This is a genomic window from Chitinophagales bacterium, assembly GCA_019694975.1.
GTDB lineage: Bacteria > Bacteroidota > Bacteroidia > Chitinophagales > UBA10324 > JACCZZ01.
In genome coordinates, this window is sequence record JAIBAY010000003.1 from 115,343 (window position 1) to 173,013 (window position 57,671).

Below are 57,671 nucleotides of genomic sequence, written 5' to 3' on the forward strand. Positions count from 1 at the left end.
ACAAAGCAGCTCTGCGAATCTGACTTGTTAAATTATACTTCTCATCTATTGGGAAATGCTTCGTAAAATGATAACACTCCAGCATGAACCTTCGTGAAGCATTATATACTTCCAACTTTTGATGATTTAGTTGTAAAAACATGCGAATACGTTTTTTATGGTTCAATAAAATAAATTATACTTTATTTAAGTGCATGAATCCAACTAAACCAACCATTCACTTCTTCAATAGCTTCGCCATCATCTCACCAATCACCGCCGGACTTTCGGCAACCGCAATTCCGCATTCACGCATGATATTCATTTTCGCGATTGCGGTATCTTCCGTTCCACCCACAATGGCGCCGGCATGGCCCATGCGACGGCCGGGAGGTGCGGTCTGACCTGCAATAAAACCAACTACAGGCTTTGTGCCATTGGCCTTGATCCACCGCGCTGCTTCAGCTTCCATGCCGCCGCCGATTTCGCCGATCATTACGATGCCTTTTGTTTGAGGATCATTCATAAAAAGTTCCACTGCTTCCCGCGTTGTGGTTCCGATAATCGGATCACCTCCGATGCCGATGGCAGATGATATGCCAAGGCCGGTACGGCAAACCTGGTCAGCGGCCTCATAGGTGAGTGTTCCTGATTTAGAAACAATACCTACTGTTCCGGCTTTAAACACAAAACCCGGCATGATACCAACCTTTGCTTCGCCCGGTGTGATTATGCCGGGGCAGTTAGGACCAATAAGCCGGCAGTCGCGGTCCTTAATGAATTCCTTTGCCCTGATCATATCCTGTGTCGGAATGCCTTCTGTGATGCATACAATCACTTTAATGCCTGCATCAGCGGCTTCCATGATGGCATCTGCCGCAAAAGCCGGCGGAACAAAGATGATGGTCACATTGGCTCCGGCCTGCTGCACGGCATCTTCTACGGTGTTAAAGACCGGACGATCGAGGTGGCGCTGACCGCCTTTGCCGGGTGTTACCCCTCCTACTACATTAGTTCCGTATTCGATCATCTGCGTGGCATGGAAGGTGCCTTCCTGTCCTGTAAAGCCCTGTACTATGACTTTAGAATTCTTATTGACTAATACGCTCATATTTTATGGTACTGTGATTTTTAGTTTTATAGAATTTACCGGCTCATCAAAAGGTAAAGCGGATATCGACTATCAGTGCCGGCTGATGAAGCATCCAATCATCCGGCCAAGGAAGAAGTAAGTCGGCAATCAATTAATCCGGCAAGCCGCAAAAATATTCAAATCTGATCAGGTTTTAGAAGATAGTGCTTTGATTTCTTTGAGGAATTTCGATGCGAAAATAAAATCATTCATCTCCTTATTAGTGCTGGAGAGCACTTCATGACGGCTTCCCTCCCAGCATTTTATTCCCTTATAGAGGAAAATGATATAGTCGCCGATGCCAAGCACCGAATTCATATCATGTGTATTCACCACTGTGGTGATGTTGTACTCTATGGTGATTTCACGGATCAGCTCATCAATCAGTATCGATGTTTGCGGATCAAGTCCGGAATTGGGTTCATCGCAGAAGAGATACTTGGGGTTGAGCACGATTGCCCTGGCGATGCCCACTCTTTTCTTCATACCGCCGCTCAACTCACTCGGATGCAGCCTGTTGGTTCCCTTAAGATTCACCCGTTCGAGGCAGAAATTCACCCTGTCCAGCTTTTCCCGGGCAGTCATGGCAGAGAACATATTCAGCGGGAACAGTATGTTTTCTTCCACTGTCATTGAATCAAACAATGCAGTACCCTGGAACAACATGCCGATCTCCTGCCTTATTTCTTTCCTTGCTTTTTCCTGCAGCGAAGTAAAGTCAACATCCTGATTATAAAGGATGGCACCACCGCTGGGCATCATAAGGCCAACCATGCATTTCATCAGCACGGTTTTACCGGATCCGCTGGCACCGATAATAAGGTTTGTTTTGCCGGGTGCAAAGACGGCAGAAATGTCTTTGAGCACTTCGCGGTCACCAAACGACTTGCGCACATTCCTGATCTCTATCATAACAGCAGTTCGGCAAGTACATAGTCAAAAATGAGAATCAGTACACAACTGGCCACCACGGCACGTGTAGCCGAATTGCCGACCTGCAAAGCGCCGCCGGTGGTGTAATAACCAAGATAGGCGGAGACTGACGATATGATAAAACCGAAAGTGGTCGCTTTTATCACCGCAAAGGTGACGGTGAAGGGAATAAAAAACTGTATGGAGCCCTGCATAAATTCAGTGGTTGACACAACGTTTTGCATATGGCCAACCATCATTCCTGACAGAATCTGCAAAAATCCACCGATAATGATAATTACAGGAATCATAAAAGTGGCGGCTATCACCTTCGGCAATACAAGGTAAGCGGCCGAATTGATGCCCATGATTTCCAGCGCATCAATCTGTTCAGAGATGCGCATGGTACCCAATTCAGAAGCGATGCTCGAACCTATCTTTCCTGCCAGGATAAGGCAGGTAACCGTCGGCGCCATTTCGATGATGGTGGAGTTGGTGACGATGGAGCCGATAATAGATTTCGACAAAAGCGGGGTGGTAAACTGATAGGCAGTCTGCACGGTCAACACTGCGCCGAGAAACACAGAAAAGATAATGACGATGCCCACTGAGCCGACGCCAATTTCAATCATCTGCCGCATCAGTTCTTTCCAGTAAATCGACATCTTCTCCGGCCGCACGAATGATTTTTTCATGAGGAGGATGTATTCGCCGAACTGCTCAAAAAAACGGAAAGTCATGTAGCTGGCCCTGGCTAAAGGTAGCCATTCTTTGGAAACTCAATTGCGTGGTAAGCAAAGCACGAATGGCTCAGTTGACTAATGCCAAATGATTAAATTGCCGGATTGTTTAGTTGCTAAATTGTCATGCTATGAATGCAGTTATCACCGGTGCTACAAAAGGTATCGGAAGAGCCATCACTGAAAAATTTGCCGCCGAAGGTTTTAACGTTGCCATCTGTGCCAGGAATAAGAAGGAACTGGACGCATTCAGCGATGAGCTGCGTAATAAATTTCCTGACATAGAATTGCTGGCACAATCCTGTGACGTTTCAGATAAAAAACAGCTGAAGGCCTTCGCCGACCTTATCAAATCACACTGGGATTCTGTGGATGTGCTGGTAAACAATGCCGGTGTTTTTCTGCCCGGACAGGTACATAAAGAAAAGAGCGGCATACTGGAGAAGCAGATCAAAACCAATTTATACAGTGCTTATTATCTCACGCAGTTTCTGGTGAAAGTGATGATTCGCAACAGGCACGGTCATATTTTTAACCTTTGTTCAACAGCAAGCCTGCAGGCCTATCCAAATGGTGGATCATATGGCATTTCAAAGTTTGCCCTGCTTGGATTCACCAAGAATCTGCGGGTAGAAATGATTCCCTATAACATCAGGGTCACTGCTGTAATTGCCGGCGCCACACTCACTGCATCATGGGATGGCATAAATTTGCCGGACGAAAGATTTATGAAACCAGCTGATATTGCCAGGTCAATATGGAACGCTTTTACGCTGTCGCCTCAATCGGTGGTGGAAGAGATCCTGATCAGGCCGGCACAAGGTGATATTTCCTGAATCGCTCTGTTCGCGGCCTTTACCACGGATGATATTCAGCTGCATGCAGCCGGCATTAATCCCTGAAAAATTCCTTGCCTCCGGCGTCAATATAACCCCATTTTCCGCCGCTCTTTACCAGCGCCATTCCACCTTCAAAATCCAGGGCATCTTCATACCGTGGCGGAATCACTTCCTTACCGCTTACATCTATGAATCCCCATCGGCCATCGAGTTCCACGCGAGCATAGCCATTGACGAAGTCATGAATCATAGAATACCGGCTTAAAGGAATGAGGCGGCCATCCTTTGCAATCATTGCCCAGCCGTCTTTCACCACCAATGCGCGCCCGTCGTGAAAGTCGTTAGCACCTTCATATTGCAATGGAATCTGAACGGTCCCCTTAGGATCAATAAATCCAAAGCGGTTGTTTTGTTGTACGAGTGCCAATCCTTCGCTGAAATTATTTGCATTCTCAAATTGAAGCGGTATCACCGTTTCGCCGGAACTGTTGATGAATCCCACTTTGCCGTCTATCATGACCACAGCCAGTCCTTCTGAAAAAATATTGGCACCTGCATAGCGGAAACCGATAGCAATGCTGCCATCCTTTTTGATAAAACCCATCAAAGTGTCCTTTTTGACGAGGGCAAGGCCGTCATGAAAAGAGGTGCCACCATCAAACTGTAACGGTATCACTTCCGCCCCCTTCTCATTTATGAATCCAAACTGTGGTCCTGCCTTAACCAGTGCGAACCCTTCCTGAAAGGGAAATGCAACATCATACAACGGTTTGGCGATCTCCTCTCCTTTCACATTAATGAATCCGATCTTCGAGCCTGTCTTCGCTGCCGCAAATCCTTCTGAAAAAACATCGATGGCATCATATTTCAGCTTTACCACTTCTTTGCCGCGACTGTCAATCACACCCCACTTTCCTGCCCTGGAAACAACCGCTACACCATCGCTGTTGAAATTGCTGATGTAATCATATCTGAAAGGAATTTTCACATCACCCTTATCATCAAGTATCGACATATGGCCGTCTTGCTTTATTACGGCCACGCCATTGAAAAAAGGAAACACTTCCTGGTAACGGGTGGGAATAATAATATTCGCTTTATGGTCGGCAAATCCCCAAAGCGTACCGATACGGTAGGGTACCAACCGCTGTGATGAAATCTGTGCACTCACGGGTTGTTGAGATACAATGCATGCCAGCACCAAACATACAATCGCCTTAAAACGCTTCATGTGCATGAAATTACTAAAATTCAGGGGTGTTGTTTTGGTATCGGCTCTATCAAACCATAAATCCATGGGTTACCTGCATCGAGGCTTACCGTAAAATCATGGAGAAGGAAATCATCCTTCTCTTTGTTCCAGATATAGGCTCGCAGCATCAACTTGTCAGTGACGGGAAACCCAAGGTCCCTGACACTGATGCTGTAAAAAACTGTACCGCTACTCTCCGATGAATCGATGAAATAGCTGAATGGTTTTTCCTGCCAGAAAAGGGCTTTACCATCTTCATCAAAGCTCACCACAAGCGAAGCATTGTTGCCAGGCGACACACCGGAAACATCCGCCGACACATTTACCACATTGTAATTATTGGTGAGCAGCGGCAACAGTGGTGCTTCAAATCCGGCACCGAACTCCACCGCAGGCATAAAATGAAATGACTGTGCTCTCGTGATTGAATCCGTTTCCACCTGTGCCAAATGTACAGACCATGGGGCAGCCGGTTGAAGAAGGTTGAGTGTTTGCTGATAAACTACATCCGAAGGTAGACGATCATTCAGCTGTTTTTTGGAAAAAGCATGAAACTGGTAAGTAAACCCCTTCTGCCTGCTGATTTCATACGGATAATACTTTTGTATTAAAATCAGGTAATCCGTTGGGATATTAGCGGCGATCAGGCAATCGGTATTCAACGCAGACAGGTAGTTACGGAATGAGATATAGGAAGTAAAGTTCATTTCCGGCCAATAATCCATGGCTATTTCATGATGGTATTTTCGCAGGTAATAGCCTGCATATTTACGCGGCTCATTCATCAGCACTGTGCATGTCATACCCTTTTCAGCATCTATGGTGCTCACTGTGTTTTGTACCAATTCTTCAATGGGCTGATGATAGAAAATATCAAAATGCTTTCTTTCCGCGGCAAGCGTATAGGTGCCGATCAAAAGGATCATTAAAACCATCAGCCAGTTATATTTCATGGGCAACTCCCTGATCCATGAAAAACAGAAATAAAGCAGGTACGGAAAGGTGAAAATCAACACCGAATACTGCAACACCGCATTACGGTACACAGAGTAGTAATATCCGATGAAGAAAGGCAGCAGGAACCAGCATAAGGCAATTACCCTGTATTTAAACTGCGATTGCAATGCGGGAGAATGAAAGATAAAGGCAGTGATGATCAAGCAGGCCATCAGGCACTTCATCCAGGTTGAAAAATGTAAAATGTAATCAAGGTAATTGCTGAAAAATTCAGGGCCCGGCTTCGGCAGCCAGCCACCTACACCACCAATGCCAAACTGGAAAAGCGTGATGGATACATGCGGCAGAAACAAGATGACGATGATGCTATTGGCGATCAGGTATTGGTACCTTCTATCCCGTTCAATAAAAAATAATCCCGTTGCGCCGGTGATAAAAGCGAACAAAAGAGAGAAGTAATGGTTATAGCAGCATAAGACGGCGAATAATACAAATCCGGACAGCCACCTGAGCGTATGATTATGCTGCTTATTGAATAAATAGTTCGACCAGCACCATACCATCATCAATGAAAAAAATAATCCGCTGATGTAAGGCCGCGCGATCTGACTGTACATGACGGTATACTGCAAACAGGAAACCATGGCAGCGCTGAGATAGCCCACGGTACAATTAAACCAACACGCTGCCACCCGGAATACGAGCCAGATGGACAATAAGCCCATCAGCAGAAACGGTAATTTAAAGAATGCCTCACTGTCACCGCCAACCATACGCCAATAGAACAGGAAAACCTGGATCAATGCAGGATGTCCGTCGCCTTTCACACCCTTGTCAATGAGGTCATGAAAATTCGCATATCCGGTTCGTGCCCATGCGCTTACTTCATCATACATAAACGGGATATGCGGAAATCCATAGAACCGAATCATCGCGCCGGCGAAAATGATTAAGAGCAGTAAATAATCCGGTTTCCTGAATGTCACCCTGGTAATGCTTGCATTTAATGAGGTGAAAATAGGAAATTAAGCATAGCTGTTAACAGCGTAATATCACGGTAATAATTCTTTTCAGGCCGTCCTGATAAATCCTAATTTTGGCCGGCACAATGATGTAAGCATGTCTGTAAACTATTGCAATTCACTCACCAGCTATTCAAGACTTCAAACGCGTGAAGTAAATGCAGGCCATCTCTGCATTGGCGGAGGTCACCCGATCCGCATACAATCCATGACGACTACTGACACCATGGATACTGCTGCAACAGTTGCACAATCCATCAGGATGATCGAAGCCGGAGCAGAATTGGTGCGCATCACGGCACCAAGTATACATGAAGCGAATAATCTTGCAGCAGTAAAAAAAGAACTGAAAGCAAGAGGATATGACACACCACTGGTTGCCGATATTCACTTTACACCCAATGCCGCCGAAGTTGCAGCACGCATCGTTGAAAAGGTGCGGGTGAACCCGGGCAACTACGCCGACAAGAAAAAATTCCAGGTAATGGAATATTCTGATGCGGAATATGAAGCAGAACTAGACCGCATTCGCGGGAAATTCCTGCCGCTGGTTAAGATCTGCAAGGAATATGGAACGGCTATGAGAATCGGCACCAATCATGGTTCGCTCAGCGACCGTATCATGAGTCGTTATGGTGATACACCGCTGGGCATGGTGGAATCGGCTTTCGAGTTTTTAACCATTGCCGAAGAGGAAGGATATCATAACATTGTGCTCTCGATGAAATCAAGCAATCCGCAGGTGATGGTGCAGGCCTACCGTTTACTCGTGCATAAGATGCTGGAAAGAGCAGATCGTTTAACATCACCATTGCGTAAGACAGACCTGATTTACCCGCTGCACCTCGGCGTTACGGAAGCAGGTGATGGTGAAGACGGGCGCATTAAATCCGCCATCGGCATTGGCGCTTTGCTGGAAGATGGCTTAGGTGATACGATCCGGGTTTCTCTTACGGAAGATCCGGAACTGGAGTTGCCCGTGGCCAGGATGCTTGCAAACAGGTACACGACAGAAAGAAAAGTTCCGAAAATTGCGCGTATCAGTAAATCACCGGTTCACCCGTTTACATACAGCAGGCGCCAGACGCATCCGGTTGAAAATAACGGGGCGAACCAGGTGCCTGTAGTTGTGATGGATTTTTCACAGGAAAAGACCATTACACCTGAAACATTGCTGGCCGCCGGCTACCGGTATGATGCGGGTACCGACAAATGGAACATCAGCGATATGGCCGCTGACTACCTCTTTACGGGAAGTACCGAGATCAGCTTTCCGGTTCCCGGAACACTGGGCGTCATCCGGCAATATGATGAACGAAAAAATATGATACCGGACGAAAGAAATTTTTATGCATTCAATGCATCACAATACGTGAACCGGCAACAGAAGGATGGGAGGTTGAAATTTGTGATGGTGCGCATTGACGACATTTCAGATGAATTAATTGATCAGCTTAAAGATGATGCCTCTGCCGTGGTGATATTGGATACCGCACATTTCAATGGCATGATGGAACAACGCCGTGTATTTTTTGATTTGATCAGCGAGCAGGTTGAAAATCCGGTAATCATCAGGCGTTCGTTCGAAAATCTTGTGCCGGATGAACTCACCTTATATGCCGCCACCGATTTCGGAGCACTGTTACTCGATGGTTTAGGTGATGGTATCTGGTTGCATGCACCACAACATCTCGCAAATGCCATTAACAGGCTATGTTTCGGCATTCTGCAGGGAACACGTTTGCGCATCTCCAAAACGGAATACATCTCCTGCCCTTCCTGCGGCCGTACGCTCTTCGACCTCCAGGAAACCACTGCTGCCATCAGGGCGCGTACCAATCATCTGAAAGGTATAAAAATTGCCATCATGGGTTGCATAGTCAATGGTCCGGGCGAAATGGCCGATGCAGATTACGGATACGTGGGAAGCGGCGTCGGAAAAATCACTTTGTACAAGGGAAAGGAAGTGGTAAAACGGGCAGTGGAATCAACGGTGGCTGTGGAAGAGTTGATTGCGCTGATTAAGGAAAATGGTGATTGGGTGGAGATGAGTAGAGAGTAGTGAGTGCCGATTAATCCTGAATTTCTTCGCCTGTTTTCTTTTTATTATTGATATACCAGTAGTATCCGATACCGCCGACCAAAGCATACGGAATTACCAGCAGATACATGATGCCGATGTTCAATCCTTTTGCATCTGTGCTACCTTCCTTCAATGAACTTTCAGCGCTCTGCTTACACATGGCGCATTGAGCTGATGCCAACCCAAATGAACCGGTGAGCAGAACAAGCGTAAATAAAAAAGCGACGAGTGTTGTTTTCATGTACTCAAAAATTATGTGTTGAAATTACTACAAAATTGTTTGCCAAGGTTTGAAATTCCTGTTCAGTAACTAATAATATGGCGACAGCATCAGGTAAACCACCACACCGCTGATGGCCACATACAGCCACAGGGGAAAAGTCCAGCGTGCAATTTTACGGTGACGGTCAAATTTTTCCTGCAACCCTCTTACAAGGGTGATCAGTATCAACGGCAAAATAGCGGCAGCCAGCACAATGTGCGTGATAAGTATAAAAAAATAAATGTTGCGGATCATGCCTTGCCCGCCGTATAAAGTGGCCTCCGTCAATGCGTGATAGATTACGTAAAAAACCAGGAATAAAGCGGAAAAGCAAAATGCAGTAATCATGCACAAGCGGTGACTGCTTATTTTTTTATGCCTTATGAAATAATAACCGGTGATGAGTAACAGGGCAGTAGAGAAATTCAGCGATGCATTCAGTGCCGGAAGAATGCGGAGGTCAAAACCGACTCTTACATCCGGCGGTTTTATATAAAACAAGATGAGCACCAGCAAAGGCACTGTTACCGAAACAATTGCGATAGCCCAGTTAACCGAACGTTCTTTCATTGCGGAATGCCTACCAAGATGCTGGCGAGATTGTTATAAAATGTATCCATCATCTGCTTGTCGAGGCCGTTGTAAAATCCGCGGATCTTGCCATCCTCATCCACGAGCACAATTTTTTCAGTGTGGGTAAACTCCGCGCCTTTGCCGCCTTCCGGAGTGTACACTACCGGCACTTTGAAGCCTTGCTGTGCCATGTTCCAGACGGTTTGCTTTTCGCCGCGCAGGAAATACCATTTACCGTCAATCGCCTCATATCGTTTTGCATATTCCTGCAGCACCGGAATGGAATCGCGATCCGGATCAACAGTGAAGGAAACCAGTTTCAGGCGATCATCATCTTTAAAATTGAGCTGTATCAATGACATGGTTTTCGAAAGGTTAGGACAAACCCCTTCACAATTGGTGAAGATGAAATCGACTACATAAGCATGTCCCTTCAAATCCCTGCTATGCAGCGTATCACCATTTTGCGTTTCAAAACTGAAATCAGGTGCATCCCAGAATACACGCACCTCCCGCTGCCGGTTGGGAAGGGCATCAATCTTCTGTTTGTAATAGAAAAAAAATCCCAGCGGAAAGGCAACCAGTATGATAAAAACAATTAGGCGTGAGGTGAATTTATTCATAGAAAAAATTAAAGCCGCAAAGCTACTGCACAGATGTTGAAATGCCGTAAAAGAATTTTATGATTCAAGGTGCTTCATTTTCTACTGCAGATTGAGCAGCAAAAATGCGACTGCAGCGAACTTCGGGTAAACAGGACTTGAGAATTATTGCAGCGAAATGCATCAAATAAAATTGATTAACAACTAAAAAACCTGAAGTATGAGCAGTTTAGTCAGTCCATGGCATGAAACATCTTTTCGCTTTTTTTCCGGCCAATCCGCCAACTTTGTTTTCATCCCCTGTGCCGGCGCCGCGTTTCGCTCGTGTCTGCAAGATTGTTTTGAAAGTACTGAAATGTACAGCGGCTGCAGCAAATCATTTTGATGCAATGAGCAAGCGTCGCAATATCTTCTTAAATGACAATTGCTTCTGGTGGCTGAACAAAAAAAAATCTCTTCGAAAAGAGATTTTATGATTCCGGAATACCTGAAGTAAGCCATCAATAGGTTCGCATGTGCAGCCATGAATCACCTTCTGCCAGCAATGCAATTACGGCGAAGAGCAGAAACGTCATGGGAATAAGAATGGTAATGGCAAGGTATTTCACTTCAAACTTAAGGTGCATGAAAACAGAAACGATGAAGAATGCTTTGGCAAGGCTCATGATGATATAAAATGCATTCAATACCAGCAGCATACCGTTTTCGGTGAAGAATTCCGTAAGGGTAACCGCCAGTGCGATTTCAACTACCGTGATGATGGAAAGCCATAAAGTGGTTCTCCAGATCAGTTTTACCATGTCAGTGCTTTCGCCGTGTTCGTTACTCATTGTTTATTGGTTTGAATTTTCAAAATCAGTTCCTGAAGAATAAATTATCAATGGATCAAAGCAGGTAAAATGCCATGAACACAAATACCCACACCAGGTCCACAAAGTGCCAGTACAATCCAATCTTCTCAATCATCTCGTAGCTGCCCTTCCGGTCATAATCGCCCCGGGCCACCTTTCTGCACACAATGCTGTTAATCACCACGCCGGTGAACACGTGGAAACCATGGAAGCCCGTAATCGTGAAAAACAACCATCCGAAAGCCGGCGCGCCAAAAGGATTGGAAGCCAGCGTCATGTGTTCATCCACAATCAGGTGCGTCCATTCCCATGCCTGGCTGCTTAGGAATATGATGCCACCTAGTATGGTAAGCAACAACCACTTCGTCACCTTTTTACGGTTCATTTCATGATTGCCGTAGTGCACCGCAAGTACCATGGTTACACTGCTCATGATAAGCGTAAAGGTCATGAAACTCACAAACATCAAAGGCAGCTTCACACCTTCGAGGAAAGGCACAGAAGAGAAGACATGCGTGGGTGCCGGCCATGCGTTATAACTAAAGCGCAACGCTCCATAGGTAATGAGAAAGGATGCGAATGAAAAGGAGTCGCCCACGAGGAAATACCACATCATCAGTTTTCCCCAACTCACCTTGAAAGGTGATCGCCCCCCGTTCCAGATCGAAGGCCTTACGGCGGTAGTTGAAAGTGTTGCTTCTGCCATCAGTAGTTATTAAGAAAGATTAATTTGAAAAAAGATAAAAAGGTAAATCCAGAGCACATCTACAAAGTGCCAGTAGGTCGCCATCATCTGTACACCGGTCAGGCGGTTGGGATTAAAACGCCTGATCATTGCCCTGATCAGCATCACCAGCATAAATACCAATCCGCCCAGGATATGCACTGCATGTACACCGGAAATGGCGTACACGAATGATCCCGACGGATTTCCATCAATGTAAATTCCGCGGTTGGCAAGGTCGAGCCATCCGTAATACTGGCCTGCCAGGAAAAGAACGCCTAAAACGAATGTGATGAAGAGTGCGATGCGGTATGTGCCCTCCTTAAACCGCCTGAAGGAATTCAAAGCCCAGTGCATGGTAAAGCTGCTCAGTAAGATCACAGCGGTATTAATCCAAAATACGGGCGGCATTCCAAACTCCACCCAATTGCCTTGCGCTTTCCTGACAATATAGGCGCTCGTGAGAGAGGCAAACAACATGATGATGCTTGCAATACCCAGCCACAGGCCGAATTTAAGCGGATGGAATCGGTTGTTATTTGCAGTAGCGCTTGTCATGAATTGCTATATCCTGTCAAAGTAAATGGCCAGCTGAACAATCGGTAAATAAAAGAAAGAGCCAAACATTAGTTTCTTCGCGGCTTCAATGCTGCATTGCTGCAGGAGTAAAACGGATTGAATCAGAAATACAATGCCGCAGAACAATACAATCAACGCTGAAATAATGCCGCTGATTTCCATCCAGGCCGGCACCAGGCTTACCGGAATCAGCACTAAGATGTACAACATGATCTGCATTGCACTGAATTTGCTCCTGCCCTCTTTGGAAGGCAGCAACTTATAACCGGCCCGCATGTAATCATCATGGCCCACCCAGGCAATGGCCCAGAAATGAGGGAACTGCCACATAAACTGAATGCCAAACAAGGCAAAAGCTACAGGCGACAATAGCCCTGTTGCGCTTACCCAGCCAATCAGCGGCGGCAATGCACCGGGAATAGCGCCTACGAAAACCGCTACGGGTGAAAATCTTTTCAGTGGTGTATAGATGAATGCATAGCACAGCAACGCAATCGCACTGAACAGCGCGGCAAGCTGATTAAAATAGATCCAGAAGATGGTAATGCCAGCTACGCCGAATATGCCGGCTGCAAGCAATGCTTCCGCATTGGTCATTCTTTCCGTAGGTAACGGGCGGTTGGCTGTGCGTTTCATCAAGCGGTCAAAATCTTTCTCAATTACCTGGTTCAGCGCATTGGATGAAGCGGTGGTTAAGAAACCCGCAAGGATGAGTAACAAAAGCTGAGGCCATTCCCAGTTTCCGTTGGCAGCCATCAGGTATCCTGTCACAGAGGAAAAAATGACCAGCATCGAAAGCCTGAGCTTCACAAGCTGCGAATAATCCTTCAGCTTCGAGGATATGATCAAGGCTATGCTGATGCGTTCTGCTGTCTTAATTTGATTCATCAATCAGTTGAATGATCTTAAATATTTGTAATAGATTTTTACCGGCAACAGCATTTATTGCTGCCTTACAGCCTGTTTAATGCCCGCCCGTTTCGCCTTCCTTCAGCGGCGTGGTTTGCGGAATGAATTCGTCGCCATTTTTACTGTAGTCATAAGGCCAGCGGTAAACGGTAGGCAGTTCACCCGGCCAGTTGCCATGCCCAGCATTGATAGGCGTCGTCCATTCAATGGTATTCGAATCCCATGGATTTTTTGACTTGAGCTTACGCCCGTAGAACATACTGAACAGGAAATTCACGACGAAGAGGAGCTGTGCAAAGAACACCAGCATAGCCGCCAACGTGATGAACTGATTGAGGCCACCAAACATATTGAATGACTGAAAGGCATCAAAAGAATAATATCTCCGTGGAACACCTGCAAGACCCATATAGTGCATTGGCCAGAAGATCATGTAAGCGCCAACCATCGTGATCCAGAAATGAATGTAACCAAGCGTATTATTCATGAATCGGCCATACATTTTGGGAAACCAGTGATAAACCCCTGCGAACATGCCAAAGAAGGCCGACACACCCATCACAATGTGGAAGTGTGCGATAACGAAGTAGGTGTCGTGCAGCTCAATATCGAGTGAAGAATTACCGAGGAAAATACCGGTGAGGCCGCCAGAAATAAACATTGATACAAAACCGATGGCAAACAACATAGCCGGCGTAAACCGGATGTTACCCTGCCAGATAGTGGCTATCCAGTTGAATACTTTGATAGCGGAGGGTACAGCCACGAGCAAGGTGAGAAATACAAACACGGAAGCCACAAATGGGTTCAGTCCGGTTACAAACATATGATGCGCCCACACCACGAAAGCCAATATGGCAATAGCCAGCATTGAAAGTATCATGGCACGGTATCCGAATATGGGCTTGCGTGCATTGGTGGCCAGCACTTCTGAAACCAATCCAAAGGCAGGCAGGATGATAATATATACTTCAGGATGGCCAAGGAACCAGAAGAGATGCTGATAGAGAATGGCATTGCCACCATCATTAGGCAGCGCATGTCCATTGATAAAAATGTTATCGAGATAAAAGCTGGTGCCAATGGTGCGGTCTAATATGAGAAGAATGGCGGCGCCAAGCAGTACCGGAAAGGAAAGCAAACCAAGTACAGCGGTTATCAGCAATGCCCATACTGTGAGCGGCATCTTGGCCATGGACATGCCTTTTGTACGAAGGTTCAGCACTGTAGTGATATAGTTAAGGCCACCCAGCAGACTTGAAAAAATAAACAGGGCCATGCCGACGAGCCAAAAGTCCATGCCTGCTCCTGCTCCCGGTGCTGATTCACGTACTGCGCTTAAAGGAGGATAAGCAGTCCATCCCACATCAGATGCACCTTCCGGTAAAAAGAAGGAGGACATCATCACCACGCTTGCTAAAAAGAAGAACCAGTAAGAAAGCATATTTAAAAACGGAGATGCCATGTCGCGGGCGCCTATCTGTAATGGCAACAGCAAGTTGGCAAAGGTGCCGCTGAGGCCGGCGGTGAGCACAAAAAATACCAGCAAGGTGCCGTGCATGGTTACCAGCATGTAATAAAACTCAGGGCTGATGATACCACCTGGCGCCCATTTGCCGAAGATCGTTTCAAGAATCGGGAAGGCCTGATTCGGGAAACCGAGTTGTACACGAAAAACTACAGACAGCATGCCTCCGACTAAGGCCCAGAAAATGCCTGTAATCAGGAACTGTTTGGCGATCATCTTATGATCCTGGCTGAAGATATATTTGGTAATGAAACTGTCTTTGTGATGCTCATGATGGCCGTGTGGCTCATGAATTTCACCCATGGAATCCTGGTGATGCGTACTGTCACCGGTAAAAACCTTATGGACTTCCTGACCCAAAACTGTTTCGCTCATGGCTGAATCATTTACATTAAATTATCAATTATGCTGAAAGTAAGCTGATGCCCGACATTATTCGTGGTGCGGCATGCTTGCCTTAGCTGCTTCTGCATTTTTCAATTGTTCGCTGAGATCAGCAAATTTTTTCTCTTCGGCAGTTCCCTTAATCACCGCATCATAAAATGACTGCTGTGATGCCGACCATTTATCAAACTCCTCCTGTGTTTCCACCACGATCGTTCCTTTCATTCCAAAATGGCCTTTACCACACAACTGATCACAGGCAATTTCATATACAAAATCGGGATTGCCGGTTTTCTGCTTCATCTCCGCCGTTGTCACCGTAGGTGTAAACCAAAATCTGGTGGTGATACCCGGAACAGCATCCATCTTCACCCTGAACCATGGAATACCCACATCGTGAATCACATCGCGCGCTTTGATCTTCAGCAGCACCGGCTTATTCACAACGAGGTGCATTTCATTCGGCATAAAGTCATCCTTGCTGTTGGCATCATTAAAATCAATGCCGACACCATTGCCTTCCGTGATATATTCAAACTGATTGGCACCCATTTTTCCATCCTTTCCCGGATAACGGAGCATCCAGTTAAATTGTTTACCGGTGATTTCCACCACATCTGAATCCTTGGGTTCGGGACCTGTAATCTGAAACCAGCGATAGAGACCGATAACCACCAGTGTGGTGAGCACTATGGCTGGGATCACTGTCCACCACATCTCCAGCTTATTGTTTTCAGGATAATAGAGTGCTTTTCTTCCTTTGGTATGCTTGTATTTCCATGCAAAATAAAACAGGGCTACCTGTGTAAGCACAAACATAATACCCGTGAAAAATAATGTTACGTTGAACATGCTGTCAATCCATGCCCCATGCACAGAAGCAGCCTCCAGTATCATATCATCTTTAAAATATACCAGAGACCAGGCCAGTGCTATCATCCCCAGTATAAGGAAGATCAACATCAGGCGGGAGTTGATCCTGTCTGATTCCAGGTGCGTTTTTTCCTCGCCGCGCAAAATGGCTACAAACTCGGTAGTTTTTGCGAGCTGAAAAATAACCAGCGTAAACAGTACAACGGCAATAACAACTAAAAGAGATGTGGTCATAAAACGGGTTCTTTCAAATCGTTAATCAGGTAGTATGGTGGAGACTTTCGTCGAGAAAAGGATGATGCTTTGGTACCAGGTTCGCTTTCGTCAGGTTGCTAAAGACAACAAAAATCAGCAGGCCCGCATAGAAGAGCGGCGGGGCAATCTCTGCCAATCCGAAACCGGCGTTATTGCCAACGGTGCCGGGCATCACGATCAGGTAAAAGTCGATGAAATGCCCAACAATAATGATACAGGCGGCAATGACCAGTATCTGCATTTTTCGTTTGGCATCGCGGCTCATCAATACCAGGAACGGAGCGACAAAATTCATGATAAAAATCGTGTAGAACAAAATCATGTAATGATCGTAACGCTGACGGAAGTAAGCGGTTTCTTCCGGTATATTGGCATACCAGATCAGCATAAACTGGCAAAAGATCAGGTAGGTCCAGAAGACACTGAAAGCAAACATGAGTTTTCCGAGGTCATGCAGGTGGCCTTCTTTTACCACTTCGAGATAACCTTTACGTTTTACGTACACCACTACCAGTGTCATGACGGAGATGCCGGTAACCCAGAAACTGGCAAAAGTATACCAGCCAAACATGGTACTGTACCAATGAGGATCGAGCGACATCAGCCAATCCCAGGAAGTAACAGAGATATACACTGCAAAAAATATCAGGAAGATGGAAGCGACGGTAAGATTCTTTTTATAGTAGGTGATACCGCCATGAATATCTTCGGCCAGTGAATTTTTGCGCATCAGGTAAGAGAGAGTTACGAGAATGCCAACAAAAAAAGCAAACCTGATAAAGAAGAAAGGCAGATTCAGGTAACCGGTTTTTGCCTGTATCAACGGATCATTGGAAGCCACATCAGCATTCGACCATTCGTATAAATGGGTATGCCCGAATATCAGCACCAGCAGCAACAAGGAGGCAGTATAAGGCAGAAATCCGGCAATGGATTCCGGAATTCTCTTAAAAGCTGTAATGGAACCATTATACGCTACATAGGTAGCCGCCTGGAAAAATGCGCTGGCCATAGCTATGCCCTGAAAAAACACTGCATTCAGCAGCATATTCGCCCACCAGCGTTGCGTACCGGCTTCATCATTGTACATGAAATAAGCCGCCACAGTACCTGCCAGCCCAACGGCCATGAGAGCAAAACTGATCGTCTTCAGCCGCTGAGGGAAAATAAATTTTTCGTCCATGTTTTCTTAAAGTTTTCGATTCAGTTCTTTCGATACCATTAATCCTTAAAACTGTAATCTGTGATCGCAATCTTCAAACTTCCTGACTATTGACTATTTCTTCACTGTATCCTGAACCGCTGATGCTGCAGCACCTTTGGCTGCAATACTATCCAGGTAATGCTTCTGCAAAGACTTCACATAATAAACCACTTTCCAAACCTGGTCGTGATCGAGTGACTTGGAATAGGCGCCCATGAGGTTTTTTCCGTAATGCACGCTGTAATAAGCTTTTCCTTCAGGAAGGTTAATGAGATTATCAGCGAAGTAAGAAGGTGGTGCAGGGTAAGGATTTTTGATCTTTGCATTTACCACGATGGATCCGTTTGCATTTCCACCGAAACCGTGGCATACCGCGCAATTAATCCCGAACAGCCTTTTACCCTCTTCCAGGTCCTTATCTCCCAACCAGGAGGGAAAATGAAGGTATAGTCCAGCGGAATCATAACCGCTGACATTTGCACTGTAATGAAATGGCATGTAAACACCTCTTGGAATAGTGTTAGGCACCGGCTGAATGGCATTCATACTATCCGGGAAAAACGGATTGGCAGTATATGTTTCATAAGCCAGCGAATGTGCCATATCAGGCATATATTCCCATCCGGGTTCGGTACGGGGATAATAGCAGGAAGAAGTCATCACGAGCGCCATGGTGATGATTATGGCCAAGATGCTTCCTGTTCTAAGATTCAATCTTTCCGTCATGCTGCTACGTTAAATCGTTATCAGACTAATGAATGCTTAATAATGTTTTTCCATTTCGCGTTCTTTCACTTCCACCGCTCCTGATTCTCTTAATATTTTGCTTATCCGGTCCTTTTCTTCTTGTGTCGTCTGATCTGTGATTTTAAATACCATTCCAAAAAGGTGGCTGGTTGTTCTAGGATCAAGCGGTTCACGGAATCTTCCGGGATAGAGATGACACAGTGCAAGGAAAGCGACGGTCATCCCGATGGATGCAGACAATACCGTAAACTCAAACATGATGGGTATGAATGCGGGAAAGGAGAAATGTGGTTTTCCGCCAAAAACGATGGGCCAGTTTGCAGTAAAAACCCAGGTCATAAAGGAAAAGGCAATGGTAAGGCCGGTGAGGCCGATAAAAAACCCGCCAATATGCAATTTGGATTCACGCAAGCCGAGTTTTTCATCCAGCCCGTGTACTGCAAATGGTGTTACCACATCATGAATGCGGATATTTTGCTCACGCACTTTATCCACTGCATTCAGCAGCACATCATCATCATCGTACAAACCTAAAAGATATCGTTTCATGCATTCAAAATTTCAGTTTGATTAAATGGTCTGCGGCACAATGTGAGGATCATGTCCATGAGCTTTCCCGTGCGCATGGGCGGCTTTCTTCTGTGCTTCGCCCGATGTTTTCATGATATGCCGTATTTCAGCCATGGCTATCACAGGCATTGTTTTGGCAAAAATGAGGAAGGCGGTGAAAAACAATCCAATGGATCCTACATAAATGCTGATTTCCACCCATGTAGGTGAGTACATCGCCCAGGAAGACGGTACATAGTCGCGGTGCAGTGAAGTAACGATGATAACAAACCGCTCGAACCACATACCGCAATTGATTACTATAGACATAAAGAAAGTAAACCAAACGCTACGGCGGAGCTTACGCACCCAAAACAGTTGTGGTGAGATTACGTTGCAAGTCATCATGCCCCAGTACGACCACCAGTAAGGGCCAAGTGCCCTGTTGGCAAAGGCATACTGCTCATAAGGATTCTGTGAATACCACGCTGTAAATAATTCTGTGAGATAAGCACATCCGACAATCGAACCTGTCAGTACAATGATCTTATTCATTGATTCGATGTGATCAAGTGTAATGTATTGCTCAAGGTTCAGCACTTTTCGCGTAAGAATCATCAGTGTTAATACCATAGCGAAGCCGGAGAAGATGGCGCCCGCAACAAAATAAGGCGGAAAGATGGTGGTATGCCATCCTGGTATTACTGAAGTGGCAAAGTCAAAAGATACTATTGTATGTACGGAAAGCACGAGCGGTGTAGAGATACCTGCCAGTACGAGAGACAGCATCTCATGTCGTTGCCAGTGTTTGGCAGAACCTACCCAACCAAAACTCAGCAGGCCGTAAGCCCATTTTGCAATTTTACTTTTTGCACGGTCGCGGATGGTTGCGATATCAGGAATCAGGCCTGTATACCAGAACATCAGCGATACCGTGAAGTACGTGGAAATTGCGAATACATCCCACATGAGCGGCGAGTTGAAGTTAGGCCATACCGGTCCACGGCTGTTTGGATAAGGAAGATTAAAGAAGGCAAGCCATACACGGCCCATGTGAAACACAGGGAATAATGCGGCGCAGATTACGGCGAAGATAGTCATGGCTTCTGCCGCACGGTTTACACCGGTACGCCACTTCTGGCGAAAAAGTAATAGAATGGCAGAAATCAGTGTTCCGGCATGACCGATACCAATCCACCATACAAAGTTGGTGATATCCCAACCCCAGCCGATAGTCCTGTTGAGCCCCCAGGTTCCGATTCCGAACCAGACTGTCCAGGCAATACAAAACAGGCCCCAGCTCATGACAGTGGCTGCGATGGTTGTAGCAATCCACCAGGAACGGGAAGGCTTCGCTTCCACAGAGCGGGAAATATCTTCAGTGATCTGAAGATATGTTTTGCTTCCCTGGATCAGCGGCGGCCTTAAGTACGATTCTGCGTGCATGAAATTTTTTTTTATCTCAACAAAAATTCTTCTTCCTAAACGCTATCACTATAAAACTTTACTTATCAATTTCTAATGTGACACTTCTTGTCACGGAAAATCAATAAGCCTTTTCCGGTGATGTCACCACATCATGAATGATCTGCCTTTTGCTTTTTCTCTCCACCCGGCACCATTTCATCGGTGTTCCGCACCTTCGTCATGTAAGCAATGGCAGGGCGGGTGTTCAATTCAGCAAGCGTGTAATAAGACCGTCCGTCTTCATGATTCCTGCGCACTTCACTTTTTTCATCATTCAGGTTTCCAAAAGAGATGGCATCAGCAGGGCAGGCTGTCTGGCAGGCAGACTTAACATCACTCTCTATCAGCGGGCGACCTTCCTTCTTGGCATGTAATTTACCATCCTGTATGCGCTGAACACAGAAGGAGCATTTCTCCATCACGCCTCGTGCACGAACGGTTACGTCGGGATTCAACACCATCCTCGTCATGGCATCCGTCATTCCCGGATCCTTAATTCCCAATGTTGGTATTTTCCATGGCTCGTTCCAGGGAAACACATCGGCAGTGGTATAATCGAGCCAGTTAAACCGGCGCACTTTATAAGGGCAGTTATTGGCGCAGTATCTCGTACCGATGCAGCGGTTATAGGCCATTTGATTCAGCCCTTCACTGCTATGATTGGTGGCGGAAACAGGGCAAACATTTTCACACGGAGCATTATCGCAATGCTGGCATAACATGGGTTGGAAAACAACCTGCACATCCTGGTAATCCTGGATATGATCATATTCCTTCTCCTTGTCAATGGTGCCATGCTCGCCAGGGAAAGAATAGTACCGGTCGATCCGTATCCACGACATTTCGTGAACGCGCATGACCTCCGTTTTACCCACCACAGGGACATTATTTTCTGCCTGGCATGAAACGGCACATGCACCGCAACCGATGCAGGAATTCAGATCAATTGACATTCCCCATTTTGGACCCGGGAATTTCTGTTCCGGATAAAGTGTCTCTGCCCACAAATGTTTCAGCTCTTCCTTTTCGTCTTTATTTTCTTCAGGATGTTTTTTGTATTCCGATAAAACTGTTTCCCTGATCGCATCACGCCCTTCAAAACTGAAGTGCGTCTGCGTCATGGCAATTTCGTACTTCCTGTTCAGTTTGGTAACCGTGATACCAGCAATATTGTAAATGCTGGTTTCGCCATTCGTGGAAACAAAAGGATATGCATTTTGCCCTACGCCATTGCCCGCGCGTCCGGCTTTAGTCCGTCCATAACCGAGGGCAAGGGATACAGCGGTATCTGTTTGGCCGGGCTGAATATAAACAGGCACTTCAATGGACACATTCCCTGCTGTAACTTTCACCATATCGGAATGATGTGAAACCACATCCATTACCAGGCCATTGTCTTTTGCAAATTTTGGTGAAACACAGAGATAATTGTCCCACACCACCTTTGATACAGGATCGGGTAACTCCTGCAGCCATGGCAGGTTTGCATAGCGGCCGTTGCCCATTCCGACTTTTTCATACAGGGAAAGTTCCAGTCCGTTCGCCTTTGATGCTATCGCCATGATCGCTCCTGCAGCGGAAGCTACGTCAACAATATTTCCTGAAACAGTATTGCCTCCCGTGTTAATTTCAAAAGCACCTTCCTTCACACACATATCCCAGAATGTCTGCGCATCGCCATAAGTTGTTTGCGCAGGATATACATTCCTGATCCAGTTATTCTTGATATAAGCGTAGTAATCTTCCATATTACCCATCCAACGCAACAGGCTATCCTGTGCCTGCCGTGTGTCAAATAACGGCCAGATGACAGGCTGGCACATGGTAAACAAACCCGCTCTTGGTGATGCGTCATTCCAGCTTTCGAGGTAATGATGATCCGGGCAGTGATAACGGCAGAGTGCAGTGGTTTCGTCCGCCCTGTCGTTCAGTGATATGGAAGTTTCCACCTTTTGTAATGCATCGGCGAAACCTTTGGCATTCATGTGATCGTATGCCGGATTAGCGCCATACAATATCAGTGTGTTAACCGTCCCGTTATTCATTTCATCCAACAGGCTCATCATGTCTTTATCACCCGATTGATGTGTGTTGGAATACTGATTGAGATTAATGGTGCTGCCGTAACTGCCCAGCATCATATTGATTGCATTTACAACCGCCTGTACATTGGCGTCGTTGGAACCGGCTACCACTAATGCTTTGCCTTTATTTGCGGCCAGATCGGCAGCGGCGGCAGTAATTACTTTTTCCGCTTTGCCGGTCAGGGCGCCGCCGGGCATCGTTGCTGCACCCATAGCAGCAGCCAGTTTGTTGTATAATGCGATTACGGCAACAGCTTCTTCCGAAGGTTTCACCACTGCACGCTTATCGGCATTGGATCCGGTAAGCGACAGGCGTGATTCAACCTGGTAATGACGGCTCATCTCCGTCTTTTCCGGCGACACTTTCCGGTTGCGGACATACTGCCTTGTGTACTCAACCGGAGAAATCCAGGTGCCCAGGAAATCAGCGCCAATGGATACAATAACATTTGCATTTTCAAAGTGATAGCCGGGTACAACCCGCTTTCCGAAACTTTTTTCATTGGCAATAGCAATACCGGCATAGGAAACCGGATCATACACCACATGCTTTGTGGTGGGAAATGCAGTGATAAAATCTGCAATCACCTGCTTTGTTGAAGGACTCAGTAGTGTTGGTGTCAGAATCCTGATGTTGCCACCTTTGCTTTTGGCATCCATCAGCCGGGTACGGATCTCTCCATCTGCCACTTCCCACGTGGCTTTCTTGCCGGTTACCGTTGGCTGCTGAGGACGTGTGATATCATACAGTGAAAGGATGGAAGCCTGTGCCCTGGCACTCGTTCCTCCGAACAGGAAGCGATTGGGAGAATTTTCAGCAATGTGTGCGCTGTGCAGTGGTTCTATCTTGATCGGACGGCCATCACGGGTTTTTACCAGCACAGGGCAGTAATCATTACCATCGAAAAAGGTGGATGCATAATAGTTAGCCACACCGGGAACAATTTCTTCCGGCTTAATAACATAAGGAATCGCCTTATTTACAGGAATCCGGCAGCTGGCAGCCAACGTAGCAGCAGAGACACTGAAACCAAGCATCTTCAGAAAGTCGCGCCTGCTGGCCGGCTTATTGACAATAGATGAATCAAAGATTTCCTCTACAGGCAATTCTTCAGCAAATTCTTTATCGCGCTCCTTCAGAAACGCAGGATCTTCATGCAGCTCCTCAAGTCCTTTCCAGTAGTTTTTTTGTTCCATGCGGAATTTATTTTCGCTCAATCAATAGTGACATTTCTGACATTCGGCACCACCCATCATCTCTTCCGTAACTTTATCAATCTTTCCATTCTTGAATTCTTCGTGAAGCGTGGTGTACATGCTGTAATAATCATTGGAACCAAACTGAACATTGGTCTGGCGATGGCAATTGATGCACCAACCCATCGACAAACTGGTGAACTGGTACATCACCGGCATTGTCTCAACGGGGCCATGGCAGGTCTGGCAGGCGATTTTGCCGACGGCTACGTGTTGGGAGTGGTTAAAATAAACATGATCAGGAAGGTTATGAATTTTTGTCCACTCAACAGGTTTATTATTGTCAAAAGCAGCATAAATTTTCTGGATCTCCTTTGTACCCGCTTCTGTCTCTCCCTGCTGAACGGCCTTATGACAATTCATACAGGTGCTCACGGGAGGAATTCCTGCCACTTTGCCTTTTTCGGCACTTGAATGACAATAGAGGCAATTGATCTGGTTGATGCCTGCATGCAATTCATGAGAAAATGCAATAGGCTGAACGGGCTGATAATTTTTTGATCGTCCAAGCCGGATAGCGCTGTCTGTTATGGTGAAACCCAACAGGAAGACACCGGCAATTACATAAAAGGCAACGGCACGTTTTGACCTTAACCGGCTGAGAAAGGAACGTTCTTCCGGCAACGGCTCTCCCATCTTATCGTACGCCAACCGCTTCAATACGGTATTGGTGCGCATCAGCAGGAAAGTGATCACCAATAAGACACCGACCACCGTGTACAGCCAGAAAGAAGGCTGTTCAGCCGGTGCACCTGTAGCAGTTGCCGGCGCTGAAGTACCGGGTTGTGTGGCAGGTGCCTCGCTCTGCACTTTAATATATTCGATAATTGATTTGATGTCGTCATCCTTAAAACTGAGAAAGGCGGGCATCTCATTTTTGTTGTATTCTGCATAGATGGCCAAGGCATCCTTATCACCCGAAGCGCGGAGCGCAGCATTATTGTGAATCCACTTAACCAGCCATTCTTCAGAGCGGCGCTTATGCACATCCTTCAGTGCAGGACCAACAAGTTTATTATTAAGCTGATGGCAGGAGGTACAATACTGTTTGAAAAGTTTCTGACCGTTATCAGCGGTAACTTCAGCAAAGGATGCTGTAACAGAAACAAAATGCAACAATAAAACCGATACTATGAACCTGTAAACCCTTGAAATAAAAACACTCCGGACACACGTGTATGACATTGACCTCATAAGCACCTGATTTTTTGCGTGGGCAAATTTATACTACGAAGCCTTATGTAGGTAATTATTTGACAAAAAAATGACCCTTAGCATCCTTCCACATCTGATATTCTTCCACCTGTTAAATTTTTTGCTTTTTCTAATTCTTTTTCAATCATACAAACTGGTTCTGCACATTCACCTTCTAATATCGAATTGCCTGTTGACTGTGATCATCAGGATGCATATTTTCCAGCAAGTAATCAGGCATGGATTGCTACTTGCCAGTTCATTTACACATCGCCGTCAACAGGCAGCACTTGCATGCTTAATCAATGTTTCATTACGCAACCCCTTTAGGAAAATAACTTCACTGCTGCAGCTGAATTGCAGCAACAATCCACCACAATCCGCAAAGCGGACCTTAATGCCATCAAGGCTTTCCATATTGAAAAATTAGCATGTTCTTTGACTTGCGGATGCAAAATCCAAACAGTTAAAATGGATATACAACAGTTGAATCATAAAATGAAAAGGACAGCGCTCTTCGTGATCGTTATCTCATGGGTTGTCGGGGGATGTAATGCGGTGAAACACAGTTACCGGTCGGGCGATTTCGACAAAGCGGTGGAGCAGGCAGTGAAGAAGCTGCGGTCAAATCCGGACCATGAAGAGACCATCAGTTACCTCGAAGCGTCTTATGCAAAATTCTATCGTCAGCGCTTGGAACGCATCACTTTTTTGAAAAAAGAAGGACGGCCTGAAAATGTCTTGCCGGTGTATGATGAATTTTCATCGTTAGTGCTCTATGGCAACATGATTAAACCACTGCTTCCGCTGCATTTGGCCTCCAAACAGCGCGATGCCACATTCACTTTTGTGCATGATGAAGAACTGATAGAAGCCAAAAAAAATGCTGCTGAATATCTCTATGTTTTCGCAGGACAAAAGCTGAACAGCAACAACCGTTTACAGGCCCGGGCAGCGTATGATTTGTACGAACAGCTTATGTGCATTTACCCGGATTACAAAGATGTTGCGGAAATGTACAGACTAGCACAGGTACAAGGCACAAACCAGGTTTTTGTGAAACTGGAAAATAATTCCAATGCCATGCTTTATGCAGCACTGGAGCAACAGGTTACGGCGATGCCGCTTTATGATCTAAATGAAAAATGGGTGAATTTTTACGGACCGCCGGCTAGTGCACGGACAACAGACTACAACATTATCATTAACATCAGGCAGATCATCGTCTCACCTGATCTGCAGACCACAGTTGCAACACGTACAGAAACGAAAAATGTGGCTGACGGATGGACGTATGCATTGGATGCAAATGGCAATGTGAAGAAAGATTCATTGGGTAATGATATCAAAACACCTAAAACAAAGACCATCCGGTGCGGCGTGACTGAATACCTGCAGCAAAAAACCGCTGCCATCAACGGTTCCATTGATTTCTATGATGCGCGGAGGCAGTCGTTGCTTTACAGCGAGCCTTTTTCATCGAATAAAATATTTCAGCATAGCTGGGCCATCGCGAATGGTGATTTGGAAGCATTAACCCGCGAAAGCGCCGCTATGATCAGGGTGGGCCCTGCGCCGTATCCTTCAGAAACTGACATGCTGCTCCAGGGTGCGGAAGACCTGAAAAGGCAGATGAAGCAGGTGATCAGCAATCATATGGATCTGGTGAGAAACTGAAACCGGTGCGTTAGGAAAAATTTTTCAACTGTTATTGTGCGATCCGTACAATTGAATCAATCATGATCCAATAAAAACCAAAGGCCTCCTGACGGAGGCCTGATCCTGTTATAAAATTCTCTTGCTTGCCTGCCTGCTTACTCAATAGGTTCAGCGCCTTCCACCAATACCGTGACCTTGTTATTCAGCACTTCAACAAATCCGCTCTTCGTAGAAAACTGCAACGACTCCTTGCTGTTGCGCACGGTAATTTTTCCGGCTTTCAAAGAAGAAATCAATGGAGCATGATGATCAAGCACCTGGAAAGCGCCTGCTGTTCCTGGAAAAGATACCGCATCAGCATTGCCGCTGTAAATTTTTTTTTCGGGGGTGAGGATGTCGAGGGTCATGAGTAGTGAGTAGCGAGTAGTGAGCTAATGGTTGCCAAGGGACTTTTTTAAACCAGTAAGCATTTTTTGAATTTCATGTGTTGATTCAATTAATGTCTTAAATTTTGTGTCAGTGATGAATCCAATTCTTCCTGCAAAGTATTAATTGCGTTTCCACTTCATAAGAAGAACCTTTTGCTATTGATAGAAAATGTACAAATTCCTTTTTTTGAATCTCTTCCTGCACCTTCTGCAATGTTAGAAGGTATAGAAGCAACAGCCCTGTTTATCTGAGAAACCAACCCAAACCGTTCCTCCACTGGAAATTCTTTGGTAGTTTCATAAACGCTTAGAGCAAAGTCAACAGCTTTTTGCCATACCATTAACTCCTGATACTTATTCATTTCAAATATTTTGAATGAAATAAAAAATAACATATCTCAACAGACAATACTCACCGCTTACATGACACTACTCACTACTATCCCCCCGCTGCCTCCATCAACTTCTTCCCTTTCTCAATCGCATCATCAATCGTTCCCACAAGGTTGAATGCTGCTTCCGGATATTCATCCACTTCACCGTCCATGATCATGTTAAAGCCACGGATGGTTTCTTCTATGGGGACCAGTACACCTTTCAGACCTGTAAATTGTTCCGCCACGTGGAATGGTTGTGACAGGAAGCGCTGAACACGGCGTGCGCGGGATACGGTCAGTTTATCTTCATCGCTCAATTCATCCAAGCCAAGGATGGCAATAATATCCTGCAACTCTTTGTAACGCTGCAGAATCAGCTTCACCCTTTGTGCGGTATTGTAATGTTGTTCACCGACAATATCTGCGGTCAGAATCCGTGAAGTAGAATCCAGCGGATCAACAGCCGGATAAATTCCCAACTCAGAAATTTTTCTGCTTAATACGGTAGTAGCATCAAGGTGAGCGAAAGTTGTAGCCGGTGCAGGATCTGTCAAATCATCGGCCGGTACATAAACCGCCTGTACGGAAGTGATCGAACCACGTTTGGTACTCGTGATACGTTCCTGCATCACACCCATTTCAGTGGCAAGTGTTGGTTGGTAACCTACGGCTGACGGCATACGGCCAAGCAAAGCAGATACTTCCGAGCCCGCCTGTGTAAACCTGAAAATGTTATCAATAAAGAAAAGAATGTCGCGGCCTTTGGCTTCATTAGGGTTTCCATCGCGGAAATATTCGGCCATCGTCAATCCTGACAAAGCAACCCGCGCGCGCGCTCCGGGTGGTTCATTCATTTGTCCGAATACAAGTGTTGCCTGTGACTTCTCCAGTTCCGCATGATCCACCTTGCTCAAATCCCAACCGCCTTTTTCCATGCTGTGACGGAATTCCGTTCCGTAACGGATTACATCCGATTCAATAAACTCACGCAACAAGTCATTTCCTTCACGTGTACGTTCACCCACGCCGGCAAATACCGACATACCGGCATACGCTTTCGCAATGTTATTGATCAATTCCTGAATCAATACCGTTTTTCCTACTCCTGCTCCACCAAACAATCCGATTTTACCGCCTTTTGCATACGGTTCAATCAGGTCAATTACCTTGATACCGGTATAGAGGACTTCCGATTGCGTGGAAAGATCTTCGAATTTGGGTGGATGGCCATGAATAGGGTAACCGCCTTCATTGCTCACCTCTCCTATTCCGTCTATGGCTTCACCTACTACGTTAAACAAACGGCCTTTGATCTTGTCGCCGGTAGGCATTTTGATGTTGGCGCCTGTATCCACTGCATCCAATCCGCGTTTCAGGCCTTCCGTTGAATCCATCGCAACCGTACGGACGCTGTCTTCACCGAGGTGCTGCTGCACTTCAAGAATGAGCTTCTGACCATTTTCGCGTGTTACTACCAGCGCGCTCAGGATTTCTGGAAGCTTGGAGCCTTCTGCTGCAAAGCTTACATCGACTACGGGGCCGATGATCTGTTTTATTTTACCAATGTTGGGCATGAAATATTTGTATTGAGATGAGCGATGTTGAATGATTTAAAGGTCAGAAGTTCAAAAGTCAATTCGAAGTCAAAAAGCCTGAATTTGAACGGAGAATCCCGCAACAAGGCCGCAAAGATAGCTTTGGAATTTCTAATTTGCAAGGTTGCTTTTACACATTTGGTGCCGTTGCTGATATTAACAGCATCTACGGGAGGCCGGAGCGAAGAGCGGCGCCAAAATTGTTGTCCTTTACAACCATGATTCATTGACAAGCCGGCTATGCTTACCAAACTTTCAGCGCTTTTCTTAAAAAGTTGTTAAACCGGATAGCCCCCTTAACGAATATTTCAAAACCTCCTATTTTTACCGCTCTATGAAAGAACCTTCACATTCAGCGGTCCTGCTTTCGCTATTCTTGCTTGTCTTTTCCTCGCAAGGCTTTTCTCAAAAGCCGGGCTATCAGATCATCGTTCATATACCGGCGATGAAAGATACACCCTGCTACCTTGCTAACTATTATGGCGACAAGCAATATATACAGGATACTGTTCGCTCCGATGTGAATGGCACGGTGGTGTTTGAAGGTCGAATGAGCCTGCCGGGCGGGATTTATCTTTTTGTTTTTCCTGATAAGCGCTATTTTGAAATGCTGGTGGATAAAGAGCAGCATTTCAGCATGGAAACAACGTGGGACGATCCCATCAACAACATGAAGGTGAAGGGGTCGAAAGACAATGAACAGTTTTATGATTACCTGCAATTCGCAGTGCGGCTTCAAAAGGAATCGATGGAGTTGCAGAATAAACTAAAAACCGCCACCACCAAAGCAGACAGCACGGTCATCACCGAAGAGATGAAGAAAAGTGAAGAGCAGATGAGCGGCTACCGCAACAATTTTATGCAGCAGAACCCGGAAACATTCCTGGCCAAAATTTTCAAGACATTGCCGGAGCCTGAAATTCCGAAAGAGATCCCCACCCTGCCCAATGGAAGAAAAGACTCAACGTATGCTTACCGGTATTACAAATCGCACTATTTCGATAACGTGGATTTCAGCGACAGGCGGCTGCTTCGCACGCCGATCTTTGCTCCCAAGGTAGAGAAGTATATGAATGACCTCACGCCACAGCTGCCCGATTCCGTGAACCAGTCGGCGGAATACGTGGTGGAAAAAGCGAAAGCAGACAGCGAGGTGTTTAAGTATGTACTCTGGTGGATCACCTACACTTATGAAACATCGAAGGTGATGGGCATGGATGAAGTGTTTGTGCACATGGTGGAGAAATATTACATGACCGGGCAGGCTTACTGGCTGGATTCGGCGCAGGAGGTTAAGATCATTGACCGCGCCAGAAAAATAGCCCCGAATATCATCGGTAATACGGCGCCGGAACTGGCTTTGAAAGACACGCTTGGACAGTGGCAGATACTGAGCAAGGTGCCTGCGAAATATACCATTCTCGTCTTCTGGGATCCTGACTGCGGGCATTGCCAGAAAGAGATACCGAAGGTCAAAGAGGTGTATGATAAGTGGAAGTCGAAAGGTGTGCAGGTTTACGCCGTGGATATTGAAGTGGATGAAGCGAAGTGGAGGAAGTTTATCCGTGAAAAGAACCTGGACTGGATCAATGTGAATGATGTCAATCATCAGAGTAACTTCCGGCAACTCTACGATATTTACAGTACACCGGTAATTTATATCCTCGACGATAAAAAAGTTATTCGTGCCAAGCGCATTGGCGCAGAACAGATTGATGAGTTCCTGAATCACCTGGAAGGCGTGCCGCAAAAGAAAAGCTGATGCGTGATGACCGGTGACTTAGCTGCAAGGAATTGCTGCAAGGACATAATGCTGTTTATCCCGTGCATTAGCAAATTGCTGCGCAGCAACCGCATTCTCTGAACAGTTTTCCGTTACACCATAATGCATCAAGCAGCCGTTGCGAATGAGTTAAGTGTTCCCGCAACTTCGCCAATTATAATTTCAGGAGATACATATTCCGTAATGACTGTGGCCTGGTATGCGGATTCAGGAATTCCGGGGTAAGCAATGAAACCGAATAGTAAGGCACTTTGTATTGTTGCTGAACGGGCAACTGTTCCTTCTTTATCTCCGCCAGCAGGTCCTCACCGCCCATCACCCAATAACTTCCTGCTGATCCTACCTTTTGTGACAGTTCATTTTCAGCAACAGACGGTATTATGGTTTGCGTATAAAATTCAAATGAATGACTTCCGCAGTTATAAAAATATATCCGGTCTGCAGGAATCTTTTCCTGCTGCACGATAGTTGCCATTTCATTTCCAAACTGATACTTCAGCAAGGCAGGATAAACATGAGCGCTTAACAGGAAATTGACAGTGATGATAGCTATGGCAGATGGCGCAATCAGCTGCTCCAGCGTATTTTTCGGGTAAAAGAAAAAGTAGCCGGCAGCCAATAAAAGCGCACCTGCTATCACCCACAGCAGGATATAATCAGCAGGAAAAATAATGGCGCTTATATACACTGCTCCTCCCATCAGTATGATTGAAATTACAAATTGAATACGTCGAAGCCACCTGAAAAACTTTTGAAAACTGTTGTTTTGATTACAGATAAATCCTGCCGTCATCACGGCACATAACGGATACACAACAAAAATATAGTGCGGCAATTTATAGTGCGACATCGACAATGCAATGAAAGGCAAGACAAATCCGCCCAGCGAAAACACTTCGGGAATGGCGGAAGCGCTGAATCGTTTTTTCGTCAATTGAAAAATTAAAAACAACAATGCAAGCACGGCGAGCAAAGTCCACGGTAAAAATGACCAGCCAAAATTATGCACGAAGAAAAACGGACCCGCATCATTGTGCCACACATTTTCGCCGGTGATACGGCCGAAACTTTGTGTCCAGAAAAAGAAAAGCGGGCCTTCCATCCCATACTGTTGCTGCAAGCCATAGAGCATTGGCAAGAGCAGCAATATTGAGAAAAGAATTCCTGCATACCACTGCCACCAGATAAGTTTAATATGTTCGCGCCGGTAAGCAAGATGAGCAACCAATGCCGCAGCAGGCACTACGGCGCCAATAGGACCCTTGGCCATCATAGCAAACGAGACGCCTGCAAAACCCAGCAGCAAATGGAGCCATTTTTTTGAAGCAGAGAATTCAAGGAGTTGCCAGCAGGCAAAAGCTACATTGGCCGTAAGCAGTGCATCGGTTCTTACATCGTTGTTAAAAAGAAAGAATGCCTGCGTAGTATACAAAATGATGGCAGCAACAGTGCCTGTGGTGCTGTCATACAATAATGATCCAATCCGGAAAGTGGAATAAACGCCCAGCAGTGTAAATAAAAAAGTAGGCAGTTTATATGCCATGTTGGAGACACCAAAGAGTTTGAAAGAAATCGCCGACAGCCAGAAAAGCAAGGGCGGTTTATCCAAGTAATCCTGGCCACGGTGCAGCACCTGCAGCCAGCGTCCGTTCGCCATCATCTCGCGGCTGATAGAAGCATATTGCGCAGCATCCACATCCATCACATTGATGAACAGACCAATTATGTAAACAATGGTGGCTGCGATAAAAATCAGGATGACGGTATGTGCCGGAAGTTTTTGCACTGATCTGTTTATCTGTGTAAATGCACTATGCTGAAACACTCTATTCGCTGCCATACACTGTGCGACGACAGTGTAACCATGTCAAAATTCATTCATTGTATCATTGCCTGTCTGCTTCATGGCTCACACAAGTTTTGCATGCAACCCGGCAACCGTTGAACAGGCTAACAACCGATAAGTTTTATAAAAGCACATCACTTAGAAAACAATCCATATTTCAAAATACAATAGATTGCCCTGAAGCCATCTTTCCAGCTTATCTTTTTTCCTTCCGCATACGTGCGGCCATAGTAGGAAATACCCACTTCATAAATTCGCACCTGTGGAATGGCAGAAAGCTTTATAGTTACCTCCGGCTCAAAGCCAAAGCGCTTTTCTTTCAGCTTCAGTGACTGTATGATGTCGGTCCGGAAAAGCTTGTAGCACGTTTCCATGTCAGTCATGTTTAAACCGGAAAACATATTGCAGAGAGAGGTGAGCATCTTATTGCCGATGGAATGCCAGTAAAATAGCAACCGGTGTGGCTTTCCTCCCATAAATCTTGAACCATATACCACATCTGCAAATCCTGATATGATCGGTTTCAGCAGGATGTTGTACTCATCAGGATCATATTCGAGATCGGCGTCCTGAATGATAAGGTATTCTCCCGTTGCTTTGCTGATGCCTGTATGGAGTGCTGCTCCTTTTCCTGCATTTTGCTGATGACTGAAATACTGAATATTCAGATCAGGATTGTTTTCCCGGTAGGCAAAAATGCGTTCTTCTGTATCATCCTTAGAGCAATCATTCACGATGATCACCTCCTTTTCAATGCCATTGACTAAGGTGACCTGCCTGATACGGTTCAGCAGAAGGTGAATGGTTTCGCCCTCGTTATAAACAGGAATGATGATTGAAAGCTTATGGAAAGTTTGCATAGAAACTACTGGGAATTACAGCAAAAGGAAAGGCGCTAAAAGTAGAAAATAATAATCATGCAATAGCCATATATTTGCCTGCCTTACACACTATGAAATCCATCTCACTCCTGCTTGTCGTATTTTTTCTGCCTGCTTCAGCTGCCGCACAATTCCCGTCTTTTCTTGCAGCACCTTCATGGTCGCATGTATGGAATGAAACAGGTGAGGAAGATCTGCCGGAAGATCCGGGTTATTGGGAGCAATATTTCCGTATGAAAAAAGATGCGTCAGGCCATATTCCGCGGTTACCTTATGCGGCTATTGCAGCACAGCAGCAACAATCAGGCAACCGTGATGAACAGCTCTTTAACATACAGGAACTCGGGCCGGATAATATAGGCGGAAGAACACGCGCCATACTGCTTGACGCCGATAACAGCGATCATCTCTTTGCAGCCGGCATATCAGGCGGTATCTGGTTTTCCGCCGACTCCGGCAAAAACTGGACTGCGGTGAATGACTACCTGAGTTCACTGTCAATCTCCAGCCTGGCACAGGATCACTTTAATCACGATATTATTTACGCTGCAACCGGTGAAGGTGCCGGCAACTCGGCAGGTATTCCCGGCAACGGTATTTATAAGAGCACGGATCATGGCGTTTCCTTCAGTCATCTGCCATCAACGGATGGAACCGCTTTCAACACGTTGCCACGTATAGCCACCTCCCCTGTCGACAGTAACGGATTTTATGTGGCAACAGGCGGCAGCGGCCTGTATCATTCTGCAGATGGCGGAGAATCATTGAATCAGGTGTACAGCACCGACAAGTTCATAAACGATATGGAAGTGACACCTTCAGGCGGCGTCTGGATGGGCGTGAACGGGGCGGGCCTCTATTATTCTGCAAGCGGAGACTCGGGGACTTTTGAGCAGGTTACATCCGGCTTGCCTTCTTCCGGAAGTTTTGCGCGGATAGAGATTGCACAGGCGCCAAGTGATTCAACAGTTTTATATGCTGCATTTGAAAAGTCGGGAGGCGGTTACTATTCGGGTATCAAAGGAATCTATAAATCAACTGATGCAGGAATCAGCTGGACCACCGTAGGCAACCCTGATGTAGACTTTGCTTTTTATATGTCATTTCCCTGGTATTCGATGACCATGGCGGTGAAACCCGATAATCCCGATTATATCGTTTTTGGTGTAGGTGATGTAGTCTACTCTTCAGATGGCGGGCTGATCTGGAAGAAATGCATCAATATTCATGTGGATCATCATGTAACCGTTTTCAACCCTGATAAACCGTCACGGCTCTACCAGGGAAATGACGGAGGCATTTATCGTATGCGCACCGATCAGATAGGCTTTAATCAAACCGACCTGAATCACGGTTACAATACGATTCAGTATTATGCCGGCTCCTACTTTCCTTCCGGCATCAACGCAATCGCCGGCGCGCAGGATAACGGCACACATTCCTGCCTTGCTGCCAACCCCACTTTCAATGAAATATTCGGCGGCGATGGTTCTTATAACGCCGTCAATCAGCAATATCCGACTATCGCTTATGTCTCTTACCAGGATGGCACCATCCACCGGGCCGATGATGCAGATTATGCTTTCCCGACTTTTTATCCTGTTTACGACGCAATGGATAATGATGGTGACGGCAGCATAGACGATGGTGCCTGGTTTATCAATCCATTTGAGATCAACCTCTCCAATGGTGATCAGTTATTATTCGTAACGCAAACGCGCGTATGGCAAACGCTGGATGGCGGATTCGCTTGGGAACCCGTGATGAACCCGATTGCGGGCGGCAACTCACCCTATGCCATCGGCTTGTCGCATGATTTCAGTGCCACCATTTATGTTGGCGGCGAGAAGGCCATTTTCTATCGTATTGATGATGGCTATAATGCCGTGGCAGGTGATGAGGTAAACCTGAGTTCATCAGTTCCTTCTTCCATCACGAATGATTTTATTTCAAATATTACCGTTCACCCGGCTGACAAAAGCATTTGTTATGTTTCATTCAGCAATTTCTCCGAGCAGCCGCGCCTGTGGAAAGTGACCAATGGCACCACCGCACCGGTATGGACTTCCATCAGTGGTGATTTGCCGGAAGGATTGCCTGTGAATTATATTGAAATTGATCCTGCCCGGCCGGATGATTTTTTCCTGGCAGGAACGGATTACGGGCTCTACCTGACTACCGATGGCGGACAACACTGGATCAAAGACAATACGATTCCAAACGTGGTAGTGCAGCAGGTAAAGGTACGGTCCTCCGACCGGCGTGTTTTTATATTCACGCATGGCAGGGGTATGTGGACTGCAGTACTGGATCCCAACTCCGTAGGCATGCAGCAACTGTCATCGAATAATATGGCTGTTTCGGTTTATCCGAATCCTTTCCTGTCAACATTATTTATTAAGTCGGCTGCTGCGCCAGTTGCCGCTACGCTTCGTGATATGAATGGAAGAATTATGCATAGTGAAGCAGAAATGACAAAGGAGAAGGTGATTGATCTGCATGCCATTCCGGCCGGCATCTATTTACTGGAGTTGAAAAGCAGCAACCATGTGACTGTACGGAAAATAACAAAGGAATGAAGGTGAAAAAATTTATTGCTGTGCGGAAGTCATTGCAATCGTTCGCATTGCCTGTCAACATAAAATCCAATGTGCATTTTCTGGGGCACTGGTTTATTCACCGCCGATCTTAACTTTCGGGAAGACAATAACATACGTTATTTACATCTTACCTAACCTATCCTGTTCGGGTGTTCTCTTTTTTCTTTCAGATGTGATTGAATGGCGCGATAAAGGTCTTTCATGGAGGCGGCCTTGAAACCTCGTTTCCGGTTTTGCATGCTGATGCGGAAAAGGATGTTCCAATGCTGATATAAATCACCGTAGGCTTTTACAAGGCTCATATCAGGGTCATAAATATGGGTTGGTTCAGAGTTGGCGCCATTCACTTCTATCACTATTAAATTTCCTTTCAGCATCTCCTCATATGATGGGGTTCGCACATCATACCGGCCGAAATAAAACTCTTCCAGGGAACTGCTTAATGCATCAAAAACCTGCACGAGCTCGTCGCTGATCAGTTCCTGTGCATCGAGAAAAGTAGTTCCCCGGTTATGATTACCGATCTCTTCCAGCACCTTTACCTGTGCGGCCGGAAGCACAGTATGCAGCTCCTGCTTAAATTTCTGGGTAAGCCTGTCTATGTGATACAAACAGCGATCATGTTGTTCAAACAATTGCAGGAGCGTTGACTGGCCATCACCAGTCACCATCAGAAACTGTCTTTTCATTACCGAACTGATCTGGCCCTTCTTCTCATAAGGAAAGCGGTAATACATGATGCCATATTCCTCAGGCATGTCAATGTATTGCTGCAAGAGCATCTTTTGCGGCGGATCAGAAAGGTATTTTATCAACTCCGTTTCATTAGAAATTTTTTCCACCTTCCACCCACGTTCACCTTCATCCGGTTTAAGGATAACCGGAAAAGAAATTTCAGCTTCTTTCATTTTCGAAAGCAATAACGCTACAGCAGGAACGCTTTCGAATAAAATTGTTTTAGGAAGAAATTGCGCTTCCAGCTGCTGGAGGATGGCATATTTTGAGTAACTGGAAAAGCCGCCCATGCGCATGCCTGGGTTGGCCAGCGTGAAATAGGCCAGCGTACGCGCACGTATCGCATGCACGGCGATGAGGAAATAGACCGGTATGTAAAAAATGTGGTAGGGCCAGAACTCCCATTTCAGCCATTTCGGCATCGGCTTTTTTTTCTTCATATCGGCAACAGCGAAAAGGAAAGTTATGAATTAGAAGCAAGCAAAATCGGTTCAGCCTGCCTGTTGCTGTATGATTCCTGCACATCTTTAAACAGAGAGTACGGCAACGGGCAATTCTTTGTTTACAAGATCACGATAATACATGGATGATTGATCCGGATTGCATTCCACAGCAGTTACACTCAGGGTGACTACTTCCGTCACTCTTGCGGGAGGCAATACCCAGTCTTCATACCGGAAATGCTTTTCATGAATGCCCGACAATGTATGCGCTGAAATCGCTTGCAGAGCATCCATGCATTTTTCAAATACACTTTCTTTTTCCGCCATCATTTCAGCATCGTAGAGTGTTGCCGATGACCAAAGATGCCTTTCACTGGCATTCAATTCTTTGAAATGCTTTTGATGGCCGTCCCAGCGCAACTCATACAACAGCAAATCTTCATCGTTACTCACCATCACCATAGTGAATGGTTCAATGTAAGTAAAATCATAAGCCGCCGCGAAGGATGCCGCCGAATCAAAGGTGAGTGAATCCAGCACTACCCTTCCCCGGCTCATGCGATACGGCAGGTGCCGTTTGTGCTTTTTAAATGCACCGTTCAGCAGGCAGGTCAACCTGCCTTTTTCTCCTGCTGCAATCCAGGAGCCATGTGCCAATGGATCCTGTGGACAAATGATGACGCTTTCGTTGTATAACAGGCGGCGCGGCGCCATTGCCAGCCCGCGTTGCAGCGATTCATCACGATTGGAAGTGAGGATACATGATCGAATGCCGGCAGGCACAAAACTAACAGTACACATTGCTTTGGGAAATGTTGAAGAGAAACAACTGGCTGTTTACCGTTAAAAAACACATAAGATACAAAGCAGCATGCTATGCGCTTCTGCCTGCAGTTGCCTGCTGATAGCGCAGCGTAGAGGGAGCGACTCCGAAATCAACCGGCATTTTCACACCCGGAAAAGCCTGGCTTATTCCCATCTTGATAATGGCCATGTGATGAATGGCATGCTCAACTGCATAATGAAATTCGCGGAACAGCGTGGTGCCGATATAGGCATCTGTAGCATCTTCTCCGGATGCCAGGTTACCAATGAGTGTAAGTTTATGGCTGCTGTCGATCTCAGCCAGCTCCTGCTTTAGCTCAGCCAGCAGGCCGGCAGCTACCTGCCTGTTGTTTTCAATGCTGATATCCCTGGCGCGGTTATCATAACAGATGGTATCGGTTGCGCCGGAAAAAGCCACGCACTGAAAAAATTCAATGATGTGCCTGTAATGCTTGCCAACAGAAGCGCCGGAAAAAATTTCCGGTGAACGCATGTATTGCTCATCGGTAAGATTTTGCAGCAAAAACTGCAGTTGATCAAAAATGTATCCGGCGTTGGTATTAATCAGCATGCAGAGAAGTTTGAATTCGTTCGTCGGGAACGGGGCAAAGATAGCAATTAATAGCTGCAAAATGCGAGTCAAACGACGCTGTTCGCCTCATATTAACAACCCATAAACATTGTATTTTGATTTCCTGCAAAGTCATGATGATTTGACTTCATACAAAGATTCCGTTCCTGTTATTCACCTGCCAGCATGGCGTCATAGATAGCCTGCTGAATAGTGATACGGGTTTGCAGCAGGTTCAGCTTTTTATTATCATCATCCGGGAATGTCCGGTTGGAAAGAAACACATAAATCAACTGGTATCGCGGATCAACCCAGACACAGGTGCCGGTAAAACCCTGATGACCGTAGGCTGCCGGTGAAGCCGATGCACATGCAGGGCTGGACTTTTTTTCGACTGTTTCAGGTTTGTCGAAACCCAGGCCCCGCCTGCTGTTTGCACTGTGCTTTGCCGTGAATTTCGCTATAGTGGCTGAATCAAGGTATTTCTTGCCTGCATATGTACCGTTGTTTAGCAACAGCTGCATCAACACCCCCAGATCATTGGCATTGGAAAACAATCCTGCATGCCCACCCACACCTCCCAGCATTGCGGCGCCCTGGTCATGCACGCTGCCTTGCAACAGTTCTTTTCTGAACACATAATCGAAGTTGGAGGGCACAATGTCTTCCCTGGGGTAATAATACAACGGATGAAAGCAAAGATGACTCAGCCCCAGCGGGTCGTAGAAATTATTCTCCATATAAAGATCCAGAGGCTGCGCGGAAATTTTCTCTGCAATTTTTTTCAGCAGGTAAAAATCATTGTCGCTGTAAACATAATTGCCCGCTGATTGCAGCGGTGTGCTGATGATTTTTTTCCAGATGGTATCAAGGTAGGTCTTGTTCATGAAAATATCAGGTGTAACCTCGATTACATAATCTCCACCTCTCACCCTTTTGTAGACGGTACTATCCAGGTTGCCGGCACTATCCAATGTAGCTTTGTAAAACGGGAAGTAAGGCGCGAATCCGGCCTCATGGGTGAGTAGTTGATAAATCCTTATATCCTGCTTATCTGTTCCTTTAAGCTCAGGCAGGCAATCTGAAGCTTTCTCTGTCAGGCTAAGCTTCTTTTCTTCAACCAGCTTCATGATCATCATGGTGGTAGCGGCCACCTTGGTAATGGACGCAAGGTCATACAGATCATCATTACCAACATTAACATCAGCGTCATAGGTAAAGTGTCCGTATGATTTCTGCCAGATCACTTTACCATCTTTCGCTATCCACACCTGGCAACCCGGTGTTGCCTGAGATGTGATAGCATTTTGTACCAGGGAATCGATAACTGCCAGCCTTTTACTGCTGATGTCCGTTTCTTCAGGATAAGTATACCTGACACGGGTGGGAGAAGCAGTAGGCATGCCGGTACCCATGGCAATAGTACCTGATACATTAACGGGTATTCTGCCTTCCGCTGCATACCCGCCGAAAATCAATTGCGCTGCTACCTGCTGCGTAACAGGTTCTTCGTTGTAAGCCTGCAGCAACCAATCAGCATTTTCAAAATATTTGAGTGCATAGGGGCTTCCAAATACCGTCAGCACCACCTTTGCTTTTGCCGCCATCAGTTCCGCGATGAATTTTTTGGTGCCATCCGTAACACCAAATCCGTTGGCTGGGTAACGCGACATGTTCTGCAAGGCAACCAATACCACATCATACTCTTTCAGCTTATAGAGCAGTGAACCAAAATCCTTATCCGCAGCATCTTTCTTCACCTGGTAGTGAGTAAACCCTGCATAGTTGGTGAGCATTTGCTGAAAGGGTGTTTCATCCGTTGCACCGATGGCTACAGAAGCGAAACGCACCTGCTTCAGTTCCTGCACAGGCAGGAAACCGGCTTTGTTACGCACGAGGGTCAGTGCGGCAGCAGTGAGCTGCTGATTCAGGTAAAGCGCATTGCTGCTGTTGAGATCGTTATACAAACTATCCGTTTCAATAACACCTTGCCCGGATAGCCCGAGCCAGTATTTTGCCTGCAGTATCTTGTGCACACGTGCATCAATATCCACCTGGCTGATCTCATTATTCTCTATAGCTTCTTTTATCTGACTGATTGCCATCGACACATTTCCGGAAAACAGCAGGATATCATTGCCTGCAAGCAAAGCACGCACTTCAATCTCCCCCGGTAATTTATAAGTGCTGATTCCTTTCATGTTCAGCGCATCGGTAAAACTGAGGCCTTTAAATCCCATATCAACCTTCAACAAGCCGGTTATTATTTTTTTAGAAAGTGTGGATGGCAAGCTGGTAGTGGTGTCGAGTGCAGGAATATTAAGATGGGCCACCATCACGCTGCCAACCCCTGCATCTATCAGCTTGCGGAATGGAAATAACTCAGTTGAATCCAGTTCCTCCCTCGATCTTTGTATAGTGGGCAACGTTTTATGCGAATCCTGGTCGGTATCTCCGTGTCCGGGAAAATGTTTGGCGCAAGCCAATACGCCACCATCCTGCAGGCCGCGCATGTACATGATGCCTTTTGCCGCTACATTGTATTTATCCTGGCCGAATGACCGGTCACCAATCACAGGGTTGAGCGGATTACTGTTGATATCCACCACGGGAGAGAAACTTACGTTAACACCGATCCGCCTGCATTGCCGCGCCATCTCCTTGCCGAATGCATAAATCAGCTGATCATCCTGAATGGCACCAAGCATAATTTCCCGCGGAAACCGGATGGTGCTGTCAATTCGCATCGACAAACCCCACTCGGCATCCTGGCCAATCAGAAGCGGGACTCGTGCAAGCCCCTGAAAAATATTGGTGAGTTGCGCCTGACGGACAGGCCCGCCCTGCATAAAAATAATGCCGCCGACATGGTAGTTTGTGATAAGGTCAATCACCTTGGCCTGGTCACTGTCAGGGCGAGAATAAGCCTGCACCATAAAAAGCTGGCCGATGCGCTCCTCCACGGTCATCGATTGCAGCATGGAATCCACCCAACGGTTTGCTACATACAGGTATGGAGGAATACCATTGTCCCCTGAAAATTGCTGTTCATGCTGAGCGCTTCCTGCAAAAAGTGCAATGCCATTGAAAGCCATCATCAGCACCAAAATCCTTTTGCTCATAGTGCGCGTAAAAATAGGCCATTGCGTTTCATTACCGGTAAACAGTCTTCAACAATTTTCTGCAGGCGCAACAATCGTTTGTTTTCAGGGTTACCTTTAAAGCCCAGGCGACACTATGCATCCGAAGAACTTATTCATTGCTGACTTTACCTACACCTTGCCGTATGAAAAAATCGCGCAGCATCTGCTGGCGCAACGAGATCAATCCAGGATGCTGGTGTATGAAGATGGAAAAGTGACCGACACTGCGTTCGGAGATATCGCAGAACACCTTCCCGGTAATTCCACCATCATCTTTAATGATACAAAGGTGATCCATGCGCGTATCATTTTTGAAAATGAGCATCATGCAGCCATTGAAGTCTTTCTGCTTGAGCCGGCAGAACCATTTCACGATATGCAACTGGCGATGTTTCAGCATGGCGCATGTACCTGGCGCTGCTTGGTTGGCAATGCAAAAAAATGGCGGGAGAAAAAACTGGTTAAAAAAATTTCAATTGACGGCAGGAACGGATTACTGGAAGTGAAACAGGCTGGCAAAGCCGGTGACGACTTTCTAATTCACTTTTCATGGACCCCGGAAGAAATATCATTTGCAAAAATTCTGGAGGCTACCGGTTTTGTGCCCCTTCCACCCTATATTAAAAGAACAGCAGCCGGTGATGATGAAGAACGTTATCAGACGATCTATGCAATACAGGATGGATCTGTGGCAGCACCAACTGCCGGCCTCCATTTTTCAAACACGGTTTTTGAAGCATTAGAGCAGAAAAATATTCAACGGCTCTTTGTTACCCTGCATGTGGGCGCCGGCACTTTCAAACCGGTAAAAGAAATGCAGATACGCGATCATCCGATGCATGCGGAACAGATGATCGTGCATAAAGAAACACTGGAACAATTAATTGCGCGACTGGATGAGCCAATTATTGCCGTGGGCACCACATCGTGCCGTACTTTGGAAAGCATGTACTGGCTGGGGAAGATGATACTGGATGGGGCGGAAGACTTTCAAATTGCACAATGGGCTCCCTATGAAGAAGTGATGGCCAGTGATGAAGCAATAAATACATCATCCATCACTGCAAAACAATCGCTCATGGCTATTCTTCAATACCTTCAGCGCCATAAGCTGAATCAGCTCACAGCCAGCACGAAACTGATCATTGCACCCGGCTATACTTTTAAGATCGTTGACGGGCTGATCACCAATTTTCATCTGCCCAACAGCACTTTGCTTTTGCTGGTTGCTGCTTTCATTGGTGATGACTGGCGCATGGTGTACGACTATGCCCTTGCACATAATTTCCGCTTTCTAAGCTATGGCGATGGCAGTTTATTATGGAGTAAACGCAGCCATACATAATTTACCGCCCGGATTGAATCTGCTGATATTCACCTCGCATCCTAGTGAGCCGTAGCGGTTAAATTTATCCATGCAGATAAAATTCTGAAGTTTTAAACGAAATTCGCAACGCGAAATCCAACCTTCCACAATGACTGACATTATTCATCAGCTTCCTGATTCCATTGCCAACCAGATTGCCGCAGGCGAAGTGATACAGCGGCCGTCATCGGCAGTGAAAGAACTGATGGAGAATGCGCTCGACGCCGGAGCCACGGTGATCAAACTTATCGTTAAAGACGCCGGCAAACAACTGGTGCAGGTGATCGACAATGGATGCGGCATGTCGGAAACCGATGCGAGAATGTGCTTTGAACGGCATGCCACTTCAAAAATTTCCACCATCGATGATTTATTTGCAATACGCACCATGGGTTTCAGAGGTGAAGCCATGGCTTCCATCGCTGCCATCGCACAAGTAGAGCTGAAATCGAAACGCAGGGAAGATACTCTGGGCACATTGCTGGAAATTGAGGGATCGGTAGTGAAACGGCAGGAACCGGCGCAAGTGCCGGAGGGCACATCCATCGCCATCAAGAACCTTTTTTACAATGTGCCGGCCCGCAGGAATTTTCTGAAGGCGAATACCGTAGAAACACGGCACATCATCGAAGAATTTCAGCGCATTGCCCTGGCCAATCCAGAAATACATTTTGAGATGCATCACAACGGCATGCAGGTATTTCACCTTCCGCCGGGCAACCTTCGACAACGTATCGTGAATGTTTTTGGGAATCAGTATAATGAACGGCTGGTGCCAGTGGAAGAGAAAACCAATATTGTAAACATCTTTGGCTTTATCGGCAAACCGGATGCAGCAAAGCGCACCCGCGGTGAGCAGTTTTTTTTTGTGAACCGCCGGTTCATCAAAAATAATTACCTGAATCATGCCGTGACCGGCGCATATGATCAGCTGCTGCAGAAAGATACATTTCCGCTATATGTGCTGTTTATTGACATTGACCCTTCACGTATCGACATCAATGTGCATCCAACGAAGCAAGAGATAAAATTTGATGATGACCGCATCGTCTATGCATTCGTGAATGCCGCAGCGAAAAGAGGTCTTTCCAAGTATTCCATTACGCCAACACTTGACTTCGATCGTGAAACAGCGTTTGATAAGCTGTCATCGTTTTCGGCGCCGGCCTTGCCACGCCTGCAGGATCAGCGCGACTTTGCCGGGCGTGAGAAAATTGTAAACAGGCCAAAAGATTATGCAGCGCCGGGATCCTCACATGGATGGGAGCAACTTTATGAAATCGCCCGCAGGAAGGATCAGCAGACATTAACGGTTCCCAGTGCATGGGGAAAAGACGCTGCTGAAAACACGGCTGCCATTGAAGATTTTTCAGAAAAACAAACCGTCCCGTTCCAGTTGCATAACCGTTACCTGGTATCACAGATCAAATCCGGATTCATCCTGATTGATCAGCAGGCCGCACATGAACGCATTCTTTTTGAAAAATATCTGAAAGGCCTTGAATTGAATAACCTCAGCACACAGCAACAGCTTTTTCCGGAGACGCTGCACATCGCTGCAGCTGATTTTGAGTTGCTGCGCGAGCTGTTGCCTGAATTCACAGGCCTTGGCTTCGACATACAGGAATTCGGTGGCAATTCATTTGTGGTACATGGTATCCCTTCTGATATCCGTGACGGCAATCACAAAGAGCTTATTGAATCTATACTCGACGAATTCAAACAAAGTCAGTCAAACGTTAAGCTGAACAAGCGCCATCAGCTTGCTTTATCCATGGCAAAAAAAGCTGCGATCAGGCATGGCGAACCACTCACGGAAAAAGAGATGCGCAACCTCACCGATCAGCTGTTTGCCTGTGAAACTCCTTATTATACACCGGAAGGAAAACATACCGTCATCACTTTTGATTTAAACGAAATTGAAAAGCTGTTTGATAAATAAGATGGCATCCGTTCACGGATGCAGTCAGTAAATTCAGTTTTCTTCATGCTTAATGCTTTATTCATAAATGACTAATATCCGGCCGCAAGGCTTTCAGGTACTACCGCTGGTGGTGAAGAATCTACTAATACTGAACGGGTTGCTGTTCCTGGCCACGGTAGTATTGCAAAATAATTTCAATATTGACCTGGTCAATATACTCGGACTGCATTTTTTCGCTTCTGATTTGTTCAGGCCGTTTCAGCTCGTGACACACATCTTTATGCATGGCAGTATCATGCATCTCTTCTCCAATATGTTTGCCTTATGGATGTTTGGCAGTGTGCTGGAAAATGTGTGGGGCCCGAAACGTTTCCTGATTTATTATTTTATCTGCGGACTGGGCGGGGCCTTCCTGCACCTTGGCGTAAGCTGGTTTGAATATGCACAGCTTCAGAGCGCGGTGAACACTTACCTCATGCATCCGGGAGTTCCGGAATTTGCCACGCTCACCACGCAGCATGATCACCTGCTCAATATGAATATGATCGACCAGTTTATCACTGCATGGAAAGATAACCCTGCAGATCCCGGATACATCAGTCAGTCTGTTGATATGGCCAACAGTCTCCTGAGCATTCTGGCCGACATACCGGTGGTAGGCGCCTCAGGAGCTGTATTTGGCCTGCTGCTTGGCTTCGGCATGCTGTTTCCGAATACGTACTTATACCTGTTGTTCCCCCCTATACCTATCAAAGCAAAATATTTTGTAATTTTTTACGGTTTATTCGAACTGTATGCAGGCTTTTCAGGTGCACAAAGCGGTGTGGCACATTTCGCTCATATTGGCGGAATGTTATTCGGCTTTATCCTGATTCGTTTGTGGAACAAAAATAACAGGCAAGATTTCTTTTGATGAATAACAATACCCTGTGGCGTGAATTAAGACAAACGCTGTTACGGAAAGACCGGATGGTGGTGCCGCTGATTGCCGTTAACGTGATTGTCTTTCTTGCCATTCAACTTATCCGCCTTATTTTCTGGCTTTCCGGCAACGGGCTGGATGCGTCTTATTACGCGGATTTTTTAGGTGTCCCGGCAAGCATCAACCTGCTGTTGCGTCAGCCCTGGACGCTGATCACATCGCTGTTTACACACGGAGAACTGATGCACCTCTTGTTTAACATGCTGGTGCTTTACTGGTTTGGAAGTATCCTCACTGAGTTTCTTGGCAACAGGAAGATACTTCCCTTATACCTTGCCGGCGGAGTTTGTGGTGCTATATTGTTCATCATCAGCTACCAGGTCTTCCCGGTGTTTGCGGCATCCGTTGCTGATGCAAGGGCGTGGGGCGCATCGGCGGGCGTGATGGCCATCATGATTGCTGCTGCCACTTTGGTTCCCGACTACACACTCATGCTGATGTTTTTCGGTCCCATAAAAATTAAATGGATTGCCCTGTTTACCCTGGTGCTTGACTTTATCAGTATTCCGTCTTCCAACGCAGGTGGCCACATCGCCCATCTGGGCGGAGCACTCTTTGGCTTTGTATTCATCCGTCAGCTGCAACAGGGCAGGGATTTATCATATGGCATCAACTGGTGCTTCGACAAAGTCGCGCAACTTTTTTCGGCAAAGCCTTCGTTGAAAGTTACATACCGCAAACAGGAAAATCAAAGCAGAAAAGGAAACAATAAAACAACAACCTCGCCCTCAAGGCAGGAAAAACTTGATATGATTCTCGATAAGATCGCAGCATCCGGTTATGAATCACTTTCGAAAGAAGAAAAAGAATTTTTGTTTCTTGTCAGCAATGAAGGCTGAATATCCACCAAACATTCCTTTTTCCTGATTGACATTTCTTAAGAGACTCTTTGCTTTGCTGAACCTGCTCGCCGCCATCGCACTCGCTGCCGGCGGATGGAGTATTTACCTGAATCCGGCCGACTGGTGGTTTCTGTCATTCTTCGGTTTGCTTTACCTGCTGTTTCTTACCATCAATATCTTCTTTCTCCTTTTCTGGATGGTGGTGCGGTTGAAATATACCCTGATCTCCATTGTGGCCATCTTAATAACTCTTCCGGTGTTAAAGAGTTATTGCGCATTTCATTTTCCGGAAAAGGCGACTGCCAAGTCGATAAAAGGTTTATGTGTGATGAGCTACAATGTGCGCAACTTTGACGTTTATCACTGGAGCAAAGAACAGAATGCCTTGCAGGGTATATTGGAAATGATCAAACGTGAACATCCTGACATCGTTTGCCTGCAGGAATTTTATAACAACGATACCGGCAGCTTTAATACTATCCGTCAGCTCTCCGCAACGGCTGGCTTATCGCACTACTATTTTGAAAAAAAGAAAACCGGCAAAAACGGCAGATCATTTGGCACTGCCATCTTCAGCAGGTATCCGGTGGCTGATCATGGCAGCGTAAAATTTGATAACAAGACACAGAACTCCTGCAGCTATGCCGACATCAAAACAGATGGCGGCATCGTAAGAGTGTTCAATATCCACTTGCAATCAATCTACCTTTCCAGGCAGGATTATCAATATCTTGAAGAGATCTCGGAAAACCAGGACGTGAAGGTGAAACCAACGCGTGCCATTTTTTCTAAGCTGAAACAGGCCTTTATTTACCGTGGTGAACAGGCACTTGATATTGAACAACAAATTGCGAAAAGTCCGTATCCGGTTATCGCCTGCGGTGACTTTAATGATACGCCTGCTTCCTTTTCTTACCATACGCTCTCTGATAACCTGCAGGATGCCTTTTTAAAAGCCGGATGGGGAATTGCACCCACGTATTCAGGGTTTCCGAAAATTTACCGCATTGACTATATTTTTGCTGATGAAAAATTTGATATCAGCAGCTACCGCACAATCTGTGAAGATCACTCCGATCACTACCCGGTGATCAGTGTTATGCAACTGAAATCAGAATAGGCATTACTTTTACTGCAATCTTACTCCCTGCTTCACACTCCGGAAGCTTTATTGTATTTTGGGCGGTCAAAACACCCTTTGATGAAAGCCATTATCCCTGTTGCCGGAACAGGAACAAAACTTCGTCCCCATACTTACACGCAGCCGAAGGCGCTGATACCTATTGCCGGCAAACCGATTCTTGCTTTCATCATTGATGAGATGATTGAAGCAGGTGTGAAAGATTATATTTTCATCATTGGTTACCTCGGTGATAAAATACGTGATTATGTAACCAACCGGTATCCGGCCATCCATGCCACTTTTGTTGATCAGCCATCACGCGAAGGTATCGGCCACGCCATCTGGCATGCCCGCGACTTTGTAAAAAACAATGAGCCCGTTTTCATCGCGCTGGGCGACAGTGTCTTCGACCTGAACATGAAAGAAATCATTGCCGCGCCAACCTCCCTGCTTTGTGTGAAAAAAGTCGATGATCCCCGCACGTTCGGTGTAGTGGAAATGGATGAGAAGGGCGGACTCATCAGCAGGCTGATTGAAAAACCGCAGATCCCGAAATCCAACCTCGCACTGGTCGGGTTATATAAGATCAATGAATCAGCTGCCTTGTTTGAAGCCCTTGATTACAACATCAAAAACAAAGTTGTGACGCGGGGTGAGATTCAACTCACCGATGCCCTCATGCGCATGATTGAAAAAGGCATTGTGTTTAAAGGTTATAAAGTGAACAACTGGTTTGACTGCGGCAGAAAAGAAACACTGCTGGAAACCAATTCCATCCTGCTGAAAAAAATGGGGCACGGGCATGCAGCCAACCTGCAGCATGAAAATTCCATCATCATCGATCCGGTGAGCATAGCCGACAATTGTAAACTGAGCAACAGCATCGTGGGCCCTAATGTCACTATCGGTGAAAACACCATCATCACTTCATCCATCATTAAAGATTCCATCATCGGCAGCAATTCCATCATCAATGATGTGCTGCTGCATCATTCGCTCGTGGGTAATGATGCCACCATCCGCGGTATGAGTCAGCGGCTGAACCTCGGCGACGATACAGAAATTGACTTGCGTTGATTTTTTCCCCATACTTCACCTTCGGCGTTTACTGCGATCAATGCCATGCAAAACAGGATTAACCAACTCTTCGGAATTCAATATCCAATCATCCAGGCCGGCATGATCTGGTGTTCCGGATGGGAACTCGCTTCAGCCGTAAGTAATGCCGGCGGACTGGGCATCATCGGCGCCGGATCCATGTATCCTGAAATTCTCCGTCAGCATATCCGCAAATGCAAGACAGCTACCAAGAAGCCATTCGGTGTAAATGTGCCGCTTTTGTATCCGGATATTGATCAACACATGAAGACCATAATGGAGGAAGGAGTGCAGATCGTTTTCACTTCCGCAGGCAATCCCAAAACATGGACTCCGGTTTTAAAAGAAAACAATATCAAAGTTGTGCATGTGGTATCGAGTTCGAAGTTTGCATTGAAAGCACAAGAAGCCGGCTGTGATGCTATTGTGGCGGAAGGATTTGAGGCGGGCGGCCACAACGGTCGGGAAGAAACCACTACCATGGTCTTGATTCCATTGGTAAGACAGGCTATAAACATTCCGCTGATAGCTGCGGGAGGCATCTCCTCCGGACGGTCGATGATGGCAGCCTTTGCGCTCGGCGCAGAAGGCGTGCAGATGGGAACACGCTTCGCGGCAAGTGAAGAAGCCAGTGCACATGAAAGTTTTAAACAAAAGATTATTTCGCTGGAAGAAGGCAGCACCATGGTAGCCATGAAAAAAATTGTTCCGGTCAGGCTGGTGAAGAATAAATTTTTCGAACAGGTGCAGGCAGCTGAAGATCGTGGCGCAAAAGCGGAGGAAATAAAAACTATCCTCGGCCGTGCGCGCGCCAAGCGCGGTATGTTTGAAGGTGACCTGGAAGAGGGTGAACTGGAGATCGGCGAAGTAAGTGCAGGTATCCGTTCCATTAAACCCGCGGCTGAAATTGTAAGGGAAGTATGGGAAGAATTTCTTGCTGTAAAAAAGGAAATCGCCGCCATGAAAACGGAAGCATAACCTGCTGCTTCACATCAGCTCAATCCTTCACTCATCTTTGCAATAGTTTCCCTTGCATCGGCGCCTTCATATAAAATGCGGTAGGTGGCTTCACCAATCAACAGGTCAACCTGCAGTTGCTTATTCACTTCATGAATACACTTCGCTGCATTATATCCTTCGGCAATCATATTCATCTCCAGCAAAACAGCTTTCACCGAATAACCTTTGCCGATCATATTACCAAATGTCCTGTTACGGCTGAACTGCGAATAGGCCGTCACCATCAGGTCGCCGAGGTAAGCCGAGTCCTTAATATCGCGTGTGATTGGATGTACGGCTTTTACAAACCGCTCCATCTCTTCAATGGCATTGGAGATCAACACAGCCTGAAAATTATCACCATAACCAAGCCCGTGACAGATGCCTGCCGTCAAGGCATAAATGTTTTTCAGCACGGCGCCATATTCAGTGCCATAGATATCATCTGAAGGTGTACAACGGATATATCTGCAACGAAGCAAATCGCATATCAGTCCCGCATAATCACTCCGCTGGCATGCAAGTGTGAGATAACTCAGTTTTTCCAATGCCACTTCTTCCGCATGACAAGGCCCGCTGATGATGACTGAATTTTCAAGCGGCACCTCAAAAAAACGGTGCATGTAATCCGCGATCAGCAGGTTGTCGCCGGGTATCATACCCTTAATAGCCGATACCACTATTTTATTCCTCAAATCTGCTGCATCGAGTGGCTGCAATGCCTGTTTTAAGAATGCCGCAGGCACAGCCAGAAAAACAATCTCTGCTGCTGCCATCGTTCTTTTTAAATCATCAGAAGGAAGAATGTATGCAGGATTGAAGTCCACCGAACTCAGGTAGTTCGGATTATTGTGGCGGGTGATAAGATTTTCAACTGCTGCCGCATCACGCAGCCACCAGTGCACCACTTTTTCATTTTCATTCAGCACCTTGGTGAGTGCGGTAGCCCAACTTCCCCCGCCTATCATACTAATATTGCCGGTAGTCATAGCAGAGGCATGTTTTATTTCGCTGAAAGTTGAAGGGTAAAAGAAGGACAGATCATTCGCACCAACTGCATTTCTTTTCCGCACCATTAATTCAGGCACTGGAACGATCAGGTCTTTTTGCAGACGAGGATAATGCTTTACTTCGACTCGCCGCTAAAGAGTTTCTCTTTATCCACGATTTTCACGACATCTCCATTCTTGAGCAACCTTGAGATGGCACTGAAAGGCCCGGTGATCACCTGCTCATCACCTTTCAATCCTGATTTAATCTCGATGAATTCATCATCCTGTATGCCGGTCTTTACCGCTACCGTTTTAGCTTTGCCATCTTTCACCACAAATACCACCTCCAGCGGCTTGCCTGCATCTTTTTTGGTATCCTTACCGGCAGGCGTTGCTTTCGTGGCAACGGTTGCCGTTGAATTCTTTGCACTCGCCGTATCGGCAGCATCTCTTGTTGTTACCGACTGTATGGGAATAGCCATCACATTAGTCACTTTATTGGTCATGATAGCAACTGAAGCCGACATGCCCGGCAGGAATGGAAATTTTTTGCCTTCAGTGCCGATCAGTTCCTTATAGGAATCCTTCAGCAACAGGATCTTAACTTCAAAGTTGGTTACCTGTTCCGACTGCCCGGTTAGTGTACTCTTCGCCGAGTTGGCGATCTGCTTCACCACGCCTTTAAATTTCTTATCGGGATAGGCATCGAGTTCAATTTCCGATGTATCGCCCAACTGCACTCTGAGCACATCGTTCTCACTTACATCCACCCGTGCTTCAATGGCATTCAGATCTGAAATGTGCATCATATCAGTGCCTTCCATCTGTGTGGTGCCCAGCACACGTTCTCCCTTTTCAATGTTGAGTTGTGATACGATACCGGTGATCGGCGCATAGATGGTCGTCTTGCGCAGATCTTCCGTGGCTTCCTTCACACTTGCTTCGGCGCTTTGCACATTGTAGTCGGCGGCCTTCACCGTCATCAGCGCGCCATCATAGTTGGCTTTCGCTGCTTTGTAAGCCGCCTCAATATTTTCAAAATCAGCATCAGAAATAACCTTCTGATTATGCAGATCCTTGTTGCGGTTATAATTTTTCTCGGCCCGTTCCAGTTCTGCCGTAACCTGTATCAGTGCCGACTGCGACTGCAACGAGTTGGACTTTGCCGTATTTAATGCAGCAACCGAACGGTCGAGAATTGCCTGATAGATATCGGGTTTGATTTTAGCAAGCACCATGCCTGCCTGCACGGAATCGCCTTCTTTGATGTAAAGTTGCGTTACCTCACCCGATACATCAGGGCTTAATTTCACATCCAGCTCAGGATAGATCTTCCCGCTTGCGGAAACTCTTTCCACAATATCCTTATGGGAAACTGCTTCCGCGCTCACTTCCGTTTCCTTGCCGCCGCCGATCCATCCCTGCTTTTTTCCTACCATCAATACGATGATCAGTATCACCACGATGGCAATCAGAATAATGAGTAACCTGTTTTTCTTGAACATGCTTATTGCAGTGTTAGTGGTTTTCCCTGGTAAAGATCCAGTACTTTCAGCTTAAAGATATATTTGAATTTCGCCTGCAGCAGGGAGGATTGTGCTTTGGTAAGGTTGCTTTTTGCCGTAGTATAATCGAGCGACGTGATGGCACCGAGGTTAAACTTCTTCTGCGCATCATCAAATGATTTCTCCAGCGCAGTCACACTCTTCAGCGCTGCCGAATAACTGTTTTTCGCCGCCACAGCGTCCTGGTAGGCTGTCTGCACATCCTTCTCCAGCTGCTGCTTCGCCGACTGCAGGGCATACTCTGCATTCTGCACATTGATTTTAGAACGGCTGATATTGGTACGCGTATTCCAGTTGTTAAAAATTGGGATATCAAGGCTGAAGCCGAAGGCCTGCCCGAAGTTGTCTTTAAGCTGTGTGGTGTAAGCAGCGTCTTTAAAGACCGGTATAATATCAAACTGCGGGGATAACACAGGCTCTCCGCTGCTTGCAACATATCCAATCTGGTAAGGCTCACCGATTACAGTATCAATGGAGCCAATGCGCTGATAGGCATTTGAATAATTGGTTGAAAGGCTTCCAAAAAAAGATAAGGAGGGATACTGTGCACCTTTAGCCACGGCAAGGCCGCGCTGATAGCTGAACAGGTTATATTCTGCATTTTTTATTACCGGCTGCAACTGCACAGCGGTGCGAAATATACTGTCGGAAGTGATGTTGAGATCGCGCAATAACTCCGCACTCATATTGATATCGGGTACTGACACCTCTACAGGTTGCATCAAATTCATCAGTTGGGCGAGGTTAAGCTTTGCAATGTCCAATGCATTCTGCGCGGTAACTTTCGCCAGCTCATCATTTGCCACCTGCGCTTCCATATCATAGAGCGCTCCCTGCGGAAGGGTTCCGGCCTCCACCAGCAATTTCGTCCGGTCCATCTGTGCGCGCGATAACTTCAACTGCTCTTCCGCATTCGACAGGTTTTCCTTGCCATATACAATTTCGAGGAATCCGCCGGTAACATACAGGAGGATGGTTTGTTCGGTATTGTCTGTCGCGGCTTCACTTGCCAGCAAACTAAATTCATTTTGTTTAATGGAATTCAGCCTTTGCAAACCATTAAACAACGGGTAACCGAGGGATAGCTGAATCGTATTGGTTTGTGTGTTTTGATTCACAAACAGGTTGGTGGTAGGGTCAATCGTCCGGCCGAAGTTAAAATAATAGCCTGTGCTGGCATTTACATTTGGGAGCAGGTTCAGCTTTGACTGTGTAAGCGTATATTCCGAAAGCTGTGCATTGAGCTGTGCCTGTTTCAGCGAAATATTATTTGCCGTAGCGTAGGCGGCACACTCCTCAAGTGTCCATAGCTGCTGTGCGCTGACAGTTTGAAAGATACAAAGCCCCAACCCTAAAACAAAAAAAAGACGCCTCAAAAGATTCTTTATTTTTAGTGCGGCCAAAGATAAATAAAAATGAATGTGGTCAGCGATCAATTGCACAGCAACTTTTGAGGATCTGGCGACGATCCTGTTGTCTGCCGTCCTTGAATCCGGCAATTAAAAGATTCTAAAACACCCAACACCAATCCTTTGACGTCTTTTTCTCACGAATATTTCATGAGCCTGGCTATAAAGGAAGCCATGCAGGCATTGGAGGAAGATGAAGTTCCAGTTGGCGCCATCATGGTAAGCAATAACCAGATAATCGGAAAAGGCTATAACCAGGTGGAACGGCTGCAGGATGTAACCGCGCATGCCGAGATTATGGCCATCACTGCGGCCGCCGGCTTTTTTAACAGCAAATACTTGAAAGGCTGTGCACTTTATGTGACGCTTGAACCCTGTATGATGTGTGCAGCTGCAATCGGATGGGCCCAGGTGACGCAACTTGTTATCGGCGCTATGGATCTGAAGAAAGGGTTTACATTGTTTACACCATCGCCGCTACATCCAAAAACAATTGTTGAAACAGGCATACTGGAAGAAGAATGCGGTAACCTGGTGCGGGAGTTTTTTAAACGAAAAAGGGAGTGATGTCTTTTGGAATAGCTGTCAATCTTTGTGCTTATCAGGCATACTGGATAGGCTTTTGGGTAATTGCCTCATAAACGGTAATGGCCATCAGACCACCATTTCTATCCTATGTGAACCTTTGCCACATCCAAAAAGTTATATTTGCCTGATACATCAATTAACATCTCAAACTCTAAAACTTTCTGTCTATGGCTTTTCAACTTCCTCCCTTACCCTATGGCTTTGACGCACTCGAGCCGCACATTGATGCGATGACGATGCAGATCCACCACGATAAACACCATGCCGCCTATGTCACTAATCTGAACAAAGCGCTGGAAGGCAATGATGCTTCGGGATGGAGCATCGAAGAAATCTGTAAAAACATTTCAAAGTTTCAGGTAGCCGTGCGCAACAATGGCGGCGGGCACTACAACCATTCATTATTCTGGTCAGTTATGAAACCGGGTGGCGGCGGCGCACCAAAAGGTGTATTGCTGGATGCCATCACCAGTAACCTCGGCAGTTTTGAGAAATTCTATGAAGCCTTTTCTGCGGCTGGCACCACCCGCTTTGGTTCCGGCTGGGCCTGGCTGATTGTGGATGCGAACAAAAAGCTGGCGGTAACTTCTACACCTAACCAGGACAACCCGTTGATGGATGTGGTAGAAGTAAAAGGTACGCCGGTGCTGGGAATGGATGTTTGGGAACATGCATACTACCTGAAGTACCAGAACAAGCGCCCGGATTATATCGCTGCATTCTGGAATGTGATTAATTGGGATGAGGTGTCGCTCCGTTACCAGGAGGCTATGAAGTAAGGAAGCATTGGCAGGACCATTGAAGCTATATTCTAAGCTACACGAAACAGGCCGGCCATTCATCAGCCGGCCTGTTTCGCTTAGTAAGGCAACTGCAAACCGCTGGCAGGCCGTTTGATCGTGCCGGTATTACATCTGCATAGATTGCCGGAGTTTATTTCTTGCTGATATTGTTTCGCAATATGGTGCGAAATAATGTTTGCACCGCACCGGTTATAAATTAGAAAGCGCAGGCAACAGCCATCAGCATTGCGTTAACCGCTGCAGCTGCTCAAGACAGACGACATTGCTTCGGGTAAATTTATCGTGCCGCAGTAATCGAATACAAGGCAAACCTTACTCCACTGTTACGCTTTTGGCAAGGTTGCGTGGCTGGTCTACATTGCAGCCGCGCAAAACGGCGATATGGTAAGCCAGTAGCTGCAACGGAATTACCGACAGCAGGGGAGTCAGCGATTCTTCGGTCTCCGGAATTTCTATCACGAACTCAGCGAGGTCACGGATGATTTTATCACCTTCTGTTACAATAGCGATGATACGTCCTTTGCGCGCCTTCACTTCCTGTATGTTGCTCAGGATTTTATCATACGGACCGCCTTTAGTGGCTAAGACCACCACCGGCATTTCATCATCAATGAGTGCAATCGGGCCGTGTTTCATTTCGGCTGCCGGATAACCTTCTGCATGGATGTAAGAAATTTCCTTCAGCTTTAAGGCGCCTTCCAGTCCTACCGGGAAGTTATAGCCACGCCCGAGATATAAAAAGTTGCGGGTATCTTTAAAAAAGTCAGCGATGTATTTGATCTGTTCATTCGTTTTCAAAACCTGTTTTACCTTTTCAGGAATAGAATCCAGTTCATTGATCAGCTGATGATACCTTGATTGTGTAATAGTTCCGCGCTTGCGTGCCGTATATAACGCCAGCATACTCAACACGGTTACCTGTGCGGTAAACGCTTTCGTGGAAGCCACTCCTATTTCAGGGCCCGCATGCGTATAGGATCCTGCATCCACGGCCCGGGAAATGGAAGATCCCACCACGTTGCATATTCCAAAAACAGTAGCTCCCTTCGATTTAGCCAACTGAATAGCGGCCAGTGTATCCGCCGTTTCGCCTGATTGTGAAATCGCGATTACGATATCGTCGGGTGTAACGATGGGATTACGGTAGCGGAACTCAGAAGCATATTCCACCTCAACAGGTATTCTTGCCAGGTCTTCAAACAAATACTCCGCTACAATAGCTGCATGCCACGATGTGCCGCAGGCAATCATGGTAAGCCCCTTGGCATGCGACAGCTTTTCCTCATACTCCGCGAAGCCGCCAAGTTTAATTTTTCCCGTATAGGTATTCAACCTGCCGCGCAGGCTGTCGCGGATGGAATTGGGCTGTTCATAGATTTCCTTCAACATGAAATGATCATAGCCGCCTTTCTCCAGCATCTCCAGCTTCAGCTCCAGTTCCTCGATGTATGGCGTCTTCACCTTGTTGCCGATTGTTTTAATGGTGAGGTCGCTATTGCGGTTCAGTACGGCAATCTCCTCATCATTGAGGTACACCACGTTTTTGGTAAACTCCACTATCGGTGTTGCATCTGATGCCACAAAGTATTCATGCACGCCAATGCCGATTACAAGAGGACTGCCTTTTCTGGCTGCCACCAGCATATCCGGATTATTTTTTGCCAGGATAACGATGGCATAAGCCCCCACAACTTCATTCAGTGCTATGCGCACTGCTTCCGGCAAGTCCTGCACTTCATTCACCATAATGTCTTCTATCAGGTGAATCAAGACTTCCGTATCTGTATCGGATTCAAAATGATGACCGCGCAGCAACAGCTCTTCTTTCAGCGTAGCATAATTTTCAATAATCCCATTGTGAATAATGGCCAGGCTTTTTGTTTCAGAGAAATGCGGATGGGCATTTACATCATTGGGTTCACCATGGGTAGCCCATCTGGTATGGCCGATGCCAATGGTGCCGTTGGTGTCTTTATCGGCCACAAACTCTTCCAGTGCGCTCACCTTACCCGCTTTTTTATAGACATGGAGCGAGTTGTTGAGCAAGGCAACTCCGGCACTGTCGTAGCCCCTGTATTCAAGCCGGTGAAGGCCTTTGATAAGAATGGGGAAAGCCTGCTTATTACCTATGTAACC

47 protein-coding genes and 2 pseudogenes (2 of these 49 running past the window's edge) are annotated in these 57,671 nt (G+C 46.3%); 15 read left to right on the forward strand and 34 right to left on the reverse strand.

The genetic code is table 11. From position 1 onward, the window contains the following. From K1X61_06940 to K1X61_06955, 4 genes are all read right to left on the reverse strand, one after another. Positions 1 to 142, reverse strand: partial view of a four helix bundle protein gene (locus K1X61_06940; GenBank protein ID MBX7108364.1) — the start only. The gene continues 218 nt to the left of window position 1, outside the view; 142 of the gene's 360 nt are visible here — the first part of the coding sequence; its start codon is at positions 140 to 142; its stop codon lies off the left edge, out of view. 75 nt (positions 143 to 217) lie between these two features. Further along, positions 218 to 1,090, reverse strand: coding sequence for a succinate--CoA ligase subunit alpha (gene sucD, locus K1X61_06945; protein ID MBX7108365.1), 873 nt, complete (start codon positions 1,088 to 1,090; stop codon positions 218 to 220). A gap of 168 nt (positions 1,091 to 1,258) precedes the next feature. Next, a complete protein-coding gene (locus K1X61_06950) occupies positions 1,259 to 2,023 on the reverse strand; it encodes an ATP-binding cassette domain-containing protein (protein ID MBX7108366.1) in 765 nt (254 codons plus the stop codon). Further along, positions 2,020 to 2,763 (reverse strand): ABC transporter permease, encoded by a 744-nt coding sequence (locus K1X61_06955; protein ID MBX7108367.1) that lies wholly within the window; start codon positions 2,761 to 2,763, stop codon positions 2,020 to 2,022. The genes K1X61_06950 and K1X61_06955 overlap by 4 nt, the downstream gene beginning before the upstream one ends. Positions 2,764 to 2,894: 131 nt before the next feature. On the opposite strand from K1X61_06955, the gene K1X61_06960 reads away from it, so the two are divergent. Continuing rightward, positions 2,895 to 3,599 (forward strand): SDR family oxidoreductase, encoded by a 705-nt coding sequence (locus tag K1X61_06960; protein ID MBX7108368.1) that lies wholly within the window; start codon positions 2,895 to 2,897, stop codon positions 3,597 to 3,599. Between the two features lie 55 nt (positions 3,600 to 3,654). On the opposite strand, the gene K1X61_06965 is transcribed toward K1X61_06960, so the two are convergent. Then, positions 3,655 to 4,833, reverse strand: coding sequence for a WG repeat-containing protein (locus K1X61_06965; protein ID MBX7108369.1), 1,179 nt, complete (start codon positions 4,831 to 4,833; stop codon positions 3,655 to 3,657). Positions 4,834 to 4,853: 20 nt separating this feature from the next. After that, positions 4,854 to 6,743, reverse strand: a complete 1,890-nt coding sequence (locus K1X61_06970; GenBank protein MBX7108370.1) for a glycosyltransferase family 39 protein — start codon at positions 6,741 to 6,743, stop codon at positions 4,854 to 4,856. A 187-nt stretch (positions 6,744 to 6,930) separates the two neighbouring features. Between K1X61_06970 and ispG the strand changes: the two genes are divergently transcribed. After that, positions 6,931 to 8,895, forward strand: coding sequence for a (E)-4-hydroxy-3-methylbut-2-enyl-diphosphate synthase (gene ispG, locus K1X61_06975; protein MBX7108371.1), 1,965 nt, complete (start codon positions 6,931 to 6,933; stop codon positions 8,893 to 8,895). A gap of 10 nt (positions 8,896 to 8,905) precedes the next feature. Here the strand turns inward: ispG and K1X61_06980 are convergent, their stop codons facing one another. The 15 genes from K1X61_06980 to K1X61_07050 all read right to left on the reverse strand — a co-directional run bounded on the left by K1X61_06980 (position 8,906) and on the right by K1X61_07050 (position 24,958). Beyond that, positions 8,906 to 9,157: a hypothetical protein gene (locus K1X61_06980; protein MBX7108372.1), complete on the reverse strand. Its 252-nt coding sequence runs from the start codon at positions 9,155 to 9,157 to the stop codon at positions 8,906 to 8,908. Positions 9,158 to 9,226: 69 nt separating this feature from the next. Next, positions 9,227 to 9,748: a DUF420 domain-containing protein gene (locus tag K1X61_06985; GenBank protein MBX7108373.1), complete on the reverse strand. Its 522-nt coding sequence runs from the start codon at positions 9,746 to 9,748 to the stop codon at positions 9,227 to 9,229. Further along, positions 9,745 to 10,374, reverse strand: coding sequence for an SCO family protein (locus K1X61_06990; GenBank protein ID MBX7108374.1), 630 nt, complete (start codon positions 10,372 to 10,374; stop codon positions 9,745 to 9,747). The genes K1X61_06985 and K1X61_06990 overlap by 4 nt, the downstream gene beginning before the upstream one ends. Positions 10,375 to 10,853: 479 nt before the next feature. Continuing rightward, the gene (locus tag K1X61_06995) at positions 10,854 to 11,183 is read right to left on the reverse strand and encodes a cytochrome C oxidase subunit IV family protein (GenBank protein MBX7108375.1); all 330 of its coding nucleotides are present in this window, start codon (positions 11,181 to 11,183) and stop codon (positions 10,854 to 10,856) included. A 55-nt stretch (positions 11,184 to 11,238) separates the two neighbouring features. Further along, the gene (locus tag K1X61_07000; GenBank protein MBX7108376.1) at positions 11,239 to 11,910 is read right to left on the reverse strand and encodes a cytochrome c oxidase subunit 3; all 672 of its coding nucleotides are present in this window, start codon (positions 11,908 to 11,910) and stop codon (positions 11,239 to 11,241) included. A 9-nt stretch (positions 11,911 to 11,919) separates the two neighbouring features. Beyond that, positions 11,920 to 12,486, reverse strand: a complete 567-nt coding sequence (locus K1X61_07005; protein MBX7108377.1) for a cytochrome c oxidase subunit 3 — start codon at positions 12,484 to 12,486, stop codon at positions 11,920 to 11,922. Positions 12,487 to 12,492: 6 nt separating this feature from the next. Further along, positions 12,493 to 13,395 (reverse strand): heme o synthase, encoded by a 903-nt coding sequence (cyoE, locus tag K1X61_07010; GenBank protein ID MBX7108378.1) that lies wholly within the window; start codon positions 13,393 to 13,395, stop codon positions 12,493 to 12,495. 76 nt (positions 13,396 to 13,471) lie between these two features. Further along, positions 13,472 to 15,247, reverse strand: coding sequence for a cbb3-type cytochrome c oxidase subunit I (locus K1X61_07015; GenBank protein MBX7108379.1), 1,776 nt, complete (start codon positions 15,245 to 15,247; stop codon positions 13,472 to 13,474). Between the two features lie 129 nt (positions 15,248 to 15,376). Further along, positions 15,377 to 16,435 carry a cytochrome c oxidase subunit II gene (locus tag K1X61_07020; GenBank protein ID MBX7108380.1) on the reverse strand — a complete coding sequence of 353 codons (1,059 nt, stop codon included), beginning with the start codon at positions 16,433 to 16,435 and terminating at the stop codon, positions 15,377 to 15,379. Positions 16,436 to 16,460: 25 nt separating this feature from the next. Next, positions 16,461 to 17,639 (reverse strand): polysulfide reductase NrfD, encoded by a 1,179-nt coding sequence (nrfD, locus tag K1X61_07025; GenBank protein MBX7108381.1) that lies wholly within the window; start codon positions 17,637 to 17,639, stop codon positions 16,461 to 16,463. Between the two features lie 93 nt (positions 17,640 to 17,732). Then, entirely contained in the window at positions 17,733 to 18,386 is a 654-nt protein-coding gene (locus tag K1X61_07030; GenBank protein ID MBX7108382.1) for a cytochrome c, read from the reverse strand. Positions 18,387 to 18,422: 36 nt separating this feature from the next. Further along, complete coding sequence (locus tag K1X61_07035) at positions 18,423 to 18,956, reverse strand: DUF3341 domain-containing protein (protein MBX7108383.1); 534 nt, start codon at positions 18,954 to 18,956, stop codon at positions 18,423 to 18,425. 21 nt (positions 18,957 to 18,977) lie between these two features. Continuing rightward, positions 18,978 to 20,402 (reverse strand): polysulfide reductase NrfD, encoded by a 1,425-nt coding sequence (nrfD, locus tag K1X61_07040; GenBank protein MBX7108384.1) that lies wholly within the window; start codon positions 20,400 to 20,402, stop codon positions 18,978 to 18,980. Between the two features lie 131 nt (positions 20,403 to 20,533). After that, positions 20,534 to 23,704: a TAT-variant-translocated molybdopterin oxidoreductase gene (locus tag K1X61_07045; GenBank protein ID MBX7108385.1), complete on the reverse strand. Its 3,171-nt coding sequence runs from the start codon at positions 23,702 to 23,704 to the stop codon at positions 20,534 to 20,536. A gap of 21 nt (positions 23,705 to 23,725) precedes the next feature. Further along, positions 23,726 to 24,958 (reverse strand): c-type cytochrome, encoded by a 1,233-nt coding sequence (locus K1X61_07050; GenBank protein MBX7108386.1) that lies wholly within the window; start codon positions 24,956 to 24,958, stop codon positions 23,726 to 23,728. A gap of 498 nt (positions 24,959 to 25,456) precedes the next feature. On the opposite strand from K1X61_07050, the gene K1X61_07055 reads away from it, so the two are divergent. Then, positions 25,457 to 26,635 carry a hypothetical protein gene (locus K1X61_07055; GenBank protein ID MBX7108387.1) on the forward strand — a complete coding sequence of 393 codons (1,179 nt, stop codon included), beginning with the start codon at positions 25,457 to 25,459 and terminating at the stop codon, positions 26,633 to 26,635. A gap of 137 nt (positions 26,636 to 26,772) precedes the next feature. Here K1X61_07055 and atpC read toward each other — a convergent pair whose 3' ends face one another. From atpC to atpD, 3 genes and pseudogenes are all read right to left on the reverse strand, one after another. Then, positions 26,773 to 27,024, reverse strand: coding sequence for an ATP synthase F1 subunit epsilon (gene atpC / locus K1X61_07060; GenBank protein MBX7108388.1), 252 nt, complete (start codon positions 27,022 to 27,024; stop codon positions 26,773 to 26,775). A gap of 24 nt (positions 27,025 to 27,048) precedes the next feature. Beyond that, positions 27,049 to 27,386, reverse strand: a pseudogene (locus K1X61_07065) (four helix bundle protein). A gap of 98 nt (positions 27,387 to 27,484) precedes the next feature. Continuing rightward, positions 27,485 to 28,996 carry a F0F1 ATP synthase subunit beta gene (gene atpD, locus K1X61_07070; protein ID MBX7108389.1) on the reverse strand — a complete coding sequence of 504 codons (1,512 nt, stop codon included), beginning with the start codon at positions 28,994 to 28,996 and terminating at the stop codon, positions 27,485 to 27,487. Between the two features lie 466 nt (positions 28,997 to 29,462). Between atpD and K1X61_07075 the strand changes: the two genes are divergently transcribed. Further along, a complete protein-coding gene (locus K1X61_07075; GenBank protein MBX7108390.1) occupies positions 29,463 to 30,779 on the forward strand; it encodes a DUF5106 domain-containing protein in 1,317 nt (438 codons plus the stop codon). A gap of 175 nt (positions 30,780 to 30,954) precedes the next feature. Here K1X61_07075 and K1X61_07080 read toward each other — a convergent pair whose 3' ends face one another. Together K1X61_07080 and K1X61_07085 are read right to left on the reverse strand one after the other, a co-directional pair. Further along, entirely contained in the window at positions 30,955 to 32,586 is a 1,632-nt protein-coding gene (locus K1X61_07080; protein MBX7108391.1) for a glycosyltransferase family 39 protein, read from the reverse strand. A gap of 194 nt (positions 32,587 to 32,780) precedes the next feature. Then, a complete protein-coding gene (locus K1X61_07085) occupies positions 32,781 to 33,506 on the reverse strand; it encodes a glycosyltransferase family 2 protein (GenBank protein MBX7108392.1) in 726 nt (241 codons plus the stop codon). Positions 33,507 to 33,598: 92 nt separating this feature from the next. Between K1X61_07085 and K1X61_07090 the strand changes: the two genes are divergently transcribed. Next, positions 33,599 to 36,106: a T9SS type A sorting domain-containing protein gene (locus K1X61_07090; GenBank protein MBX7108393.1), complete on the forward strand. Its 2,508-nt coding sequence runs from the start codon at positions 33,599 to 33,601 to the stop codon at positions 36,104 to 36,106. A gap of 152 nt (positions 36,107 to 36,258) precedes the next feature. Here the strand turns inward: K1X61_07090 and K1X61_07095 are convergent, their stop codons facing one another. The 4 genes from K1X61_07095 to K1X61_07110 all read right to left on the reverse strand — a co-directional run bounded on the left by K1X61_07095 (position 36,259) and on the right by K1X61_07110 (position 41,823). Continuing rightward, on the reverse strand, positions 36,259 to 37,302 hold the full coding sequence (locus K1X61_07095; GenBank protein MBX7108394.1) for a hypothetical protein: 1,044 nt from the start codon (positions 37,300 to 37,302) through the stop codon (positions 36,259 to 36,261). 87 nt (positions 37,303 to 37,389) lie between these two features. Further along, a complete protein-coding gene (locus tag K1X61_07100) occupies positions 37,390 to 38,106 on the reverse strand; it encodes an NRDE family protein (GenBank protein MBX7108395.1) in 717 nt (238 codons plus the stop codon). A gap of 73 nt (positions 38,107 to 38,179) precedes the next feature. Beyond that, a complete protein-coding gene (locus K1X61_07105; GenBank protein ID MBX7108396.1) occupies positions 38,180 to 38,701 on the reverse strand; it encodes a DinB family protein in 522 nt (173 codons plus the stop codon). A 170-nt stretch (positions 38,702 to 38,871) separates the two neighbouring features. Continuing rightward, positions 38,872 to 41,823 carry a serine hydrolase gene (locus K1X61_07110; GenBank protein ID MBX7108397.1) on the reverse strand — a complete coding sequence of 984 codons (2,952 nt, stop codon included), beginning with the start codon at positions 41,821 to 41,823 and terminating at the stop codon, positions 38,872 to 38,874. A 115-nt stretch (positions 41,824 to 41,938) separates the two neighbouring features. Here K1X61_07110 and K1X61_07115 point away from each other — a divergent pair, with 115 nt between their 5' ends. The 8 genes and pseudogenes from K1X61_07115 to K1X61_07150 all read left to right on the forward strand — a co-directional run bounded on the left by K1X61_07115 (position 41,939) and on the right by K1X61_07150 (position 50,157). Then, positions 41,939 to 43,189, forward strand: coding sequence for an S-adenosylmethionine:tRNA ribosyltransferase-isomerase (locus K1X61_07115; GenBank protein MBX7108398.1), 1,251 nt, complete (start codon positions 41,939 to 41,941; stop codon positions 43,187 to 43,189). Positions 43,190 to 43,319: 130 nt separating this feature from the next. Beyond that, positions 43,320 to 45,152 (forward strand): DNA mismatch repair endonuclease MutL, encoded by a 1,833-nt coding sequence (gene mutL, locus K1X61_07120; protein ID MBX7108399.1) that lies wholly within the window; start codon positions 43,320 to 43,322, stop codon positions 45,150 to 45,152. Positions 45,153 to 45,219: 67 nt separating this feature from the next. After that, positions 45,220 to 45,570 (forward strand): annotated as a pseudogene (locus tag K1X61_07125) (rhomboid family intramembrane serine protease). Between the two features lie 39 nt (positions 45,571 to 45,609). Beyond that, positions 45,610 to 46,047 carry a rhomboid family intramembrane serine protease gene (locus K1X61_07130; GenBank protein MBX7108400.1) on the forward strand — a complete coding sequence of 146 codons (438 nt, stop codon included), beginning with the start codon at positions 45,610 to 45,612 and terminating at the stop codon, positions 46,045 to 46,047. After that, a complete protein-coding gene (locus K1X61_07135) occupies positions 46,047 to 46,955 on the forward strand; it encodes a rhomboid family intramembrane serine protease (protein MBX7108401.1) in 909 nt (302 codons plus the stop codon). Before K1X61_07130 ends, K1X61_07135 begins: the two co-directional genes overlap by 1 nt. 28 nt (positions 46,956 to 46,983) lie before the next feature. Then, positions 46,984 to 48,078, forward strand: coding sequence for an endonuclease/exonuclease/phosphatase family protein (locus K1X61_07140; GenBank protein ID MBX7108402.1), 1,095 nt, complete (start codon positions 46,984 to 46,986; stop codon positions 48,076 to 48,078). Between the two features lie 81 nt (positions 48,079 to 48,159). Next, the gene (locus tag K1X61_07145) at positions 48,160 to 49,158 is read left to right on the forward strand and encodes an NTP transferase domain-containing protein (protein MBX7108403.1); all 999 of its coding nucleotides are present in this window, start codon (positions 48,160 to 48,162) and stop codon (positions 49,156 to 49,158) included. A 45-nt stretch (positions 49,159 to 49,203) separates the two neighbouring features. Further along, positions 49,204 to 50,157, forward strand: coding sequence for a nitronate monooxygenase (locus K1X61_07150; GenBank protein ID MBX7108404.1), 954 nt, complete (start codon positions 49,204 to 49,206; stop codon positions 50,155 to 50,157). Between the two features lie 14 nt (positions 50,158 to 50,171). On the opposite strand, the gene K1X61_07155 is transcribed toward K1X61_07150, so the two are convergent. Genes K1X61_07155 through K1X61_07165 form a run of 3 tightly spaced genes read right to left on the reverse strand, consistent with a single transcriptional unit; the run spans position 50,172 to position 54,111 of the window. Then, on the reverse strand, positions 50,172 to 51,266 hold the full coding sequence (locus K1X61_07155; GenBank protein ID MBX7108405.1) for an NAD(P)H-dependent glycerol-3-phosphate dehydrogenase: 1,095 nt from the start codon (positions 51,264 to 51,266) through the stop codon (positions 50,172 to 50,174). A 38-nt stretch (positions 51,267 to 51,304) separates the two neighbouring features. Then, positions 51,305 to 52,675, reverse strand: a complete 1,371-nt coding sequence (locus K1X61_07160; GenBank protein ID MBX7108406.1) for an efflux RND transporter periplasmic adaptor subunit — start codon at positions 52,673 to 52,675, stop codon at positions 51,305 to 51,307. Between the two features lie 2 nt (positions 52,676 to 52,677). After that, entirely contained in the window at positions 52,678 to 54,111 is a 1,434-nt protein-coding gene (locus K1X61_07165) for a TolC family protein (GenBank protein MBX7108407.1), read from the reverse strand. 156 nt (positions 54,112 to 54,267) lie between these two features. Between K1X61_07165 and K1X61_07170 the strand changes: the two genes are divergently transcribed. Then, a complete protein-coding gene (locus tag K1X61_07170; protein MBX7108408.1) occupies positions 54,268 to 54,711 on the forward strand; it encodes a nucleoside deaminase in 444 nt (147 codons plus the stop codon). A gap of 188 nt (positions 54,712 to 54,899) precedes the next feature. Continuing rightward, positions 54,900 to 55,511 carry a superoxide dismutase gene (locus tag K1X61_07175; protein MBX7108409.1) on the forward strand — a complete coding sequence of 204 codons (612 nt, stop codon included), beginning with the start codon at positions 54,900 to 54,902 and terminating at the stop codon, positions 55,509 to 55,511. Positions 55,512 to 55,847: 336 nt separating this feature from the next. Here the strand turns inward: K1X61_07175 and glmS are convergent, their stop codons facing one another. Next, positions 55,848 to 57,671, reverse strand: the 3' portion of a protein-coding gene (gene glmS, locus K1X61_07180) for a glutamine--fructose-6-phosphate transaminase (isomerizing) (protein ID MBX7108410.1). It continues 15 nt past the right edge of the window; only the last 1,824 of its 1,839 coding nucleotides appear in the window; its start codon lies beyond the right edge, outside the window; it ends in the stop codon at positions 55,848 to 55,850.

Coding starts and splice junctions, on each gene's coding strand:
- sucD (MBX7108365.1), bottom strand. CDS start 1,090: ATGAGCGTATTAGTCAATAAGAATTCTAAAGTCATAGTACAGGGCTTT.
- K1X61_06950 (MBX7108366.1), bottom strand. CDS start 2,023: ATGATAGAGATCAGGAATGTGCGCAAGTCGTTTGGTGACCGCGAAGTG.
- K1X61_06955 (MBX7108367.1), bottom strand. CDS start 2,763: ATGACTTTCCGTTTTTTTGAGCAGTTCGGCGAATACATCCTCCTCATG.
- K1X61_06960 (MBX7108368.1), top strand. CDS start 2,895: ATGAATGCAGTTATCACCGGTGCTACAAAAGGTATCGGAAGAGCCATC.
- K1X61_06965 (MBX7108369.1), bottom strand. CDS start 4,833: ATGAAGCGTTTTAAGGCGATTGTATGTTTGGTGCTGGCATGCATTGTA.
- K1X61_06970 (MBX7108370.1), bottom strand. CDS start 6,743: ATGATTCGGTTCTATGGATTTCCGCATATCCCGTTTATGTATGATGAA.
- ispG (MBX7108371.1), top strand. CDS start 6,931: ATGTCTGTAAACTATTGCAATTCACTCACCAGCTATTCAAGACTTCAA.
- K1X61_06980 (MBX7108372.1), bottom strand. CDS start 9,157: ATGAAAACAACACTCGTCGCTTTTTTATTTACGCTTGTTCTGCTCACC.
- K1X61_06985 (MBX7108373.1), bottom strand. CDS start 9,748: ATGAAAGAACGTTCGGTTAACTGGGCTATCGCAATTGTTTCGGTAACA.
- K1X61_06990 (MBX7108374.1), bottom strand. CDS start 10,374: ATGAATAAATTCACCTCACGCCTAATTGTTTTTATCATACTGGTTGCC.
- K1X61_06995 (MBX7108375.1), bottom strand. CDS start 11,183: ATGAGTAACGAACACGGCGAAAGCACTGACATGGTAAAACTGATCTGG.
- K1X61_07000 (MBX7108376.1), bottom strand. CDS start 11,910: ATGGCAGAAGCAACACTTTCAACTACCGCCGTAAGGCCTTCGATCTGG.
- K1X61_07005 (MBX7108377.1), bottom strand. CDS start 12,486: ATGACAAGCGCTACTGCAAATAACAACCGATTCCATCCGCTTAAATTC.
- cyoE (MBX7108378.1), bottom strand. CDS start 13,395: ATGAATCAAATTAAGACAGCAGAACGCATCAGCATAGCCTTGATCATA.
- K1X61_07015 (MBX7108379.1), bottom strand. CDS start 15,247: ATGGGTGAAATTCATGAGCCACACGGCCATCATGAGCATCACAAAGAC.
- K1X61_07020 (MBX7108380.1), bottom strand. CDS start 16,435: ATGACCACATCTCTTTTAGTTGTTATTGCCGTTGTACTGTTTACGCTG.
- nrfD (MBX7108381.1), bottom strand. CDS start 17,639: ATGGACGAAAAATTTATTTTCCCTCAGCGGCTGAAGACGATCAGTTTT.
- K1X61_07030 (MBX7108382.1), bottom strand. CDS start 18,386: ATGACGGAAAGATTGAATCTTAGAACAGGAAGCATCTTGGCCATAATC.
- K1X61_07035 (MBX7108383.1), bottom strand. CDS start 18,956: ATGAAACGATATCTTTTAGGTTTGTACGATGATGATGATGTGCTGCTG.
- nrfD (MBX7108384.1), bottom strand. CDS start 20,402: ATGCACGCAGAATCGTACTTAAGGCCGCCGCTGATCCAGGGAAGCAAA.
- K1X61_07045 (MBX7108385.1), bottom strand. CDS start 23,704: ATGGAACAAAAAAACTACTGGAAAGGACTTGAGGAGCTGCATGAAGAT.
- K1X61_07050 (MBX7108386.1), bottom strand. CDS start 24,958: ATGAGGTCAATGTCATACACGTGTGTCCGGAGTGTTTTTATTTCAAGG.
- K1X61_07055 (MBX7108387.1), top strand. CDS start 25,457: ATGAAAAGGACAGCGCTCTTCGTGATCGTTATCTCATGGGTTGTCGGG.
- atpC (MBX7108388.1), bottom strand. CDS start 27,024: ATGACCCTCGACATCCTCACCCCCGAAAAAAAAATTTACAGCGGCAAT.
- atpD (MBX7108389.1), bottom strand. CDS start 28,996: ATGCCCAACATTGGTAAAATAAAACAGATCATCGGCCCCGTAGTCGAT.
- K1X61_07075 (MBX7108390.1), top strand. CDS start 29,463: ATGAAAGATACACCCTGCTACCTTGCTAACTATTATGGCGACAAGCAA.
- K1X61_07085 (MBX7108392.1), bottom strand. CDS start 33,506: ATGCAAACTTTCCATAAGCTTTCAATCATCATTCCTGTTTATAACGAG.
- K1X61_07090 (MBX7108393.1), top strand. CDS start 33,599: ATGAAATCCATCTCACTCCTGCTTGTCGTATTTTTTCTGCCTGCTTCA.
- K1X61_07095 (MBX7108394.1), bottom strand. CDS start 37,302: ATGAAGAAAAAAAAGCCGATGCCGAAATGGCTGAAATGGGAGTTCTGG.
- K1X61_07100 (MBX7108395.1), bottom strand. CDS start 38,106: ATGTGTACTGTTAGTTTTGTGCCTGCCGGCATTCGATCATGTATCCTC.
- K1X61_07105 (MBX7108396.1), bottom strand. CDS start 38,701: ATGCTGATTAATACCAACGCCGGATACATTTTTGATCAACTGCAGTTT.
- K1X61_07110 (MBX7108397.1), bottom strand. CDS start 41,823: ATGAGCAAAAGGATTTTGGTGCTGATGATGGCTTTCAATGGCATTGCA.
- K1X61_07115 (MBX7108398.1), top strand. CDS start 41,939: ATGCATCCGAAGAACTTATTCATTGCTGACTTTACCTACACCTTGCCG.
- mutL (MBX7108399.1), top strand. CDS start 43,320: ATGACTGACATTATTCATCAGCTTCCTGATTCCATTGCCAACCAGATT.
- K1X61_07130 (MBX7108400.1), top strand. CDS start 45,610: ATGCATCCGGGAGTTCCGGAATTTGCCACGCTCACCACGCAGCATGAT.
- K1X61_07135 (MBX7108401.1), top strand. CDS start 46,047: ATGAATAACAATACCCTGTGGCGTGAATTAAGACAAACGCTGTTACGG.
- K1X61_07145 (MBX7108403.1), top strand. CDS start 48,160: ATGAAAGCCATTATCCCTGTTGCCGGAACAGGAACAAAACTTCGTCCC.
- K1X61_07150 (MBX7108404.1), top strand. CDS start 49,204: ATGCAAAACAGGATTAACCAACTCTTCGGAATTCAATATCCAATCATC.
- K1X61_07160 (MBX7108406.1), bottom strand. CDS start 52,675: ATGTTCAAGAAAAACAGGTTACTCATTATTCTGATTGCCATCGTGGTG.
- K1X61_07175 (MBX7108409.1), top strand. CDS start 54,900: ATGGCTTTTCAACTTCCTCCCTTACCCTATGGCTTTGACGCACTCGAG.